Below are 57671 nucleotides of genomic sequence, written 5' to 3'. Positions count from 1 at the left end.
CTGCGACTTGAGAATCACCTCGAGCACGGTCTTGTACAGATCGCGCCGCGTCCCGGCGCGCGCAAGCAGAATCGGCAAGCCTTGTTTTTCACAGAACAGATAGGGTGGAAGCATCACGGTTGTGCGCTCGTCAGTGGTAGCCCGGCTGTGACAGCCAGTCCACGAACCACCAAATCAACACGGCATCGAGTGCCAGCACACCAGCGGTCACGAAGAAGGCAAGGTCCAGAGATACGTCCAACGACTTGGCGGGCTTGTGCGCGTATTTGTCGTCTGGAGAAATCGGACAGGCGTCGACGATGTGCTGCGGCCAGCGCGGCAGCCGACGCGTGACGTTCATGATGAACCAGCGCAACAGGCTGCCGGGGACGGTCAGCGGCGCTAGGAAGATCGCCGGGCCGAGCATTGGACCGGCCAGGAACCAGCACAGCTGCGCGCCCATGCGGAACGATTCGCGCTTGTTTTCGATCGGCAGCAGGATTTCAGGCTCGGGCAGCGAGTCGGGACCTTCTTCCATATAGCGACGGAAGTATTCCCATTGACCGCGCATCCCCTCTTCTGTCGGCCACATCACGCCCAAGCGGAAGTAGTCGTAGCTGCCGTCGGGACGTCGCACGTAGCCGGCCATTACTCCTTGAACGAAACCACGCTGCAAAGCGCCTCCGCCGACCATCCCGAACGTAATGTCACGCCAGCGGTAACTGCTCACGCCACCTTCTCCGTTGTGACGGAATACGTGGACCATCTGGTTCTTTCGATCTAGGCGAACGGGATAGTGGGTGCACCCCGTGAATGTCTTGAATAGACTCCGACTGAACCAGATGACGAAAGGAAGGCAAAAAGTAGTTGCCACCGAATTGTAAAATAGTGGATCCGGGTTACGTCCAACAAATGCATCAAAATAAAACGAAAATAAAAAAAACGTAGGGACCAGCATCATAACAGCCCAAATCATCTCAGCCGGACCGACCTTATGATAGGCCCAGTCAACCACGTCCATGTAATTTTCATTAAACGCAATGACACCGCCGAGCGTGCATGGCTCGACACCAGTACGTCGATTTTTCTCAAGCAGCGATTGATTGAATTTCTCGCTCGGCGTCCACGCCGGCTCGCGCAAATATCGGCCCGACATCACAATGCCATTGTTTCGCACCAGCAGCCATGCCATCCAGCGTTTCATCCGTTCAAAGCCTTATTAAAGTTATCCATTTCTTCAGCCGCATCTCTGTACTTATTTTCTTTACCCCAGAGACATTGGCGCACCCAGTCCATGGTCGGCGGATCTTTTTCAATCTCGATGATGACACTGACGACAAGAATAACGACTGTTAATCCGAGAACAACTGGATTGAATCCAGCAAAAGCCCACCCCAATCGAAAGACAAGACTGAGACCGGCAAGAGTCGTGTAGCCACCTACAACGAATTCGGCACCGAAGTTGACTATGTATAGCGCCATCAAACCCTTTTGATCTCGGTAATAGGCTTCCCGTGCGTTGCCAATATCAATCCTCCCCAGAATGATCGTCCCCACCCCACCCGCAACGCCCCCCAACCCTTCCCAGATTAGAAACCCCTTCTGCCCCAACCGCGCCCCCAGCCACGAACTGAGCATCGGAATCCTTCTCCCCACCGCCGCCCGCGCCCCTACCCGCACCAATTCCAGCAAGCTCCCCGCCCCCGCGCTATACAGCGCCGCGATCTTCAGCGTCGCTCGCGTCCGCAGGTGCTTCATCGACGCATCCGCGCTCGCCGCCTGCGTCAGCCCTACGAGCGCCAGCGTCAATCCCACACCCGCCAGTGCGCCGGGATGCGCGGCCGACTCGATCACTTTCCCGATCGTTCCCGCCGTGAACTTGTCGACGCCAATCACCTTCACCGTCTTGCCCAGCGCGTCGCCACGCTGCGCCGGCGGCACACGCCCTTTCGCCAGACCGGTTTGCGCGTCCTCGTCGAATACCACGCTCCAGAACCGGACCTTTTCGTCCAGCGGCACCCCTTCGATCTCGAACGTGCGCAACTGATCGGCCAGCGAGTACTGCAGGTGACCCAGCGAAATCGCACGCCCCGCCTGCGACTTGAGAATCACCTCGAGCACGCTCTTGTACAGATCGCGCCGCGTACCGGCGACCTGCACCCACCGAATCGGCTGCCCGCCGCGCATGCCCAGCGTCGCGAGCATCGCCGCACCGGCCTTGCCGCCTTTCTGCATCATGTTCGTGGGCAGCGTTCCCAGTTCCTGCAGCAACGCCGGCAGGACATCGGAACTCATGACCGCGTTGCGCCTCACGCCGGTTGCGCCAACCGCCGCACCGACCTCCCTGATCTTGCTGGCAGCAGCGGAATAAACGACGGACAGGTTCGTCCAGTCGTCCGGACCGGTGAATGGCGCGCTCGAACCGCTCGACGCCTCGTCCACCGCGCGCAGCAGCGGTTCGTGATTCAGATTCAGCGCCCGCCACAACGGGCTTTTCTCGACCGCTTCGTCGAACCAGTCCCGATAGACATTCATGCACGCACCCAAACCGCCCGTCCCGCGAATGCACGACAGCGCCACACCCGAGAAAGCAGCGCCGCTGTTGATGTCGCGCATGTCGAAATGGTGGTCGAGCACCGCGCGCAGCTTCGCGCTCCGAAGCCAGGCGGCATGCGCGATCGCGAGCGGCGTGGTGTACTGCGCGTCGTGTAGCGCGGACGCCTTCGCATACCGCTCTTCGAATGCGTTGCGTTGCGCACCGTCGAACAGCTTCGCGTACGCGCCCCAGCGCTCTGTTCGAGCGAGTTCGAGCTGCGCCTGCGTGACCTTTTCATCGAGAATCGGTTTCGCTGCCTTCCGGTATTCCGGAAACAGCAGCCCCATGTTGTACACGCGCTTGCCGTCGCCGCCATCGATCCATTCGACGTCTCGTCGTGCCTGCCTCGCGTCGGCGTATACACTCGCCTCCGCCTCGCGCTCGACGTGCAACCTGAGCGTTTCGAGACACGAACTGAGCACGGATTTGCGATGCCATGTTTGATCCGGATGGACCGGATCTTCCACATCGTCCTGCGATACGAAGCTCGACCAGCGTTTGTCGATATACGACGAAATTTCCTGCAGCATGGCCACGGGATCGTCCAGTACGACGATCAGCCCCTTGTCCTTCAGCAATCGCTGCGATTCGGCCTTCAGAGCGATGGCGCGCGGCGCCTGCAGCGAACGCTGTCTCAACGTCGGGAACGGATTCCAGAAAAACAGGCGCCGGCTGTCCTCGTCCGACATCGCGTAATCGGCGACGACCGAATCGACGTTGGCAACGGCGCTGGCATGCGGCGGGGCCTTCGCGGGTCGACCATCGTTGTACCAGCCCTGAACGTCGATGCACCGCATGTGCTGCCGACGAATCTCCACCGACTCGTTGTCCTTGCGGACCGCGGGCGTCCACCACGCGTCGGAAAAACCGAACCAGACCTTGCCCGCGGTCTTCGGGTCGCGAATGGTGACCAGCGCGGCGCTCGCCACCTTCTGCATGTTCTGCATGCAGCCCTGATGAAACGGCTTCACGTCCGGCGGCATGTAACTGTCGACCGACACCTGCGCCAGCTTTCCTTCGTCATCGACGGCGTAGGCCTCCCACGATTTGCCCACTTCGTAATAGACGTAGACATAGCCGCCGCGCAGGCTCCGGACTGTGTAATGCGCTTCGGCGGTCCTGCCGAGCGCGATGGCCGGCGTCGGGTCGCCGACGGAGGACGCGGCCTTCGGCGCGGGCCGCGTAACGGGCGGACTCCCCGGCCTCGCCATGAATGCTTTCTCCGGTGCGATACCGTAGCGCGCAAGCAGGATCGGCAAGCCTTGTTTTTCACAGAACGGACAGGGTGGAAGCGTCATGGGCACGCGAAGAGGTAAGTGAATCAGGCGGATGGTGAGGACAAGTCGGCCGCAATGCGCTGCCAGTCGGCCTCGCCGAGCGCTGACGTCAGGCGGCTGTAACGCCGTGGATTCCCGTCGCATTGCGCGAGGATGCGCGCGATGACGCGATGACGATGGAATTCGGGATGACGTGTGATGCCTTGCATTGCAAAGGCGATCGCGTCTTCCTCGTCGGTCAACGCGAACGACTCGGCAGCCGCCAGCCATGGGTCGAGCCGTCGGCCCAACGCGGTGAGTTGTTCTGCCGGGGTACGCTGCCGCTCCAGCACCACGTTCACCCGGCCCACCCGCTGCAATTGCCGCCATTGATCGTCGCGCAGTCGCAGGGCCGGCGTCGCCGCAGCGTGCTCGTCGGGCTGCAGCCGCCACCAATGTTCGAGCGGAAACAGCCACGCAGACGCAGGCCCCATCAGCGTCTTCTGCTGATCCTCGTCCAGTATCCAGCGCAGTTGCATCAGCGTGTACGCGTCGTGATATCGAAGGTGGTATGGTTTGCGCTCCGCCGGCGAATGAACGATCGTCACGCGTTGCAGATGGCGAATGACGCTGCCCGGCGTATTCGGGCTCTCGAGCAGTAAACAGAACAGCGGTTCCTCACCGTCCGAATCGCGCTCCATCACCTCGACGAACAGCTCATCGCGCTCGGTAGCGCCGAGCGCATCCAGGCGCAGAACGGATGGCAGGCGAGATGCGCGGTCGGCATCGGTTGCCGGTGCCAGCGATTCCAGCGGAAAGCGTTTCAGGAGCGGGGAATCCACCTGCCGCGGATCGATAACGGCATAGCCGCAACGTTCGAGCGCACGTCGATCAAGCTGGATACGTTCCATGGCGTTACGCATCCATCGGGACGAGCGCTTCATGGCGCGACGCGGCGGTCTGCCGGGACATGTCGCAATCCTCGATAGCGCCCAGCGCGACGGTGCGCGTCGAACTTCCGGACGAATCGATGTCCCACGACACACATTTCTCGATAATGTCGCCGGCGGTGCCATTCTCGATGCGGCTACCGTTGATCTTGATATAGGAGCCCCCGGCCCCGATCCATACCTCGTCCTTTGCAGTGAGGACCAGCTTGCCGTTGGTGCTGGTTACGCTGACATCCTTCAACGCGCTGAGCGCGATTTCGTCCTCCAGCGCCCGGATGTCGACCTTCCCCTTGCCGGCGAACAATTTGATGCCCGCCTTCCTGGCGAAAAGACTGATCAGCTCGCCCGCCGCCACGGTGAATTTGCGCACGACACCGATATCGGCGTTTTGGCCGGCCGTCAGCGTGAGATTCGCGCCGGCGCTGTGCTGGATCGTCTCCGGCGACGTCACGGCAATCGACGCGCTGGCGGACAACAGCATGACGGCCTGCTGGAGATCCTTGATCTGGTTCTGCAGCACGTCGCTCATCGCCCGGGCATCCGCGGCGTCCGCCTGCGCGCTCAGCGCCGCCTGGGTCAGTTGCTGCATTTGCGATTGCGCGGCCTCGAGCTGCTGCAGCGCTTCCTTCATGTCGAGCTGCGAGCCCGTTGCGTTCGGACGGTCGATCGACGAGAAATACAACCCGCGCCCCGCCCTTATCGCGCCGTAGGCCGACGTGCGCAACTCGAAGCCCTCGCCCCTGCACTCGAGTTGCTGGTTCACCAGATAGCCGAGGTTCAACTGCGATTTCCCCGAGTGTTCGGTGCTGAGCTTGATGCCTTCCTGTCCGGCCCAGTCCTCCATTCGCAGTTTGTTGTTTGCCTGCGTGCGGATCACGTTGCGCGACAACCAGCGACGGTCGCTCGTCACCAGGTCCCGTGCCTGACCGTGGTGATGAAAGCCGATGATCTCGGGTTTGTCCGGGTCTGCATCCCGGAACGAAACGACGGCTTCGTCGTTGTCGAGCGCGGGGAAGTGAAAACCCGTCTGCAGCTTGCCCGCGAACGGTTTGGCCAGCCGCAGCGGCACGCTCTCGCCGCCGGATGGCCAAGCGGCGAAATCGACGTCGAACCGCACCGTGTAGTAGCCCGCTGCGGTCAGATACGCGTACTTGTATTTGTCCGGCGAAGTCACGCGCGCGCTCAACGTGCCGGCGACCGTCGGCCATGCGTCCACCTCGAGTTTGAGCCGGAAGCGCCGGTTGGCGGGGATCGCCTTGTAGTGGTTCGTATAAGCGCGATCGCGTGCTCCGCTGTGCGTCACTTCCACAACGACCTGCCCGTCGGGCGCATCGGGCAGCGCCGTGTCCAGGTTCAGCACGCGGCCGGGCTGCAACGCGAGCACATTCGTCTCGCCTTCGTACACGACTTGCCAGGCGAGTGCCGCCTCATGACGCAGCCGCGCTTCCCATTTCGCGCCGGCCTGATCGAGGTGATGCGTACCGTACACGTACGATTGGCCGTAGGTGGTCGAGTCCTGCGGCGCGACGTTGGCCTCGTCCTTGAAGCGCTCCCAAGCCTGCTCCGGGTTGTAGTCGGCGACGCAAAACGATTGCGGTACCGTCACGGCGTGCACCTCGAGCGCCGTCACCGCCTCCGTGCCGGCCGCCTCGAGCCCCGCCGCCTCGCGATACGCGACGGCCAGATGCGGATTCCACTGATAGTGGTCGACATCGTCGGCAAACACGACTTGATCGCCATGCTCGGTCTCGACGATATAACTGTAGATACCGGCCTTCTGCATCAGCATCCGCACGTACGACAGGTCGTCGATCCGATACTGGAAACGGAACAGGTGCTGCGGATATTCGCGGCGCAGCCGGAACGCGAACTGGTGACCGTCAAGGCCGTGACTGCGCAGCACCGCTTCGATGATCTGCGGCGTGGTCTGGTGCTGGTAGATCCGGCTGGTGCTGACGGCTTCCAGACGTGCGAAGTGGGATCTGAGCACCACTTCGTACCGGATGAAGTCGCGTGTGGTCTGCAGCGTCGAGAAGCGGGCAATGAAGCCGGAGAAACGACGAGGCGCGCCAGCTTCCGGAACGATCGTGCAGGCCGCATCGCGATTCAGATAATCGGCACGCGCGAGCCGCTTCGGATGCGTGAGCACGATCCGTACTTCGGTTGGCTCCCCCATCCGCTCGGTTGCATGCACGGACACAACGGACAGCGCCGTAGCGGAGTCGGTACCGGGCACATCGAGGAAATACGCCTGACGTCCCGACACCACCAGGCTCGAAACGGAGCGCTGCGTCTCGTCAAACAGATCCACCATATTCAAACCCCGTCACCATATAGCACTGCTACACACTTGTTCCCTCTACAACGTTTTTTGAGCGCGTGCAATGCGTGGATTGAGCGACGAAAGATAGCCGCTCGCGCCCCGACTCGGGAAGGGCTCGATTCCTTTATTCCGGCGAATTGTTGTATTTGACCGAAACGTAACAGTCGTTCACGAATGACGCTTTTTTTGAGATGTTTGCCGTGTTATACGTCGCACTTCGCCGATTTTCGACCGCATCTCGTTCAACGCCCAATGAGTCCAGGCTTTCCGATCGACCCGTACACCAAAGCCGTCGAAATGCCCGATGTGCATGCACGCGTCGATGCGAATTCAGCAACCTGCGCACGATCGGACGTGCTCGACTGGTGCCTCGCCAACCTCGACGAGCAACTCGGCCGGCAACTCGATGCCGTCCTGCATCATCCCGCGTTCCAGGCACTCGAGTCGACCTGGCGCGGCTTGAAGTTTCTGGTGGATCGCACCGATTTTCGTCAAAACGTCAGAATCGAAGTCCTCGACGTTTCCAAGGAAGCGCTCCATCACGATTTCGACGATGCGCCCGATATCATCCAGAGCGGCTTGTTCAGGCTCACCTATGTCGGCGAGTACGACATGCCGGGCGGGCAGCCCATCGCCGCGATTATCTCGGCATTCGAATTCGATCATCGTGCACCGGACATCGCGCTATTGCGCAATATCTCGAAAGTGGCTGCGGCGGCTCACATGCCATTTATCGGCGCGGTCTCACCCGCCTTCTTCGACAAACCGTCGATGGAGGCAGTCACCGGCATCCGCGACCTGCCGACATGGTTCGAGCGAGCCGAGTATCTGAAATGGAAGAACTTTCGTGAAACCGAAGATGCACGCTACGTCGCGCTGACGATGCCGCGCTTCCTCGTACGCCTGCCGTACGGACCCGATACGACGCCCGTGCGCGCATTCAACTACACCGAGAACGTGCGGGAAGCCGGGCGAAACGCTTATCTCTGGACAAGCGCGGCCTTCGCGCTCGCAGTCAACATCATGCGCAGCTTTGTGCGCAATGGCTGGTGCGTGCAGATTCGCGGCCCGCAGGCGGGCGGCCTGATCGAGGATATTCCGATGCATCGATACGATCTCGGTGCGGGGCAACTCGACAAGATTTCCACCGAAGCGCTGATCCCCGAAACACGCGAGAACGAGTTTGCCGATATAGGACTGATTCCGCTTTCGACCACCGGAAATCACGATCAAGCGTGCTTTTTTTCCGCACACTCGACACAGCATCCGCGCGTATTCGACCCGCGTGGCGCAGCGGCAAACAGCCGTATCAATGCCCGCCTCCCATACGTCTTCCTGCTGTCACGCATCGCTCACTATCTGAAACTGATCCAGCGCGAGAACATCGGTACGACCCGGGACAGCCGATTGCTCGAGCTTGAATTGAACACATGGATCAAATCGCTTGTCACGGAAATGACCGATCCCGGCGACGATCTTCAGGCTGCCCATCCACTGCGTGAAGCAAGCGTCTCCGTCCAGGATATTGAGGACAATCCGGGCTTCTTTCGAATCAAGCTCTTTATCGTTCCGCACTTTCAGGTGGAAGGCGTCGACATCAACCTTTCCCTGATTTCGCAAATGCCGAAGGCGAAACAGTGACATGCGCCCCCATGCGCGCTTTCATGCCGCAACTTTAATTTCGAATCAGTCAACAAGATGAAGATAACCAGACCGCTGTGGGCCAAGGGGATTTTCATGACGCCGCAGCACTTCCAGCAGCAGGCGATATGGGAACAGTACGCCCACGACCGAGTTGCGCGCATCGCGACCCCCGATGCATGGGGCGTGGTGCACACGGTGCTCGACGTCCAGGCACTGAGTGTCGATCGTCTGCAGTGCACGGCCCTGTCGTTGCGGCTGCCCGACGGCACGCTGGTCGATACCGAAACCGCCGACTGGCTTCCCGCATCACGCAGTCTCGAAGACGTGCCTGCAACAGTAGAATCGGTGACCGTGCTGCTCGGGCTGGCACTGATGGACGCACAGGGCGGCAACTGCATTGAGCCCGGTGAAAAACCGGCACGCCCCCGTCGCGTTACGCGCGAGTACAAACAGGTCGCCGATCTGAACGGGGACGGTCAGGAAGAAATCAGCGTCGAGCGTAACGTGGTGGCACTGCTGTTCGACTTCGAGCACGCTGGCGACTACGTGACCTGTCCGATCGCGCGACTCGTTCGCACACCGCAAGGGCAATTCGAGCCCGACGCGACGTTCGTTCCGCCATGTCTGTTCCTGTCGGCAAGCGACCGGCTCATGCAGCGCGCGCAGCGCCTATCGGGAATTCTGTCGGCCAAGAGCGCGAGTCTCGCCGCGCGCCGGAAAGCACGCTCGGATCAAATCGCGGATTTCGCCGTGTCCGATGTTGCGCTGTTTTGGCTGCTCCACAGCGTCAACAGCGCGTGGCCCGAACTCGCCCGCCTCGTCCAGGCGCCCGACCAGCATCCCGAACGGTTGTACACGGTTCTCGCGCGGCTCGCGGGTGCACTCCTTGCGTTCTCCACGACGGAATCGCTTCAGTCGATTCCGCTGTACGATCATCGTGCACCGGAGCCGATGTTCGCCGAACTCGAATCGCTGATTCGTACCCTGCTCGACGCCGTTATTCCGTCGCGAGTCATACCGATTGCGCTCGAACAGGTGCGCGCGACGACGTGGCTGGGCCGGATCAACGACGAACGACTGACCGAAGGCGCGGAATACTATCTTTCGGTGCAGGCGGCCATGCCCGCTCATGCGCTCGTCGACCATCTGCCGCGCCTTTGCAAGGTCGGTGCACCGGACGAAGTCGAGCAAATCGTCAATTCCGCACTGCGGGGCATTGCATTGCGGTCGATGCCTAGACTGCCGGCCGCGATTCCGGTCCGGATCGAAAACCAGTACTTCGCGCTGGACAGCAATGACGACGCGTTCAAGCGGATGATCGATGCGCACGCGTGCCAGATCTATGTGCCGGCATCGATTCCCGAAGTATCGCTTGAGCTGTATGCGGTGCTGCCGTCATGAGCAGGGTGACCGCCGCCACTCATCCTTTACTACCCGTTGCACTGCGCGATACGGCGCGCACGGTCACCGCATTGACCTTGGAATCCATTTCGTTTCAGGCATTGCGTGACCAATGCGACGCGCAGATCGCACAATTGCGATCGGATTTGAATTCGCGCGGCCTTTCGGATGACGTAATCGACGATGCAGTGTATGCGCAATGCGCACTGCTCGACGAAGCTGCGTTGAAACACCTCACCGGCGCGGCACGCGACGACTGGGAGCGCGAACCGCTTCAGGTGACGCATTTCTCGAGCAACGATGCCGGCGAGGAACTGGTACGCCGTATCCGGCACCGCTTGTGCAACGCTCGACCCGCCAGCGAACTGCTCGCGATATTCGCGGCAGTGTTGTCGCTCGGGTTCGTCGGACGGTTTGCGATCAACGGTGATATCGATCGCGCGGGGCTTGTTCGCTCCATCGACGCGCAACTGGGACGCTCACACTCAGACGACGGCAATCACACGCCCGTCGCACCGATCGTCGTGAGCAATGCCGGCGCGCGACCGCCGCGTATTTCCGGGCCAATCTGGGTGGCGATGTCGTGTGTTTCGGCGGGATTCGTCTGGTTTGCGGTCGACCGGTGGTTCATCGCATCGATTGCCCGGCTCATGAATTGAAGGAGAACGACGATGTGGGTAGGCCCTGGGTTGTTCGAGCGAATCACCGGACACTTCGCAGACGGTTCGGCCGTGAGCGATTTCCCCGCGGAAGTACAGGTATTCCTGTCGGTTCGCGACAACATCGAGCGCATTCTGAACAGCCGGCGCGGCTCGCTCACTCATCTTCCGGACTATGGGCTCGATGATCTATCGGGGATATATCGACATCTGCCATCCTCCGAACACAAGCTGCAACGCGCGATCGAAACGGCGCTGCTCGCCTACGAGCCGCGCCTGAAGAAGGTGGAAATCGAAATTCATCCACCTGAACCGGATATGCTGATCAGCTTCACGATGGCTTGCCATTTGCACCGGGAAGGCCTGGTGCGCTTCGGCACCAATTTCATGCCGGACGGTAAGACGCGCCTGCGGATGTTGCAGGCGGCACACGATCGGTACTGACCCGCCTCGCCCCTCAGAGCAACCCCATCCCGCCCGACGCGATGATTTCCGCGCCGACGATGAACGCGGATTCCGGCGCGCTCAGGTGCAGCACCGTCGACGCGATTTCGTCCGGCGTGCCGAACCGGCCGATCGGCACGAGGCCCTTGATCTTGTCGGCCGTCGCGTCGAGCGTCGCCGCATCGAGCCCCAGCTTGCCGTACAGCGGCGTCTGCACGGGCCCGGGGCTCACCACGTTCACGCGCACGCCGTGCGGCAGCAGTTCCGTCGACAGCGTCTTCGCGAACGAATTGACGGCCGCCTTGCTCGCCGCGTACACCGACGAGCCGGGCATCCCGACATGCGCGTTGATCGAGCCGTTGATCACGATCGATGCGCCGCGGTTCAGCCGCGGCACCAGCGACTGGATCTGGAAATACGCGCCCTTCACGTTGGTGTTGAACACGAGATCCCACATCGCTTCGTCGCTGTCGGCGAACGGCGCGAGTTTCGCGACGCCCGCGTTGACGAACACGGCGTCGAGCCGCACGCCGGCGGTGGCGATCGCGTCGGCCAGCGCGCGAGCCGACGCGACGCTGCCGGCTTCGTTGCGAATCGCGAGCGCGCCTTCGCCGAGCGTTTGGCGGGCAGCTTCCAGCGTGCCGGCGTCGCGCCCGGTAATGATGACCCGCGCGCCTTCGGCCGCGAATGCGCGGGCGGCCGCCAGGCCGATGCCGCTGTTGCCGCCCGTGACGAGGACCGTCTTTCCTTCGAAGCGTTGCATGATGTTCTCCTGTGAACCGGTGAGTTGACCGTGAACACAGGATGCGCGCGCCGCGCGGCGTTGCCGTACGACCGGTGCGACGAACATGTTCGAAAACATCGAACATGTTGGCGGCAGCGCATTCAGCCGACCACGTCGATTCCGTCAAGCAGCCGCTGCGCGAGCCGCGGCTCGCGCAATTGCTCCAGCCACCATTGCAGTGCGCGACCGTCGCGGTCGTCGTGCCACGCGACGTACAGCAGATTCGGCTCGCGCGGATCGGCCGTCTGCTTCTCGACCAGTTCGCCGCGCGCGAGCAGCGACGCGACGCGCCGGCGCGGCACCCAGCCGACGCCGAGCGCATCGCGCTGCGCGAGGATCTTCGCGCGCATCGACGGCACCGCGAGCACCGCCTGCCCGCCAAGCAGCCCATACGCGCGGCCGGCCGCGCGCCGCGACGAATCGGCGACGACGACCGATCGATGCGCACCGATCGCGTCGCGCGTCAGCACGCCGCTCGCGGACGCCAGCGGATGGCGCGGCGACACCGCGAACACCCACTCCATCGCGCCGAGTTCGAATCACTTGAGGCCCGGAATCGCCGGCGGCTCGTTGGTCGCGCCGACGACGAGATCCGCGCGGCCGTCGCGCAACGCTTCCCAGGTCCCGCCGAGCACCTCGTGCGTGAAGCGCAGCGACACGCCCGAATCGAGCGCATCGAACGCGCGGACGACCGGCAGCAGCGTATCGAACTCCAGCACCTCGTCGCTGACGATCCACAGCCGGTCCTCCCAGCCGCTCGCGACCTGCCGCACGCGCTGCGTCAGCCGGGCGACGTCGAGCGCCAGCCGTGCCGCCTCGTCGGCCAGCAATTGCCCGGCCGGCGTGAGTTGCAGCCGGTACCCGCGGCGGTCGAACAGCAGCGCGTCGAAGCGCGTTTCAAGCTGGCGCGCCGCGTGCGACACAGTCGACGGCGCCTTGCCCAGCCGCGCGGCGGCGCGCGACAGGCTGCCGGTGGCGCGGATCGCGTCGAGCAGCGCCAGTTCGTCTTCGGACAGCATGAGGTCGCTCCACGGTGAGGATGTCGTGGATCGTAAGGCACTGGCGCGCCGCGGTCCAATCCGGCGATCGCGGCTGCGGTCGGCCGGCGCGATCGCCCGCCTGCGCAGACGACTCCCGGTATGCTGATCGACGCGAATTCACCTGAATCTCGAGGCGACCACTGCAATGCGCGTCGCGATCCGCATCATGTGCACGATCACGCAGCCGCGCGGTCGCCGCCGCCGGATCTCCCTGTCCGCATTGCCCCAGCGCGCCGCTTACCGTGCAGGCCGCAGCATGATGCCCGCCAGCGCGCCCGCGATGCACAGCACGCCCACGTACAGTTCCGGCGCGTGCGGATGCGATTTCAACAGTACCGAGACGAATACCGGCGTGAGACCGCCGAACACCGCATAGGCGACGTTGTACGAGAACGAGATACCGGAAAAGCGCACGGCTGGCGGAAACGCATGGACCATCGCGACCGGAATCGCCGCGACCGCCCCGACGCAGAAACCGCATAGCGCATAAAGCGGCAACAGCAACGCCGGATCGACGGCGAGTTGCGACGCCATCAGCCAGTACGATGCGCCGAGCATCAGGCAGCCGACGAAGATCGTGCGGCCGGTACCGAACCGTCCCGCGATCGAACCGGCGACGATGCATCCGATCGTCAGGCAGAACGTCGCGGCCGAATTGGCCTGCAGCGCAAGCGCGGGCGCGATGTGAAATTGCTTGGCGACGAGGGTCGGCGTCATCAGGATCACGACGACGATCGCGGCGGTGAGCGTCCACGTGAGGATCATCGATACCAGCACGGCCCGACCGTGATCGCGCAGCACGGCTTTCAGCGGCACTTCGCGGGTCAGCGACCGGCTGCGCTTCATTTCGATGAATACGGGCGTCTCGTCGAGCCAGCGTCGCAGCAACGCGGACACTATCCCGAACAGGCCGCCGACGACGAAAGGCAATCGCCACGCATAGGCGCCGATCTCCGCCGGCGAATAATGACGATTGATCGTCGACGCGATCAGCGAGCCAAGCAGGATGCCGAGCGTCAGGCCGCCGGTCAGCAGGCCGCACGCATAGCCGACATGGCGCGGCGGCACATGTTCGGACACGAACACCCACGCGCCCGGCACCTCGCCGCCTACCGCCGCCCCCTGCAACAGCCGGCACAGGAGCAGCAGCACGGGCGCGGCAATGCCGATGGACTCATAGGTCGGCAGCAGCCCCATCGCCAACGTCGGCAGCGCCATCATCATCACGCTCAACGTGAACATGCGCTTGCGGCCCACCAGATCGCCGAAATGCGCGAGCACCACGCCGCCGAGCGGGCGCGCGAGATAACCCGCCGCGAAAATGCCGAACGTCTGCAACTGGCGCAGCCAGTCGGGAATCGATGGCGGAAAGAACAATTGGCCGATGACCGCGGCGAAAAACACGTAAATCACGAAATCGTAAAATTCGAGCGCGCCACCGAGCGCGGCGAGCACGAGCGTCCGGTGATCGCGGCCGGTCAGCGGGCGATGGGATACAGCCGGAATCTGAAGCGAGTCTGGAAAGTTCATCTGGAAGAGGTCCGGGATCAGGAACCGCGCGCCAACCCGATGACGCGCTACTGATTGACAACACCCGGGCGCCGCACGTCATTCCATTGCGCGTCGATTTTCCGCTGCGCCTGTTCCAGGCCGCGTTCGGCAACCTCCGTTGGCCTGCAGGCCGAGCAATGTCGGACGCCGTGTCGCGAATCCGGTGCGACGCCGGGAATAAACGGCCGCCGTCGCGTGTTCCATCGGAATGGAGGGCGCACGAGCCTGCCGCTTGCGCGCGCCTCGCCCATGCGTGACACGTTCACGCCTTCTCCTTGGAGCAATCATGCGTTTTGCGGTTCTGGGCGCCGGCGCGGTCGGCTGCTACTTCGGCGGCATGCTGGCGCTGCACGGCCACGATGTGGTTTTCATTGGTCGTCCGTTGCACGTCGACGCGATTCGCGACCAGGGTCTGCGCGTCCAGACGCGCACGTTCGACAGGCGCGTGCCGGCCGACGCGTCGACCGATATCGACGCCGCGGCATCGGCCGACGTGGTGTTCGTGTGCGTGAAGTCCGGCGATACCGCGCAAGCCGCGCGCACGTTGAGCCGCGTGCTGGCGCCGGAAGCGATCGTGGTCAGTCTGCAGAATGGCGTCGACAACGCAGCCGTGCTGCGCGCGAAGATCGCCGGCCCGGTCATTTGCGCGGCCGTCTACGTCGCGAGCGAGATGGCGGGCCCGGGGCATCTGCTGCATCATGGCCGCGGCGATCTCGCGATCGAAGCGTCGCCGTCCAGCGAACGGCTGGCGCAGGTGCTGCGGGCAGCGGCCATTCCGACCCGGATCGCCGACGACGTGCGCGCGGCCCTCTGGCACAAGTTCATCCTCAATTGCGCGTACAACGCGATTTCCGCCATCGTGCAGTTGCCCCTGGGCGAGATGTCGCATCGCGATGCGTTGCGCGAAACGATGCGTGCCGCCGTCGCCGAGTGCATCGCCGTCGCGGCGGCCGAAGGCGTCCATTTCGCCGACCGGCCGGCCGCGATCGTCGAGCAAATCGAAGCGACGATTCCGCCCGGCCAGTATTCGTCGACGGCGCAGGATCTGGCGCGCGGCAGACCCGGCGAGATCGATCACCTGAACGGCGCGGTCGTTCGGCGCGGGCGCGCGGCAGGCATCGACACGCCGGTCAATCGGACGCTCCATCTGCTCGTGAAGATGCTGGAAGCGAAGACGGCGGCGCGTTCGTGACGGACGGCGTTCGCGTGTGCCGCGCCGACCGTCACGGCGCGTCGAGCGGCGCCGGCCAGCCTGCGGCCGCGCCGCCGGCGACGTGACGTCGGGCGTCGAACCGGCCCGCCGGCCGCGATGCCGCGCGGCCGGCGGCGGCCGTCGCGCGTCGCCGATACCAGCCGCTATTCGCGTTCGCCGGCCAGTCGCGCGAGCGCCGCGGCAATCCCCGCGCCATAGGCCGGGTCGGCCCGCGAGCAGTTGTCGATGTGGCGCTGCCGGATATCCGCCGACACGCCGGCAAGCTGCCGTGCGGTGGTATCGAACAGGCACTGGCGTTGCCGCGCATCCATCAGCCGGAACAGGTCGCCCGGCTGCTGATAATGATCATCGTCGACGCGATGATCCCAATGCGCGGCCGCGCCGTTCAACTCGAGCGGCGGTTCGTCGAGCTGCGGCCGGTCCGACCACGCGCCCTTGCTGTTGGGCCAGTACGACGGCGCCGCGCTGAGATTGCCGTCGGTGCGCATCGCACCATCGCGGTGATAACTGTGGAACGGGCACTTCGGCGCGTTCACCGGGATCTGCGCGAAGTTGACGCCGAGCCGATATCGCTGCGCATCGCCGTAGGAAAACAGGCGTGCCTGCAACATCCGGTCCGGCGAGTAACCGATGCCCGGTACGACGTTCGCCGGCGAAAACGCGGCCTGCTCCGTCTCGGCGAAGAAATTGTCGGGATTGCGGTTGAGCTCGAATTCGCCGACTTCGATCAGCGGAAACTCGGCCTTCGGCCATACCTTCGTGAGATCGAACGGGTTGAACCGAAACGCTTTCGCCTGCGCGTCGGTCATCACCTGGATGTACAACGTCCAGCGCGGAAAATTGCCGGCCTCGATGCTGTCGAACAGGTCGCGCTGATGGGTTTCGCGGTCCCGGGCGATCAGCGCTTGCGCCTGCGCGTCGGTCAGGTTCTCGATGCCCTGCTGCGAGCGGTAATGGAACTTCACCCAGGTCCGCTCGTTCTCCGCATTGATCATGCTGTACGTATGGCTGCCGAAGCCGTGCATGTGCCGGAACGATCGCGGAATGCCGCGCTCGCTCATGACGATCGTCACCTGGTGCAGCGCCTCGGGCAGCAGCGACCAGAAATCCCAGTTGTTTTCCGCGCTGCGCATGCCGGTGCGCGGGTCTCGCTTGACGGCATGATTGAGATCGGGAAAGCGCAATGGATCGCGAAAGAAGAACACCGGCGTATTGTTGCCGACCAGATCCCAGTTCCCTTCCTCGGTATAGAACTTCAGCGCGAAGCCGCGGATGTCACGCTCCGCATCGGCCGCGCCGCGCTCGCCGGCGACCGTCGAGAAGCGCACGAACATCGGGGTCTGCTTGCCGATTTCGGAAAAGAGCTTCGCCTTCGTGTACCGCGAAATGTCGTGCGTCACGGTGAAGGTCCCGTATGCGCCGGCGCCCTTCGCATGCATGCGGCGCTCCGGGATCACCTCGCGATCGAAGTGCGCGAGCTTTTCGATCAGCCAGACGTCCTGCAGCAACGCCGGACCGCGCGCACCGGCCGTCTGGATGTTGACGTTGTTGCTGACCGGCGCGCCGTTCGCATGGGCAATTTCGCGCGGAATCGAATGCTCTGACATGTCCTGGTTCCCCCAACGGTATGTGATTTCAGTTCATGGGTCGCGCGGTCCGCCGTCGGTGCGGGGAACGCGCGTCGTGCAGGCGGCCATCCGTCAGGCCGTCCACGGACAGATTGGAAATGGACAACGTATCCGGCGTTTGTCCGGTTTGTATCGCTTTGTACCGGGTTACGTCGACAGCCGGCTGTACCACGCACGTCGAGCAGGACCGCTGCGGCACGACGCTGTGTTGCCGGATCGTTTCGACGGCGTCGCCGCTTGCCCTCACGATCGTTCGCTATCGACGATCCGGTCGCCGAGCGCGCCGAGGTCCGCATCGCCGGGAGCGGCGATCAGCGCATACGCGATTCCCGAGCGCCGCCACGTCATGACGTCCATGTTGCCGACCTGCTGACGGTCGGGCACGGTATCGGGCCGCTCGTCCTTCATCACGCACAGCGCGACGGGCGCGCCTTGGGCGGGCAGATAGACGATCTGCACCAGCGGTTTGCGATTGAAGCTCAGGCGCTGGATGCGCTTGAACGTCAGCCCGGCCGAGCGCAGGTCCGGAATCCGTATCCCCCGTCCGTCGTCCCGGCGAATCGTGTCGATCGTCTGCGCGGCGGCCGCGACGTTCGCCGAATCGGACGCCACGGTGTCGCGCGTATAGAGCCGCTGATAATTGACGGCCGCCATGATCCACGGCGACATCCGCGCCTGCGCGGCCACCGTTGCGGGTGGCGGCGCGAAGCGCAGTACGGCGGCGCTGCAGAACGCGCCGGCGACGAATGCGACCGCGAGCCACGGCGCCATCATGCGAACGCGCAAGCGAACCGGCGTGGACTGCCGCCCGCGTACACCGGGCTGCGACGGACCCGATATCTGCCGACGATCGCCGCCGCCGACCGGCAGCGCCGACGGCGGCGCATGCGCGTGCGCGATGTCGGCGACCGTCCGGATCAGACTCTGCGGCACCGGCAGCCAGGGGTGACGCTGAAACGCACGCTGATAGGGCAACACCGATGCTTCGAGCAAGGCCACCCGCGTCGCGATCTCGGCCGACGTTCGGATCGCCCGGTCGACTTCCTCGCGCTGGTGCGACGTGAGCGCTCCGTCCACGTATGCCATGAGCAGGACGTCGTCCATTTTCAAGCCCCCTGATCCTCACTGTTCGCCGCGCTTTTCACGGGTCGTTCGTGTCGATCGGCGAACAGCGCACCGATCGCCTGGCGAGCACGCGACAGCCGGCTCATGATCGTACCGATGGGCACGCCGAGCACGTCCGCCGCTTCGCTATAACTGAGTCCTTCCACGCTGACCAGCAACATCACCGCGCGCTGCGCTTCGGGCAGCTGCTGCACGGCCCTGACGATCTGCGCGTCCAGCGCCTGCTGCTCCAGTGTCGGCGCGGCGGGATCGGAGATGGTTTCGAGCAGGTCGTCGTCCCAGTCCATGCCCGAGCGCCGGCGCACGCTGCGCGCGCGAAGCTCGTTGAGCCAGGTGGACTGCACGATCGAGAACATCCAGCTGAGCGGTGCCGTTCCGGGCCGCAACTGATGCGCGCGTTCGAGTGCACGCACGCACGCGCACTGCACGAGATCCTCCGCGTCGTGCCGATCGCCGGAGAGGCGCAGCGCGAACGTCCAGAGGCGCGGAAGCATCGCGGGCAGCATGGCGGACAGTTCGGCCGCGGTCATCGACGTCGATCTCCGCAACGTGCAAGCCGGCCGACGCGGACAAACGGCCGTATCTGATGTGTATCCATGGGTTTAGGCGAAATTGAACGGGCAACACCCCTACAGCCCACGTAAACAGCTGGACGGCGCAGATATTCCATCCGCGGTCGCGTGTCGCCCGACAGGCCGGATCACGGGGCGCCGGCCGTACGTCGGCGGCGTGGCGCGCGTCAGATCACCGTGACGACCACGTCGACGTTGCCGCGTGTCGCCTTCGAATACGGGCACGTCTGGTGCGCGGCATCGACGAGCGCCTGCGCGACGTCCGCATCGACGCCCGGCACGCTGACGTTCAGCCGGGCCTGCAGGAAGTACGCGCCGTCGGCCATGGCCAGATCGATTTCCGCATCGACGTGCGTATCGCGCGGCAGCGCGACCTTCAGCCGTTGCGCGGCCAGCCCCATCGCACCGATGAAGCATGCCGACCAGCCCGCGGCCAGCAATTGCTCGGGATTCGTGCCGGGCGCGGCCGAGCCGGGCCCGGAGAGCTTCACGTCAAGGCGGCCGTCGGCACTGCGGGCAGCGCCGTCGCGCCCGCCGGTGGTGCGAGTCTTGCCGGTGTACAGGACTTTGGTTTGCTGGCTCATGATCGGTACCGTGCTGGATAAGGGTGAATGAACGGAGAACGTATTCCGTCGTCGGGATGCATTAGAGCGCGGCCACGTATCGGTCATGTGTCCCGACGCCGGGCTATTGCAACGTCATGTATCCATTCGCGATGCGTACACATTGAGAAACGAATCCGCCACTCCGGCCACAGCCATTGCGGAAACGAAGCGGGAATAGCCCTGCGTCCTCCGGTGTTCTGTTGAGGCAGACAACCCTTCGGGAGTGAAACGGTGCAGAACCAGCAGCAGGAACTCGACGATCGTCCGGCGACCGCGCAAACACGCGTGCGGGCACTTGGCAGCACGGAACATCTGTTCTGGTTGCTGGACCGGAATCGGCCGACGCATTTCGCGATGGTCGCGGAGATCGACCGGCGGTTTGCGCCGGGTGTATGGCACGCCGCCTTTCAGGCGCTCCAGCGCAGACATCCGCTGCTGTCGCCCCGTATCGCCGCCGACGCGCAGCACAATTCGGCGTTCCATTCGGTACCCGGCGCCGAGGTGCCGTTACGCGTGATCGAGCACCACGCGACGTCGTGGCAGACCGAAACGGCCCGCGAAATCGCGACGCGCTTCGACTGGGCGACAGCGCCGCTGGTGCGCGCAACGCTGTTGCAGCGCGAATCGATGTCGACGCTGATTCTGGTCGCGCATCACTCCGTCCTCGACGGCATGGGCGCCGCGTATCTGATCGACGAACTGCTGCGCACGCTGACGGGCGAGCCCGTGACGCCGCTGCCGCTCGTGCAGTCGCTCGAGACGCTGCTCGCGGCCGACCTGAACGACGCGGCCACCCTGCCCGCGCCGCTTCCGGCACCGGAGCCGAAGGCGTTCCGTCCGGACACGGCGGCGCTGCCGCACATCGACGCCGTCGCGCTTTCAGCCGAAGCCACGCGCCGCCTCGCCGCGCGCGCCCGGCAAGCGCGCACGACCGTGCATGGCGCGATTGCCGCAGCCGTTCATGAAGCGGGCCGGCGCCTGTCGAGCGACTGGGCCGCGCGCGCGTTGAGAACCGTCACGCCGATCGACGTACGCGCGCTCGCCAGCGAAGCGGGCGTCGCGAACGGCGTGTACATCACCCAGACCGTCACGATCGACGATCACCCGCGCGGGGTCGACTTGTGGGCAGCCGCCCGCACGATCAAGCAGGACCTCGCGCCGTCGCAAACGCGTGCGAGCGTCGCGGCGGAGCTGAAGGCGCTGGATACCGCGATGGCGGCCCGACCGAGCGTCGAGCACGCGGCGGGCTTCCTGTCGAACGTGCTGGCCTTCGACGTCCTGCTGTCGAACCTCGGCAATCAACCCATCGCAGCCGCGTACGACGGCGTATCGCTCGACGCGCTGTGGGGTCCGTTCGTGACATCAGGATTCGCCGACGATCAGGTCATCGGCGCCTGCACGATCGACGGCGTCCTGCGGCTCGCGCATACGAGCCATCGCGTCATCCCGGGACTGCTCGGCGAAGTCCGCACGATTCTCGAGGACGCCGCCGGCTGAAGGTCGGCGCGGCGCCGCGCCGGTTGCGCCGATTTCAGAACACCGCGAGCGACACCCGCTTGCGGTGCTCGACGACGGACAGCAGCAACGCCGCCAGCCCGCATGCGGCGATGAGCGTCAGCAGCATCGTCCTGCCCAGGGTGACCAGCACCAGGCTGCCGAGCGCCGGGAATCCGAACACGCCGACGAAGTACGATGCGACGAACCACGTGAGCACCGCGCGCCGATGCCGCGCAGCGGCGCTGTTGACGGCCTGCGCCTGGACGATCGGATAGATGAGGCCGTAGCCCGTACCGAGCAGCACGGCGCTGGCCGAATGAAGGAGCGCATGGTGCGGCACGGCGAACGTCACCGCGACGCTCAGGATCATGAAGCCGAGCAGGATCTGCGTGGTCGCATCGACGCGCATCCGGATCACGAGCGCGCTGAGCAGCCAGCGGATGACGACCACCGTGGCCGAATACAGCCCGAAGAACGTTCCGGCCTTCACGCCGGTTTCCTGCGCCATCGACATCTGGAACGTCATCAGGCCCGAGAAGACGCTCGAGCCGAGCGCGATGATGGCGATCGGATAGATCGCGTGCGTGCGGGCAATCGCCATCATCTCCCGGCCCCATCGTTGCCGCACCGGCCGCGCGGCGGGCAGCGACGCCGGCGACAGCCGGCCGAAGCATTCCAGCATGACGGCGGCCATCGCGCACAATCCGCCGACGGTGCAGAACACCGTCCCCGTCGTCCAGTGCCAGTTGCGTATCGCGAGCGACGCGACGGCCGGGCCGCCGCCGACGCCCGCCATCTGAAACGACCCGAACCGCAGGAACCAGCGCTCGCGTTCGGTATCCGTGGTGCGCTCGGCAAGCATCATCGGCGCCGCGAGGTAGAACGCGCCCCAGCCGACGCCGACCAGCAATCCGGGCACGACGCTCAGTGAGCCGGCGCGGTCGATCAGCGCAAAACCCACGACGCCCGCGCCGACGACGAGCGCGGCCAGCGCAGCGGTACGTGCGGTGCCGATCGAATGGGCAAGCCACGCGACCAGCGGCACGCCGATCAACGCGCCGACCATGGCTTCGACCAGCGCGACGCCGGTATCGACGTCGCCTCCGCCCGCCGAACGAAAATGCATCGACAACAGGAACGTCGCGCCGTATCCGCATGCCGTCAACAGCGCGCCCAGCAGCACGAACGATGCGCCGCGCGCAGACATCGTGTGGGGATCGGCCATCGTGCCTCCTGTCGTTTCGAAATTCCGGCCGGATCTGGGGTCGGCGGCCCGGGTGGGTTCACGCCCTGGGACAAGCGCGCCGCGGTCCTGAACAGCGATGCGCCGACCTCACCGACGAGCCGCTCGGCCTGCCGGTCCTTCAGTCGACCGTCGCAGTCTAGGAATGCCGCGGCTGCCTTCCCGATTGGACGCCCGCCATGTATCCGGCGTGTGTCGCCGGCGTATCGAAATGTATCGGGGAAACGGACGCCCCCCAGCGATGCGTTCATGCAGGCGCGAACGGCAGTATCACCGTCGCCTCGAGGCCGCCGGTGCTGCGATTGTTCAGTTGCAGGTCCCCCTGCATCGCCCGCGTGAGCCGGCGGGCGATCGCGAGCCCCAGCCCCGACCCCGGCGCGCGCGCCGCCGTCTGCGGCGCGCGATACCAGGGTTTGAACACCGCCTCGAGCTCCGCCGGCACGATACCCGGCCCCGAATCCAGCACGGTCAGCATCACGTGCCGCGCGTCGACGCGCACACACAGACGGACATCGTCCCCGTAACGCAACGCATTGTCGATCAGATTGACGAGCACGCGGCGCAGCGCGTGCGGGAACGTCACGAGAGGATGCCCGACCCGTCCGTCGAGATCGACGGTCAGGCCCGCGTCGCGATAGCTGTCGACCAGCACACCGAGCATTTCGTCCGCGTCGACACGGCGCGGCGGCTCCGGCACGCTGCATTGAAGTCGGGCGCACGCCAGGCTCGCGTCGACCAGTTCGCTCATCTCGGCAAGATCGCGCTCGATCGCGTCGCGCAGCGCACCGTCATCCATCATCCCGCTGCGCAGCATCATTCTCGTGAGCGGCGTGCGCAGGTCGTGCGCATAGGCGGCCAGCACGTGCAGCAGTTCCGTCATGCGTTCCGCATGCTGACGGTGCGCGCCGTTGATCGCGCGTGCGAGTGTCGCGATCGATGGCGCGCCGCGTTCGGCCCACGTATCGGGAAGCGCCTCGATACCTTGCTTGTCGATGGCATCGGCAAGCTCGCGCACGATCGCATCCAGCCTGAGCATCCGCAGCCACGACCACAGCGCGGTCGCGACCAGCGCGAACAGGATCGCCACGGCCGCGGCGATCAGCAGACCCTCGCTTGCCACCGGACGCAATGCGGTCGCGAACGTCGCGCGTGCGTCGTACATGCCGGCCGCGACCAGTGGCACGCCGGCGAGGAGCAGGAGGCGCACCGACCACACGACGAGTTCGCGCGGATGCGGGAACACTGCGCGGGCGACGCCGCGCAGGCTGCGCGTGGCCCGCGATTCAAACACAGTCGCTGACGATAAGGTAGGAATGTGCTCCATCTTCGTTCTCCTGTCGCCGTCGCGGCGGACGGTACAGGACAGATGAAAACACGCGCATGGGGGCGTGCACCATCAAACGAGCGGCCATTCACCCCCTACGAAGGTTTAGGTTGCCGCCGCGGCAACCGCAACCGCCAGGCGCTCAGCCGCGCCGGAGCGCGCGGGCGAGCCACCCTTCGAGTTCTCGCGCATCGATCGGTTTTTCGAGGAGACACAGCGCGGCGCTCGCGCGCACGCGCTCGCGCTGGCGGACGGTGGCGAACGCCGTGACGAATATGGTCGGAATGCGCGCGCCGGCGGCTTCGATCCGCGACAGCACGTCGATGCCGTCCATCCCGGGCATCTGGATGTCGCAGATCAGGCAGCGCGTGCGCGCCACCCGGTCGGACACGAGGAATGCCGGCGCCGACGCGAACTCGCACGCGTCGCCGCCCAGCGCGCGCACGAAGCTTCTCACGGCGGCGCGCACGAACGGATCGTCGTCGACAATCGCTACGAGATCGGTGACTGAGAGTGAAAGAGGCATCCGCGCTTATGGCCAGGGGAACGAGCAGGCTCGCCCCACATACTGCTACACAAGTCGCCAGCATACCGTCACGCCGCCGAGCCGCCACCATATCTACGTATGGGTCGGCTTGCTCCCGACGGCGCCGCCGCTACCGCGACGGTAATTCGATGCCGAGCGCGGTCATCTTGCGCACCAGTTCCGCGACGGAACGGCACTTCATCTTTCGCATCGCCTGGCCGCGATGGATCTTGGCCGTGATCTCGGCGATGCCCATGTTGCCGGCGACCTGCTTGTTCATCAGGCCCGTCGCGACGTGTTGCAGCACCTCCCGCTCCCGCGGCGTCAGCGATTCCCAGCATTCGCGCAGATCGCGCAGCGACTGGCTGGCCTCCAGCCGTTGCGCGTCGCGATCGAGCGCCGCGACCACCGCATCGATCATTTCCTGATCATGAAACGGCTTCGTCAGGAAATCCATCGCGCCGGCCTTCATCGCCTTCACCGTCATCGCGATGTCGCCGTGCCCGGTCATGAAGATGATCGGCATTTGCGGGCCGCCATTCTCGACCAGCGACTTCTGGAACGCGATCCCGCTCTGCCCGCGCAATCGCACGTCGAGCACGAGGCAAGACGGCCCCGCCCCCTTCGGCGCCGCGAGAAACGCTTCGGTCGACGCAAACGCGCATACCGCCAGATCGATCGAGCGCAACAGGCTGACGAGCGCGGCACGCACGAATTCGTCGTCGTCGACGACGTAGACGACACGGCCGCTCCGATCGTCGGATGAAGTCGCCACGTTCGGCATTCTGATCTCGGGCATTGAAATATTCGCTGATGAATTTGCTGGGATGGCCGCGTGGCGGCGCGAAGGCATCTCGATGCACGCGGTGCGGCCGCCGCTCGAAGCGGGATGCCCCGTTCGCATCGTGCGGCCGGGCACGTTGCCGCGACGCATGCGGACGATGCCCCAACGATCGCCCGCTCTGCCGGCATCAATGAAAACACGCGAACGCTCCGATTATTCCAGTCGCAATTCACCGATGCAACCGCGTGCGCATCGCGCTCGGCCGTCCGTCGGCTGCCCCTACGCGCCGACGCACGCGTCGGTATCCGAATGTATCGGGCTTCGAGGCGGATACATGACATTGCAAAACACCGCGCGCCGGACACATGCGAGATACCTCCCCGGCGCTCAATACACACACGGCGGAACCTGATACGAACACGACGCCGCGGGCCCAGGCAGGCTCCCGACGCCATCAGGTGACGCAAATACGTTCCGATCCATCCTTCTTCAGGAGCCCAGCATGAACACTTCGAAAATCACGCTCGCATTCGCCTCACTCGCGCTGACTGCATCGGCCTACGCGGCGTCCCCGGCGGAAACGGTCGCCGGACATTCCGACGTGCCGGCCGCCAGCCAGTGGGCGCCGCTCGCACCGATGGCGAAGACCCGCTCGGAAGTCCGCCAGGAGCTGGTGGCGGCGCGACAGAACGGCGAGCTCGACGCGCTGAGGAAACTCTATTCCGGGCATTGAACGGCAGCCCTCGTGTCGGGCCCGGCACGGGCGGGACACCTCCCGCGTCCTCGCCAGCGCCCGGGCCGTCACTGCATTTCGTCCCATGCAGGGGGCACGCCCGTCTGCCAATGAAGCCAACCGAATTTTCAACGATGCTTCCCGACATGCTGCCGCGTCTGCGGTCGTTCGCGCTGCGTCTGACCGGGAATCGACACGACGCGGACGAGCTCGTGCAGCGCGCATGCATTCGCGCGCTCGAGCGGGCTCATCAATTGCGGTCCGATACGGCGCCGGTCAGCTGGGTCTTCTCGATCGTTCATTCGATCTGGCTCAACGAGCTGCGGCGACGCAATCGTCGCGACCGCCTGCTGCTCGCGTGCAGCGACGCGCTGCTGGAAACGGTCGCCGATCCGCGCGCAGCGCCGGAGACCACCGTGGCCGTCCGCCAGATCGTCGACGTCGTCGAACGGTTGCCCGAACCGCAGCGCATCGCGTTGCTGCTCGTCAGCGTCGACGGGCTGAGCTACCGGGAAGCCGCGTACACGCTCGACATCCCCATCGGCACCGTCATGAGCCGGATATCGCGTGCGCGCAAGGCGATCCGCATCGCGCTCGGCGGCGACGCGGCGCGCACGTCGCGACACAACTTCACGGGTTCCGCGACCGGCGGCTGATGCCCGTTGCCGCGGGCAGGTCAATCGACGCGGGGGCGCATCGCTCGCGGCGCGTCGCGGCAATGCACGAACGGCGACGGAATAAACGACGTGCGTGGCGTGTTCAGTGTAGGCAATCGCATCCGCCGCGGGGGATGCGACCGGGCGCCTACTACTCGACACGAAATATGTCAGCACTTTCCAGAATGCTACTCGTCTATGACGAAACCGACGAGGCACAGGCCGCGCTCGCGCGATGTGCGGCGCTCTCGCACGCGCTGTCCGCCGCGGTCGACGTCGTGACCGTCGTGGATCCCGTGACCGCGAACGCGCAGACAGCCGGCCTGCTCACCGATCTCGCCCACCATCGCCTCGAGGAATTCGCGCGCGACGCACTTCAGCGCGCGATCGTCACACTCGCGGACGACGGCATCGACGCGCGCGGCTTCGTGCGATTCGGACGCGCGGCCGACGCCGTCGCCGCCCACGCGCTGACCACCCGTCCGGACATGGTCGTCGTCGGACATCGCGCCAGCAGCGGGTTCGCGCGCTGGTGGCGCGTGCGCCCGGTTCACTTCGATCTCGCCGAGCGCCTTCGCGGTGCGGCGCTGATCGTCGTGACGGTCCCGTCCGCCTAGCGCCGCCGCTCGCACCGCGCGCATCACGCGTCCGGCTCGATCGCGTCGGGCACCGATACGCCGGCGCGCGACTGAATGGTTGCCGCGAGAATCATGCGTTGCCGGTTGGCGGGCAGGCAAACGTCGCTCGAGCGCGGACGGAACACGCGATCACCCCGCGCGATCGCGCTTCCCGTCAACGCGCAGACCGCCGGCTCGCGTGCGCGGCTGCGGCACCAGATCTGCTCGGTATACCGTCCCGAACGCGAGTCGCTCCATGAAACGCTGATCATCGACGACGACAGGCACTCGATCACCTCGATCGCGTAAAGCGAGTCTTCACGCGCGAGCGTGTCGTTGTCGTCGCACCGGCGCCGGCCGAAGCGGCGCGACTTGTATCGCGTGCGCTGCGCTTGCCGGCAAACATCGCGTTGCTCCAGCGAAGGATCGAGGACATTGATCAACGTGCGAATCATGATGTCCGCTTCGGGCAGTGTCGCCATCATCGTTTCTCCCATCCGGTCGTGTCGGTCGTGTGAAAGCGGACGCACGCGAGCGCCACGGCGGGGCCATCCGCCTGCGGTGCGTCCGCCGGTCGCTCAGGCGCCGCCTTCCGAGCGCAGCGTGATCCGGCTGTTCACCGACGTGACGCCGCGCACCTTCCGCGCCGCGTCGACCGCCAGACGATCCAGGTCTTCGCTTTCCACCTGGCCCGTCAGCGTCACGCGTCCGGTCGACGCGTTGCCGAACACGACGATCGGCTTCCCTTCAAGCCCCTTCGTATGGGACAGTGCCTTCTGAACCGACCGCGAGAACGTGCGATTGGCCGCACGGACCGCCTTCTTCGACGTGCCGGCCGCCGGCGTCGACGTGAGCGCGGCATCCGCGCCGGCCGTATCGGGTCGTTCGTCCGCGAACGCGCGCAGGTTCATGCCGGCGATCAGGGCGACGGCGAGGCCGCCGGAGGCGACGATGTGTCGGAGTTTCATGATGGGTTCCTTGGGTGTCTGGTATCGGGTCGACAAGCACATGTGTTCCGGCGACCTGCGTCGTCACGATGCGCACGCATCACGTCCGCGCCGCGTCGCGATTCCGACTCGCTGACGGGTCGGTCGAGCCGTCGTCAACGTGAATCGCGTACCGGTGAAGCGAGCATAAGGCGACGCGTCGGCGTGCTCCATAGCATCTGCAGCTAGCCGCATGACGCGTCGGCATGAGTCGCCGCATACGTTCGTATAGGCATCCGGTCTGCTTTGCCCGCGACGTGCGCCGGTCCGCACCGATTCACGCCCCGACACATCGCGCCCGTATCCGCTCACATGGAAGAAACCGGCAGTGTCACCGTGGCGCGCGTACCACCGTGCTCGCGCGGCGCAAGATCCAGCTGACCGTGGTGTGATTCAACGATGGACTTGCAGATGGACAGCCCCATGCCCATTCCGTGCGGCTTGGTGGTGAACAGCGGTTCGAACAGGCGCGCCGCCAGCTGCGGATCGAAGCCGTCGCCGTTGTCGTCGATCCGAATGCGCACGAGGTTCCGATCGGATTCGCATGTCAGGACGATGACACGCCGTCCATCAGGTGTACCAATCATCGATTCCGCGCCGTTCATCAGCAGGCTGATGATGGCCTGCTGCAGCGGCACGCGTTCGCCGCGCATCGGTATCGCGGACGCACATCCGTCGACGCGCAAGTTCACCTTCATCGCGTCCAGCGTGCTTTCGAGTATCTCCGCCGCCTCGCGCAGCACATCGGCAAGGTCGAACACGGCGAGCACGGGCGCCGCGCGCCGTGCCCGGGCGCGCAGCGCACCGATGATGGTCCGCGCACGCACCGTGCACGCACAGATGTGCGCAAGCATCTCGCGAGCGGCTTCGATGTTCGGCGCGCCGCGATCGAGCCATTTCAGCCCGGCACGCGCGGACGTGTCGATCGCCGTGACGGGCTGGGCGACCTCGTGCACGATCGAGGCCGCAAGCTCTCCGTACGCGGTCAGCCGACTGGTGCGGTCCATTTCGGACTGCGTTTCGCGCATCGCGGCTTCGACGCCGGCCAGGCGTGCGCGCTGCGCGCCCAGCTCGTCGCGCAGCCGAAGGTTCTCCAGCACGCATCCTGCATGCGGCGCAATGATCTCGACGAGTGCGGCCTTCGCCGGCGTGAACATGCCCGGCAGGTCGCCATGCTCGAGATACAGTGCGCCGATCAGTTCACCGTTGCACCGTATCGGCACGCAGATCACCGAGCGCGGCTTGCGGCGGCGCACATAGTCGTCAGTTCGCCAATGGTCGGCGGCGCACGCATCGCGCAGCACCAGGCCGTTGCGCAAGTGCACGGCGGCGGCAATGATCGGCACGGGCAGCCGGTCCACCGGCCGCCGCTCGGTGTGCGGTCCGTTCGCGGCCGTCGCGACGGCCGCTGCCTGCCAGCCGCCGTCGCGCAGCACCGCGATCACGCCCCACGTTGCCCCCGCCCCCCGCAGCGCCGACTCGAGCAGGGTCGCGACGCGCGTCGCGGGCGAAGCCTCGTGCGCCATCGCGCGCGAAACGTCGCGCAACACGTGCATGTCGACCGACAGCAGCGATCGTGACATGAGTTCGTCGAAGGCCGGGCCCGCTTCGGCGCCGCCCGGATCGGCGAGCGATTTCCATGGCGTCCGCGCAGCGAGCGTGCTGCAGGCATCGTCGAGTTCGTTGTTCATGGGTCTATCTCCTGCTTGCCGGCATCGGCCTATGCCAACCTGAAATCAACATTTCATGTAGTGAGTACTCCACAAACGAATGGTAGCAGCAGTTTCTCAAAATAAAAATGTGAAGATAGGGTTCACACCTCCTCCATGCGGGCCGATACGTCGATCACGGCACCATCAACCCATTGAATCAATTACCTATTTATGATTTGTTGCGAACCCGGCGAGAGTTCCGTAGAATCCTTAATTCATGTAGCGTTCCCTGTACGAAAGTTCGAGGAATGCCGCTGTTCCAGGTTTCTTTCAGGCGGCAAGACGAGGTTGCCGGTCGCCATAGGAGCGGTATGACTCAAGCAACAAAAGCCAAGACGGTGCGCGGAACCGGTGTCCGGGAGGCAGCGGCACAGGAAACCCGCGACAAGATCCTGCGCGCGGCGACCAAGGTCTTCGCGCGCTACGGCTACGAAGGCGGCAGCGTGGAGCGGATCTCCAGGCTGGCGAAGTCCTATGACCGGATGATCTACTACTACTACGGGAGCAAGGAGGGCCTGTTCGTCGCGGTGCTGGAAGGCATCTATCGGCGGATGGACGAGGCGGAGCTCAAGATGGCGCCCGATCCGTCGAATCCCGTGGAAGCGCTCAAGACCGTGATTCGCTTCAAGCTGGACTACTATTGGCGCAATCCCGATTTCATCACGCTGCTCAACACCGAGAACCTGCACCAGGGCAAGCATTTGGCCAGGCTCGAGCGCCGGGGCGAATATTCGTCGCATGCGGTGCAGAACGTGGCCAGGATTCTCGAAAGCGGCGCCGAACAGGGATTGTTCCGCACGGAACTGAACGCGCGCGACGTTTTCCTGCTGATCATTTCGGCAGCGTATTTTTATACGTCGAACCGCCATACGTTGTCCGCGTTCCTCGGCGAGGAACTGAATGCGCCGGAGGCCGTGCGCCGATGGGAGGCGTTCGTCATCGACAGCGTGCTGCGGGTCGTCCGCAAGGATCCGCCGATCGGCGATTGAGCGTGTGGCGGCACCGATGTCGCCCCTCGTGACCATGACGATGCAGAGATGAACTACGTTCGCGCCCATACCCTCGACGAAGTGCTCGGTGCGCTCGCGGCGCAGCCGCGCCCGCGCATCGTGTGCGGGGCCACCGACGCATTTGCCGATATCGGGCTCGTGCCGGCACGGTCGGCATGGCTGGATATCAGCCGCGTCGACGCGCTGCGCGGCATCGAGCTGAACGACGGCGTCGCCCGTATCGGCGCGGCCGCCACGTGGGACACCATCGCCCGCACGACATGGCTCCCCGTGGCGCTCACGGACGCAGCCGCTTCGATCGCCCCCCGGCAAATCCGCGTCCAGGGCACGATTGGCGGAAACGTGTGCCATGCATCCGCCGTCGCGGACGGCATTCCCGCGCTGCTGGCGCTCGATGCGAGCGTCGAGCTGGCCAGCGTGCGCGGCATGCGCCGCTTGCCGCTGGCCGAATTCCTGCTGGGCAACCACCGGACCGCGCTGGACGCCGACGAATTGCTGGTGGCGCTGCTGTTTGCGCGCCCCCGCGCGCACGCGCGTACGTCGTTCATCAAGTGCACGAATCGCGACGGCGCGGCGATCGCCGTGGTGTCGGCCGCCGCGCAGTTGCGCGTGGGCGCCGCAGGGGCGATCGAGGCGGCCGCCGTTGCCGTCGGCGGCGCCTCCGCCGTTGCGCGCCGGATGCAGGTGCTCGAGAATGCACTGACGGGCCGACGGCGTGACGAACTGGCCGGCGTGCTTGCAACGTCGCCGCTGGACGAGCTGTCTCCGGCCGACGACTGCCGGGCGACCGCACTGCATCGCCTTCATCTCGCGCGGCTGGCAATCACGCGCGCTTTCACATGCTGCATCGAGGAGAACGCACGTGGCGCATCCCCGGCCTGACCCGCTTGCCGACGTTCGCGAGACCATCGCGGGCGACGGCCCCGCGATTTCGCCGGAACCGGACTGGTTCGACTTCAACGGCACGCGGCGGCGCCTGCCGGCGGACCGCTCGCAGCGCCTCGTCGACCATCTGCGCGCGGACTTGCGCCAGTTCGGCACCAAGGAAGGCTGCCGCCAGGGCGATTGCGGCAGCTGCACGGTGATCGTCGACGGCGACGCACGCTATGCGTGCCTGATCCCGGTCGGGCAGATCGCGGGGCGTCGTGTCGTCACCGTCGAAGGCCTTGCCGGCGGCACGCGATGCGGCGGCCGCCTGCAGCAGGCGTTTCTCGCCCACCAGGCGGTGCAATGCGGTTTCTGCACGCCCGGCATGCTCACCGCGGCGGCGGCGGCCATCGACGCCGGCGAGGTAAGCGACCGCGCCGGTGCGCGGGCCGCGATCGACGGCGTGCTGTGTCGCTGCACCGGCTATCAGAAGATCGTCGACGCGGTGACCGAGGTCGGATGCGGCGCCATCGCGCGGTGCCGCACGCCCGCGCCGTCCGACGGGCCGTCCGTCGGCGTCCCGCTCACGCGTCTCGACGGCCCCGAAAAAGTCGACGGCAGCCAGCGATTCGGCGCCGACGACTACCCGGCCGACAGCCTGTTCGTGCGCGCGGTGCGTTGCCCGCATCACCGCGCACGTTTCGCGTTCGGCGACCTCGCCGCCTTCGTCGACGCGCATCCGGGCGTGCATCGCGTTCTCACCCACGCCGATGTGCCGGGCATGAACCTGCACGGCGTCGCGACGCCGTACGCGGACCAGCCGGTCCTTCCGGATACCGAAACACGCCACCATCTCGAGGCGGTCGCGCTGGTGGTCGGCGAGCGCGCCTCGATCGCGGCGCTCGACCTCGACCGCTTTCCGGTGCAGTGGACGCCGCTGACGCCGGTTCTCGCGATCGCCGACGCCGTGCTGGACGACAGTCCGCAGTTGCACGCCGATCGCCCCGGCAACGTGCTGATCGAGGGCGTCGTGCGCCGCGGCGACCCGGAGCGCGCGATACAGGATGCCCGTCACGTCGTCAGCGCAACGTTCCAGTCCAGTTTCGTCGAGCACGCGTACCTCGAGCCGGAGGCCGGCTGGGCGCGACGCGTGGGCAACGTGATCGAAATCCATTCGTCGACGCAGGCGCCGCACCCGCATCGCGCCGACCTCGCGCGCATTCTCGGCGTTGCGCCGGAACAGGTGCGCGTCGTCGCGACCGCGGTCGGCGGCGGCTTCGGCGGCAAGCTCGACATGACGGTCCAGCCGCTGCTCGCGATCGCGGCCTGGCATCTCGACCGGCCCGTCGCGATGGCGTTCTCGCGCGAGGAGTCGATGGCCACGTCGACCAAGCGCCATCCGGGCCGCATGACGTCCAGCATGGCCGCCGATGCCGATGGCCGGCTGCGCGCGGTGACGTTCGAAGGCGACTACAACACCGGCGCGTTCGCGTCCTGGGGGACGGCCGTCGCGAATCGCGTACCGGTGCATGCGGGCGGCCCGTACGTGATTCCGCACTACGCGGCGCACACGCGGGCGATTCATACGCACGTGACGCCGGCCGGCGCCTTCCGCGGCTTCGGCGTGCCGCAGACGACGATGTCGCAGGAACAGCTGATCGACGAGCTGGCGTTCGCGGCCGGCATCGATCCGCTCGAGTTCCGCGCGCTGAATGCGTTGCGCCCCGGCGATACGCTGCCGACCGGGCAAGTGCTCGACGACAGCGTCGGCCTCGTCGCATGCCTCGATGCGCTGCGTCCCGCGTGGCGTGACGCGCATGCGCGGATCGCGACGCTGAATGCGGCGTCGCCCGGCCACATTCGCCATGGCGTCGGCGTCGCGGCGTTCTTTTACGGCTGCGGCAACACCGCATTGCCGAACCCGTCGACCGTCCGCTTCGGCATCCGGCGCGACGGCACGATCGTGCTGCACCAGGGTGCGGTGGATGCCGGCCAGGGCGCGAACACGGTCATTCCGCAAATCGCGGCCGACGCGCTGGGCGTACCGGTCGACCGGCTGCGATTCGTCGGCCCGGATACCGCGCTGTCGCCGGATTGCGGCCGCACGTCGGCGTCGCGACAGACCTTCATCACCGGTCGCGCGGCGTTCCTTGCCGGCACGGCGCTGCGCCACCGGCTGCTCGCGTTCGCCGGCGCGGCGTCCGATGCGCGGATTTCGTCCGATGCGCGCGGCATCGCCGTCGACGGCCATCCGGTCGATCTGCGGACGCTGCCCGTCGATGCGCACGGCTACGTAATCGCGGCCGAGGAGCGCTTCGATCCGCCGACCACGTCGCTCGATGCGTCGGGGCAAGGCACGCCTTATGCAACCTACGCGTTCGGCGCGCAGATGGCGGAGGTCGCGGTGGACTGCGAAAGCGGGCGCGTGCGGGTACTCAAGGTCGTGGCCGCGCACGACGTCGGCAGGATGGTCAATCCGACGCTGCTCGAAGGACAGGTCGAAGGCGCCGTCGCGCAAGGCGTCGGCATGGCGCTGATGGAGAAGTATCACCCCGGCCGATACAACAATCTGCACGACTACGTGATTCCGACCGTGCACGACATGCCCGACGTGCAGTCGATCTTCATCGAGGCGCCGACCGCCGTCGGACCGTACGGAGCGAAAGGCATCGGCGAGCCGGCGCTCGTGCCGACGGCCGCGGCCATCCTGAACGCGATCCATCACGCGACCGGCGTGCGCATCCGCGAAGCGCCGGCCACGCCGGACGTCGTGCGGCGCGCACTCGCGACCGGCAAACGGCCTTCCGCGCTTCGATAGCGCCATTCCTACTTCGCGAACAACAACAATGACGACGACGAGAGATGCCGACGAAGCCACACTGCGAATCGCGCCGCGCGCGTCGTGGTACGCCGAACTCGATTCCGCGGGCAAACGCGCGTTCAAGGCAGCGTTCGCCGGCTGGGCGACCGATGCGTTCGACTTCATGGTGTTCAGCTTCGTGCTGGCTTCGCTGATCGACCTGTGGGGACTCGATCGCGGCAAGGCCGGCCTGTTGAGCACCGTGACGCTGATTTTCTCGTCCGTGGGCGGCTGGATCGCGGGCATCCTCGCGGATCGATACGGACGGGTCAAGGTATTGCAGGGGACGATCCTGTGGTTCTCCGTCTGCACGCTGGCAATCGGTTTCGCGCAGAACTTCGAGCAGATCTTCGTGCTGCGCGCGCTGCAAGGGCTCGGCTTCGGCGGCGAATGGGCCGTCGGCGCCGTGCTGATCGGCGAAATCGTCGCACCCGCCCATCGCGGCAAGGCGGTCGGCCTCGTGCAGAGCGGCTGGGCCATCGGCTGGGGCGGCGCGGCGATCCTCTACAGCATCGCGTTTTCGGTCCTTCCCGAGTCGCTGGCGTGGCGCAGCCTGTTCTGGGTGGGTATCGTGCCCGCCCTGCTCGTCCTGTACGTACGCAAGCACGTGCCCGAACCGGAGGTGTTCGTGCAGGCGGACGCCGCCCGCAAACAAGGCGCAGGCCAGCCGTCGGTGTGGGCGATCTTCTCGCGCGCGCACGCACGGCGCACGGTGCTGGCCGCGCTGCTCTGCACCGGCATCCAGGGCGGCTTCTATGCGATGTCGACGTGGCTGCCGGCTTTTCTCAAGATCGAGCGGCACCTGTCGGTGCTCGATACGGGCGCCTATCTGTTCGTGATCATCGTCGGGTCGTTTTGCGGCTATGTCGTCGGCGCGTATCTTTCCGACTGGTGGGGGCGCCGGCGCAACTTCATGCTGTTCTCCGCGCTCTCTCTCGTGTCGGTGTGCGCGTACCTGACCGTCCCGCTCTCGAATGCACAGATGCTGTGGCTCGGATTTCCGCTCGGCTTTTCCTCATGCGGCATCTTCAGCGGAGTCGGTGCGTACCTGACGGAACTGTATCCATCGACTTTCCGCGCCAATGCGCAAAGCTTCACCTACAACTTCGGACGCGGCATCGGCGCGCTGTTCCCGAGCCTCGTCGGGATGCTGAGCCATTCGCTCGGCCTCGCGCTGGCCATCGCGATCTTTTCCGGCGCAGCCTATGGCGTGGTGCTGCTCGCCGTCCTGCTGCTGCCGGAGACGAAGGCGAGGTCGCTTTGAATGCCGGATCGCGCAGCGCAATCTCGATGTGTTGATTCGCACCGACGTGTGGCCGGGTGACGCACGGCGTCCCGCCCTCGACCGCCCACCGGCCGAACAACCCGACAACACCGCAGCAGTTCGCCTTCGGACAGCACGGCCCCCTCCGTGGTGAGCGCGTCATGGATCGCAAGGCACCGACGGACGATGGCGACCGCGCCAGCCTGCCGCGAACGGCCGCCGCCCGGTCGACTTCCGGTATGCTGATCAAGGCGAAATCCCGGGAATCAAGGTAACCACTGCGATGGACATCGCGATCCGCATCGAAGGCCGTCACGACCTGACGGGGCAAATTTTCCGGCAACTGCGCACGGCGATCGTCGACGGGCGTCTCGAAGGCGGCGCGCGGCTGCCGTCGACGCGCGATCTCGCGAAACAGCTCGGCGTGTCGCGCAAGACGACGCTCGACGCGTTCGAGCGCCTCGTCGCCGAGGGTTACCTGACGACGCGCGCGGGCGACGGCACGTTCGTCGCCGGCGGCCTCGCGCGCGTGCCGCATGCCGCGGCGACGTCGGCGCCGTCGATCGTCGACGACATGCCGCGCATCGACGCGGTCGATGCACGCGCGCTGTGGAACGACCTGCCCGACGCACTCGCGATGCCCGCGCCGCAGGACTCCCCCGGCTTCGACTTTCGCGGCGGCGTAACCGACAAGGCACTCTTCCCGTTCGACGCCTGGCGGCGCTGCCTGCATCACGCGCTGCGCCAGCAGGCACGCGGGCCCGGCCAGTACCACGACCCGGCCGGCGATCCGCAGTTGCGCGGCGCGATCGCGCGCTACGTCGGATTCAGCCGCGCGGTCGCCTGCAGTTGGGACGACGTGCTCGTCACGCAAGGCGCGCAGCAGGCGCTCGACCTGCTCGCGCGCGTCGTCGTCCGGCCGGGCGACGTCGTCGCGGTCGAGGATCCCGGCTATCCGCCCGCGCGCGCCGCATTCGCGTCGCTCGGCGCGACGGTGATCGGCGTGCCGGTCGACGCGCAGGGCCTCGTCACGGAACGGCTGCCGGACGACGCGCGGCTCGTCTACGTGACCCCGTCGCACCAGTTCCCGCTCGGCATGCCGATGACGCTCGATCGCCGCGTCGCGCTGCTCGAATGGGCACAGCGCCGCCGCGCGGTGATCATCGAGGACGACTACGACGGCGAATTCCGCTTCGAGGGCCGGCCGGTCGAATCGCTGAAGAGCCTGGACCGCACGGGCCTCGTTGCGTACGTCGGCACGTTCTCGAAGACGATCTTCCCCGAGCTGCGGATCGGCTACGCGATTCCGCCGCGCGCGCTGCGCGGCGCGCTGGCCAAGGCGAAGCAGATCGTCGACTGGCACACGTGCACGCTGACGCAGGCAGCGCTCGCGCGCTTCATGCTCGAAGGCGATTTCGCGCGGCACCTGAAGCGCGTGCAGAAGCACTACGACGCGCGTCGCAAGATGCTGGTCGCGCACCTGCGCGGCGGACTCGCGCCGTGGTTCGACGCGATCGTGCCGACCGCCGGCATCCATCTCGCCGCGCACCTGAAACCGGGGCTCGACGAAGCGGCGCTGGTCCGCGCGGCGCGCGCGCAGGACATCGGCCTGTACGGGATCTCCGCGTTCCACGTGGGCGTGCCGGTGCGCCCGGGGCTGCTGTTCGGCTATGGCGGGATCGACGCGCTGCGCATCGACACGGCGCTCGCGAAGCTGGCCGGCTTGCTGGAGGCCGGCATCGTAGACGGGTCGCCACTGGTTACCTGAATTTGCACGAAATTGGCTATTCAAGAAGGCCAATGCGGTGCTTAAAGTGGGTCCTGTCGCGCCACCCCGGCGCACCCAACCGAAGAGGACCTGCCATGCAACCGCGCCTGAACTTCTATGCCGCCAGCCCGAATGCGATCAAGGTGATGCGCAACGCCGAGGAATTCCTCGCGAAGAGCTCGATCGAGAAGCCGCTCGCCGAGCTCGTCCGCCTGCGCGCGTCGCAGATCAACGGCTGCGCGTTCTGCGTCGACATGCACACGTCCGACGCGCGCAAGGGTGGCGAAACCGACCGCCGTCTCGCGACCGTCGTCACGTGGCGCGAAACGCCGTTCTTCACCGAGCGCGAACGCGCGGCGCTGGAATGGACCGAGGCGCTGACGCTGGTGGCCAGCAACCACGTGCCCGACGCCGTATGGGAAGCCGTGAAGCCGCACTTCACCGACGAGGAACTGTTCGACCTGTCGATGCTGATCGCGACGATCAACTCGTGGAACCGCTTCGCGATCGCGTTCCGCAAGATGCCCGAGTAAGGAGCCGACGATGATCCGTTCCCCGCTCCATCGCGTCGCGCTGTGCGCCGGGCTCGTGCTCGCCGCGGCGCTGCCGGCCGCCGCTCGCGCGCACGACGCCGGCGACAGCGTGCACGCGATCATGCAGCAGGCCGTGCCCGAGGCGCCCGGCAAGCTCGCGGTCGTCGCGACGGTCGACTATGCGCCCGGTCAGGTGTCCGAACCGCACAAGCACCTCGGCTCGGTGTTCGCCGTCGTGTCGAAAGGCGAAGTGCTGTCGCAGGTAAACGACGGACCGCTGCGCCGCTATCGGGCCGGCGAAGGCTGGTACGAGCCGCCCGGCTCGCGCCATCCGGTATCGCGCAACGCGAGCGCGACCGAGCCCGCGCAACTCGTCGTGTTCGGGTTGACGGGCGAGCATCAGCCGCTGAAGTCGCCGATCGATCAGTGATCCGATGAGACGGATCGCGTATCGGCTCGCGACGTAAACGAAAAAACCGGCCCGAAGGCCGGTTTTTCATCCCGCATGCCGTGAGCGGCGCTCGCGCGCCGCGCGACATCAGAAGCGGTGGATCAGGCCGACGCCGACGCCGATCTGGTTCTGCTTCGAACCTGCGCCCACGCCGTCGCCGATCGAGGTCGTTGCCGCGATGACCGCCGCGCCGTTGAGCGTGTTGCCGCTCGCGTGCTGGTACGCCTCAACTGCGTACAGGCCCGTGCGCTTCGACAGGCTGTAGTACTGCGACAGCGTGACCTGGTGGTACTTGGCCGAGCTCGAGATGCCGTTCGACTCGGTCGCACGCGTGTACGAGTAGCCTGCGGCGAAGTCCCACTGAGCCGATGCCTTCCAGTGCAGCACGGCGCCTGCCGTGTTGAAGATCGCCGTGTTGCGGAACGACGAACCCACGCCCGGGATGTACTGGACGTTCGAGTACGACGCCGAAATATCCCACGACGGCGTGAACTGGTAACCGGCCGTCACGGCGACGCGTTGTTGCGACTGTGCCGTCTTGTAGCCGTTGTTGATCGACGACACGGCCTGTTCCGCACCGTTGCCGCTCGTGTCCAGACCGTTCTGCGCGGTCGAGTTCGCACCCCACACACCGCCGCCGAGCGTCGAGTTGTTGATCTTCTGGTAGCCGACCGCGATGCCTGCCGGGCCGTTCAGGTACTGGATCGCCGCGCTCCACGTCGAGCCGCGGTTCGTCGCGCCTGCGACGCCGCCGAACGAGTACGAACCGCCGACCGTGAAGCCGTAGAACTTCGGCGACATGTAGACGAGCGAGTTGTTCGCGCGGTAGCTGGTATCCAGCGAATCGATATCGCCCGGGTGCGCGCCGTAGTAGCCGGTCAGCCAGGTCGTCGGGCTGTACGGCGACAGCAGCGTGTAGTACGCGGTGTACTGGCGGCCGGCCGTCAGCGTACCGTACGTCGGGTTCGTCATACCAACCCATGCCTGACGCGTGAAGATGCCGCCCGTCCACTGCGACGAGCCGTTAGCCGTGTTGACGCCGGCTTCCAACTGGAAAATCGCCTTCGTGCCGCCGCCGAGGTCTTCGCTGCCCTTCAGGCCGAAGCGGCTGCCTGCCCACACGCCGGTGGACATCTGCACCTTCGAGTGACCACCCGTGGTCGCGCCGGTTGCCGACGAATTGTTCTGCCAGGCGATACCGTTGTCGACGATACCGTACAGCGTCACGCTGCTCTGGGCGTGGGCGGCGGTAGCGGCTGCGAGACCGACTGCCGTCATGGCGAAAGCGACGCGCTTTTTCATTGATTCTCCGTCCTCAAAGAATGTTTCTTTTCTGGTGTGGTTTTATGACCGACACATGTGCGAGTACATGCCGACGCGATTCTGACGGATTACCGATTGTTTCCCAACATGTGCAGTCGGTCATCGTATGATCGACGCAACGCAGCGGTTCACCAAACGGTTACAAGACAGCCCCAAACGCTTGCTCAGCGGGTGTTTCCGGCATTTCCCGGTGAAAACCCTAGCTTTACATTTTTACGGGTGCAACACGACCGTCCGATGTCGTCAGACGCCTTCGGCGACAAAACGTCTTACCAATGCGCGATCGAAGCTGACGCCGCGATTCACGCCGCCGCGCAGGATCGCTGACGTTCGTGACACCCACATTTCGAGACACGAAATCATGAAAACGTTTTTAGTCGACGTGCCGGGAACCGGACGGGTACGGTCCGGCGAACGCGGACCGGGAGGCGATGCCGGCGCGTGTCGCGCCGGCGATCTTCAGGACTGCGTGGCGGGGCGCGCGAGCCGCGCGGACACAGCATCGGCGAGCGCGGTCAGGCGCGTGCGGATCGCCGTGTTCGAACCGACCAGCGCGAGCGACGCCGCCATGATCCGGTAGATACGTTTTCTCGGCACCTTGGCCGGCTTCGCCGGATCGAGCCACGCCGCGTGGCCGGCCAGCAGCTCGAGCGTTTCGAGGCCGATCATGATCGGCCACAGGCACGCGAGCCGCAGCCGCACGAAACGGCGCGGGATCGCGAGCGTATACAGGCAGGCGTCGCGATACTGGTCGAGCGCGACGCGCAGCAGGTCGACCAGCACGCCGCGCGCGCGCGCCGAACCCTCGGGCCGCATCAGGTCGGCCACCACGAGCCCGTGCGCGCGCAGCACGTCGTCGGGCAGATAGCAGCGGCCGATGCGCAGGTCCTTCGCGCAGTCGCGCAGGATGTTGGTCATCTGCAGCGCCTTGCCGAAACGGATACCCTTCTCGCGCATGTCCGCCAGATCCCAGCCGCGCGCGGCGCGCGTGTGCATCCCCGTCATGTCGGTCCAGAATTCGCCGACGCAGCCGGCGACGAGGTACGTGTAGCGGTCGAGCACGTCGCGCGTCGGCAGCGATGCGACCTGCCCCGACTGCTCGTCCGGAAACGTGCGCAGGTCGAATTCCATCCCCGCCGTGAGCGTCGCGACGACCTTGCGGATCGACGCGCGATCGGCCTCCGGCTGCGCGCGCAGCAGCGCGAGCATCGGCTCCATCGAGCCGAGCAGCAGGTGTTCGTGCGAATCGGTCTGCATCCGCGTCACGTCGTCGAGCGAGCGCGACAGCGCCGCGCCGTCGCCGAGCCGCTCGATGTCGTCGCGCAGGTCGGTCAGCAGCGCCGCGCGTCGGTCGGGCGCGACGAGCGCCGTGTCGGCGATCGTGTCCGCCGCGCGCGCCAGCAAATACGCGAGGCCGACCGGGTCGCGCATGCCGTCGGGCAGCACGCGCAGCGTCAGGTAGAAGGAGCGGGAAACGTTCTTCAGCAGCTCGCCGAGCAGATAGGCGGGATCGGTATGGGTCGTCATGGGTCGGGAAAAATCGGCCGGCGCGGGCCCCGGACGCCACGGGCGCCGGGCGCCCGCGCCGGCCCGCGAGTCGCCGCATCGTCGCGCCAGCCGGGCGTGGGCCCCGGTGCGGCGATGCAAAATTCCCGCAAGTTTAGTGCATCCGGCGCGCGGGTTCGCTGTGACGGCCGGAATGCGGTGCGCGCCCGCCTGCCGTCACGCGCGCTGCCGTGCATGTCGCCGCCCCACAACGAAACGGAAAGGTCTACGTAATACATATGTAATCATTCGATGCGACGATCGCGCACCGTTCGACTCCGCAGCCCGGCGCCCTGCCGGGCCGTCGGCGCGAGCACCCTTTCCCGACTCCGTTTCGAAGGTTCATCGACATGCTCCTCAAGCGCCCGACCTCCCTGCGCTACGTCCCGTTCGCCTGTGCCGCCGCGTTCCTGCTCGCCGCGTGCGGCGGCGACGATCTGACGCGCGATCCCACGCAGCCGATTTCCGCGAAGGTCCAGGTGGTCGGCCATCGCGGCGCGAGCGCGCTGCGCCCCGAACACACGCTCGCGTCGTACCGCAAGGCGATCGAGGACGGCGCCGACGTGATCGAGCCCGACCTCGTGTCGACCCGCGACGGCGTGCTCGTCGCGCGCCACGAGAACGAGATCTCGGGTACGACGAACGTGTCGGCGCTGCCGCAGTTCGCGAGCCGCAAGGCGACCAAGACGATCGACGGCACGCCGTTGACCGGCTGGTTCACCGAGGATTTCACGCTCGCCGAGCTGAAGACGCTGCGGGCGCGCGAGCGCATCCCGCAGGTGCGCCCCGCCAACACCGCGTACAACGACCAGTTCGAGATTCCGACGTTCGACGAGATCGTCGCGCTCGCGAAGCAGATGTCCGCGCAGACCGGCCGCACGATCCACCTGTATCCGGAAACCAAGCATCCGACCTACTTCCAGTCGATCGGCCTGCCGCTCGAGGACCGCCTCGTCGACGCGCTGCTGAAGGACGCGTACACGTCGCGCACGGCAACCGTCTACATCCAGTCGTTCGAGGTCGCGAACCTGAAGACGATCCGCAACCGGATCAAGTCGAGCCAGCCGAACTGGAAGCTCGTGCAACTGATGGACGAAGCCGGTCAGCGCCCGTACGACTTCGTGAAGGCGAACGACACGCGCACCTACGGCGACCTGTCGACGCGCGACGGGATGCGCGAGATCGCGACCTATGCGAACGGCGTCGGACCGTACAAGACGTCGATCATCGCGGTCGCCGCGGACGGCACGCTGCAGCAGCCGACGCCGTACGTGCGCTATGCGCACGAGGCCGGCCTCGTCGTGCATCCGTACACGTTCCGCCCGGAGAACAACTTCCTGCCCGCGTCGCTGAAGGACGGCGGCACGCCGGCCACGCGCAACACGGCCGGCTCGGTGCGCGAGATCCAGGCGTACCTGCGCGCGGGCATCGACGGCTTCTTCACCGACGATCCGGCCGTCGGTCGCACGGCCGTCGATACGTTCAAGCGCTGATACCCGGCGCCGACCCGCATCGCGACCGGGCGCCGCGCACGACGGGCCGCGCCCGGTTGGCCCGCGTCGGTCAGATCGCCTTGAAGTGGTGCGTGCCGTCCCGCTTCAACTGGTCGACCAGTCCGTATTCCCAGTCGAGATACGCCTGCATCGCGGCGGCCGCATTGTCGGTGCCTTCGTACGGGCGCCGGTAGCGGTCGATGCGCGGCGACGCAAGCCGGGTCTCGCCGCGCTCGAGCGGCAGCCCGGCGTCGATCCACGCGGCCGTGCCGCCGGTCAGCACCCGGATCTCGGCCGACGCCGGCAGCAGCGCGCGGGCGTCATCCGCCGCGAACCGCGCGAGCAGGCTCGATCCGCACGTGAACACGTAGCGCTTCGCGGGCGGAATCGCCGCCAGCGCGTCGCGCAACTGCGCGCGCACGGCAAACCACGCGCCCGGGATATGACGCTTCACGTAGTTCGCGCTGGCCGTCACGTCGACGATCGCGAGCTCGCCGGGCGCGGCTTCCTTCAGCCAGCCGGCGAGCGTCGCGGGCGACACGTCGGTCGCGGGCGGCGTCGCGGGCACTTCCCGCGGCGGCTGGCCGCGCTCGGTGAATGCCGCGGTACCGGCCGGCTCGACGACGCGCACGTCCCAGCCCATCTGCGCGAGCCACGATGCGGTCATGTCCGCGCGCACGCCGTCATCGTCGGCCAGCACGATCCGCGCGCCGCGCACGGCCGCGTGATGGTCGGTCTCCTGCACGAGCTGGCCGCCCGGTGTGCTCAGGAAGCCCGGCAGGTGGCCGGCTTCGTATTCCTCCGGCGTACGCACGTCGAAGCGGTACAGCGTGCGGCCCGGTTCGTCGAGCGCCGCGACGTCGGCCAGTGCGATGCGCGGCACGCCGGCGCGCTCGGCCACCGCGCGGGCGGCCCGACGCGCTTCGTCGCGCTGCGTCGCGTCGATTTCGTCCGGAAAGCGGCGCGCCGCGCCGCGCTCGAGCGTCTGGCCGGCCAGCGTCCAGCCGATCGTGCCGTTGCGCAGCGCGGCGACCGGGTTCGGCAGCCCCGCGTTGACGAGCGACTGCGTGCCGATGATGCTGCGCGTGCGGCCCGCGCAGTTGACGATCACCTGCGTCCGCGGATCCGGCGCGAGCGCGCGCACGCGCAGCACGAGCTCCGCGCCCGGCACGCTGATCGACGTCGGGATGTTCATCGTCTGGTATTCGTCGAAGCGGCGCGCGTCGACGATCACGACATCGGCTTTCGCATCGATCAGCGCCTGCACCTGCTGCGCGGACAGCGACGGCGTATGGCGCTCGGCCTCGACCCATTCGCCGAACGACTTGCTCGGCACGTTCACGTCGATGAACAGTTCGCCGCCTGCGGCAACCCAGCCCGCGAGGCCGCCGTCGAGCAGCCGCACGTCGGTGTAGCCGAGCCGCGCGAGCGTCGCGGCCGCGCGCGGCGCGAGATCCTCGCCACCCGCTTCGCCGAACACGACGACCGGCGTGTCGCGGCGCGGAATCCGCGTCCATGCGTCGAGTTCGAGCTTCGACAACGGAAAGTTGGCGGCCCACAGCGGATGGCCCTGTGCGTACGGATCCTCCTCGCGTACGTCGATCAGCGCGATCTCGTCGCGGGCCAACAGGCGCGCGCGTACGTCCTGGTACGACGCGACGGGAAAGCGGGAAGTGGAATCGGCGGATTGCGTCACGATGTCTCGGTGTTGAATGTGTTGAAGTCGGTGAAGAAAGCGGAACGGATCGAGCGTGGCCCTGCCCGCGCGCACCCGCAACGGGCCGCGCGAGCGGGCCGGGCGTCAGGCATTCGAATAGCCGGACACGAACGGCTTCACGGTACCGTCGTCCAGATACACCGCGCGCTCGACCTTGCCGATGTTCGCGCCGTACACGTGGATGCTGATCGATACGCGGTCGGCGAACGCGTTGGTCACGCGATGCACGTCGCCGATGCGCGGCGACACGGCCTCGACCTCGCCCGGCTGCAGCCGCACGGCGTCGCCCGCGGGCACCGGCTTGCCGGCCGCGTCGAACCGGTACGGCTGCGAGAACTCGCCGCCGCGCAGCATCCCGATCAGCCCCCACACCGTGTGGTCGTGGATCGGCGTCGCCTGGCCGGGCCCCCACACGAAGCTGACGACCGAGAAGCGCTCGTCCGGGTCGAGATGCAGCAGGTACTGCCGGTAACGCTCGGGGTCGGGCTGCGCGAACGCATCGGGCAACCAGTCGTCGTGTTCGACGAGCGCGGCGAGCAGCGCGCCGCCCTCGTCGAGAATGCGCGCCTCGTTCGCGCCGGACGCGAGCAGCGCATCCAGACCGTCGACGAACGGACGCAGCGGCGTCTGCTGCAACGAAAGCGTACTCATCGGCCGGCTCCTCGAATATGATGCTGAATATGATGAATCGTCATGATGCACCCGAAAGACCATGCAGAACAAACATGAAAATTAGCGATATCGACGCTTTTGCAGCGGTCGTCCGCTGCCAGACCCTGAGCCAGGCCGCGGCCGAGCTCGGGATGACGCAGCCCGCGATCACGCGGCGCGTCCAGAATCTCGAGGAAGCGCTCGGCGTGACGCTGCTCGACCGCAACACGAAGCCGCCGCGCCCGACCGACATCGGCCGGCAGGTGTTCGAACAGTGTCGCGCGATCCTGCGCGAGGTCGACGCGCTGCGCGAACTGACTGCCGGCGAGCAGCCGCCTGCCGGTGAATTCCGGATCGGGCTCACGCAAGGGCTCGGCGAGCTGATGCTGCCGGCGCTCATCGCGGATCTCGCCGCGCAGTGGCCCGCGCTCGCGACGCAGGTCACGACCGCATGGGGCGGCCTGCTCGTCGAACGTGTCGCCCGCCGCGAACTCGATGCGGCGCTGGTCTTCCTCGCCCGCGAGATGGTGCTGCCGGCGCAGGTCGAGGGTGAGCGGCTGCTGGACACGCGGCTCGTCGCGGTCGGCCGCAAGGGCGACTGGCCGCGCCGCAGCTACCGGCTCGCCGATTGCCACGCGCGCGGCTGGGTGCTCAATCCGGACGGCTGCGGCTTTCGTGCGGGCCTGCGGCGCGCGCTCGACGCGCAGGGCCTGCCGATGCCGGTCACGCTCGATGCATACGGCCGCGACCTGCAACTGCAGAGCGTTGCAAACGGCGTCGGCCTCGGGCTGATGCCGCTGCCGCTCGTCGAAGGCAGCCCGCTGCGCGACGCGCTCGACATCGTGCCGCTCGCCGATTTCAAGCCGCAGATCGACCTGTGGCTGCTGCGCCGACACGATGCGGCGCGCCTCGACGCGCCGCTGGCGGCCGTCGCCGCGCATGCGCGCACGGCGTTCGCGCTGCCCGAGCAATCGCACGACCAGGCCGCTTGACGTAGCCGCGGTGGCTGCGCGGCGCCCGCGTCGCGCAGCGCCGTTTCCGTGCGCGGCAACCCGGCCCGGCTCACGCATCGCGTCGACCGGCTTCGATCCCGTTGCGTGACGTTGCCTCCGCCGCCGCGCTCGTCTGCCCGCGCGTCGCCGCATCGAGCACCGCCCGCCCCGCCGCCGCCGCGATCGCGTCGTCCTGCGGCGTATGCACGCGGCTGCACAGCACGTCGCGATAGTGGCGTTCGAGCGGATTCGCGCGGCTCAACCCGTGATTGCCCGACAGCTTCAGCGCCTGCTCGACCGTCCGGATCGCGTGCTCGGTCACGGTGCGCTTGACGAGGCCGCTGGTCGTCAGCGACGGCGCGTTGCCTGCGTCGGTGCGCGCGATGTGCTCGTCGAGCAGCACGCGATTCGTATGCAGCCAGCCCTCGATTTCGCCGACCGCCTCCTGCACGCGCGGCAGCGTCGCGAGCGGCGCGCCGAGCCCGCTCGGCGCACGCGTCGTCGCGAACTCGATCAGCCAGTCGCGCGATGCGCGCGCCACCGCGTCGTACAGGCTGCCGAGCAGCGCGACCATCCACGCCTGCTGATCGGCCTGCGCGTCGGCATCCGCGTGCGCGGCAGCCGACACGGCCCATGCGTCCGGCGCGCGCACGTCGACCGCGTGATCGGCCGGCAGCGACACGTCGTCGAACACGACCTCGTGGCTGCCCGATGCGCGCAGGCCGAGGTGATTCCAGCTTTCGATCACGCGGATGCGGTCGCCGTCGGTCTCCGGGTCGCGCGGCACGAGAAACACGCCGACACGCGGCGTCGGCTCGTCGGTACGCGCCCACACGGCCAGCCAGCGCAGCGCCGGAATTCCGGTGCTGTAGAGCTTGTGGCCCGACAGCCGCCAGCCGTCGCCATCGCGGCGCGCGACGGTGTCCGGCAGCCCGCCGCGCGACGGCGAACCGAGCGCGGGCTCGACGCGCAGCGCGTTGATCAGCGCGCCGTGCGCGACCGCGCTGTCGAACACCGCGCGCCGCACCTGCGCCGGCCAGCGGTTGTCCGCGCGGCCGAGCGCGCGATGCTGCAGATACGTCATCGTCAACACCAGCGCGGTCGCCGGGTCTGCCCGCGCGACGGCGGCGACGATCCGGCTCGCCCGCGCCAGCGTCGCCCCGGCGCCGCCGTGCTCGCGCGGCACGACCTGCGCGATCAGCCCGGCGCGATGCAGTCGCGCGAAGTTCTCGTGCGGAAAGCGGCCGTCGACGTCGTTGCGGGCCGCATCGGCGGCGAGTTCGGGGGCGAGGCGCTCGAGCAGCGCGGCGACGCGCGCGTCGCTCGTCTCGTCGGCGACGTCAGCCGCGTCGAGCGGCAGAAGGCGCAGCGAAGGGTGCGGTGGCGGCGAGGAAACGGCAAGGCTGGCGGACATCGAAACGGATTCCCTGGGTAGGTCGAACACGACGGCAACAAACAAGGCGCCAACGCGCGCCCGATCATTCACGAGCCCACAGCGTATGCGCAACGCATGCGACCCCAAACCATGCAAATCTGATATTCAAATCGGGATTGATTATTTCCATTCCGCATGATCCCGGCGTTAACCTGCGCTCCATTCCTGCCCGGCCGTACGCCGGGACGTCCCTGCACCGGAGACCCAGATGAGCGTCGAATTCATCGGCATGATCCAGAGCCAGAAACAGTCGGAAATCCACCCGGCGTCCGGCCCCGTCGTCGATCCCGACTATGTGCGCGACTTTGCCCGCGCCCACGAAACCGCCGGCTTCGACCGGATTCTCGTGCCGCATCATTCGACCGGCCCATCGGCGACGCTGACGATCGCGTTCGCGGCAGCCGCGACCGAGCGCATCCATTTCATGCTCGCGCATCGCCCGGGCTTCACCGCGCCGACGCTCGCCGCACGGCAGATCGCGACGCTCGACCAGTTCAGTCGCGGCCGGCTCGCCGTGCACTTCATCTCCGGCGGCTCGGACAGCGAGCAGCAGCGCGACGGCGACTTCCTCGATCACGACGCACGCTACGCACGCACCGACGAATACCTGGGCATCCTGCGGCGGATCTGGACCGAAGCGCAGCCGTTCGATCACGACGGCGCGCATTACCGCTTCAAGCAGGGTTTTTCGGAAGTGAAGCCGGTCCAGCAGCCGCATGTGCCGATCTACTTCGGCGGCGCATCGGAAGCCGCGCTCGCGGTGGCCGGCAAGCATGCGGACGTCTACGCGCTGTGGGGCGAATCGCTCGACCAGGTGCGCGACCTGACGACGCGCGTACGCGCCGAAGCCGCGAAACACGGCCGCCAGGTGCGCTTCTCCGTATCGTTCCGCCCGATCCTCGCGGCGACCGAGGACGAAGCGTGGGCGCGGGCGCACCGCATCCTCGACGAGACGCGCCGGCTGCGCGAAGCGGCCGGGCTCGGCGCCGGCGGCCCGCAGCAGAGCGAAGGCGCGCGCCGCCTGCTCGCCGCGGCCGAGCGCGGCTCGCGCGTCGACAAGCGGCTGTGGACCGAGATCGCGAAGCTCACCGGCGCGCGTTCGAATTCGACGGCGCTCGTCGGCACGCCCGAACAAGTCGCCGACGCGCTGCTCGACTACTACGACCTCGGCGTGACGACGTTCCTGATCCGCGGCTTCGATCCGCTGGAAGACGCGATCGACTACGGCCGCGAACTGATTCCGCGCGTGCGCAGCGCCGTCGCCGCCCGCGACGCGGCGCGCCGCGCCGCCTGAGCCCAACGGAGTCAACGGAGCCATACGCGATCATGTCCGCCGTCCTGTCCTCGCCCAACCGTACCGCATCGGGCCTCGTGCTCGCCGACACCCTGCGCCAGCACTTCTGGTTCGATCCGCCCGCGCCGTGCGTCGACGTCGCCGCCGAGCGCCGCCACCGGCAGGAGCGGCTCGCGGCCGCGTTCCGCCTGTTCGCGCGCTTCGGCTTCGCGGCGGGCCTCGCCGGTCACATCACCGCACGCGATCCGGAGCTGCCCGATCACTTCTGGGTGAACCCGCTCGGTGTCCATTTCTCGCAGATCAAGGTCTCCGACCTGCTGCTCGTCAACGCGCGCGGCGAAACCGCGATCGGCAAACGGCCGCTGAACAAGGCCGCGTTCGCGATCCATGCGGCGATCCACGAAGCCCATCCGCACGTCGTCGCCGCCGCGCACACGCATTCGACCTACGGCAAGGCATGGTCGACGCTCGGCCGCCCGCTCGATCCGCTCACGCAGGACGCGTGCGTGTTCTACGAAGACCACGCGCTGTTCGACGACTTCACGGGGATGGTCGTCGACACGAGCGAAGGCGCACGGATCGCCAATGCACTCGCGAAACCGGACGGCACCACGCACAAGGGCGTGATCCTGAAGAACCACGGGATCCTGACGGCCGGCCCGACGGTCGAGGCCGCCGCATGGTGGTACATCGCGCTCGACAACGTCGCGCACACGCAGTTGCTGGCCGAAGCGGCCGGCACGCCGCAACCGATCGATCACGCGACCGCGCGCCACACGCACGGCCAGATCGGCGGCCCCGACGGCGCGCTGCACGCGTTCGACAGCCTGTTCGCGCGTGTCGTCGCCGACGAACCCGATCTGCTCGACTGATCCGCCCTTCCGCTACACCGGAGACCAGACCATGACCCAAACCACCGCATCCGCGCCTGCCGACGCACACGACGACCAACGCCGCCGCCTGCTGCGCGCGGCCGGCGCCGCCGCGCTCGCCGTGCCGGCGATCACGCTCGGCCGCAACGCGTGGTCCGCGCCGCCGCTGAAGAAACTCACGTTCGCGTGGAACCAGAACGCGTTCTGCCTGACGCCGATCGTCGTCGCGCAGGAGCGCGGCTTCTTCGAGAAGAACGGGCTGAAGGTCGAGCTGATCAACTACAGCGGCTCGACCGATCAACTGCTCGAATCGATCGCGACCGGCAAGGCCGATGCGGCGGTCGGGATGATCCATCGCTGGCTGAAGCCGCTCGAAGCCGGCTTCGACGTGAAGATCATCGGCAGCTCGCATGGCGGCTGCGTGCGGCTGCTCGGCGCGAAGGCGGCCGGCGTCACGACGCTGCAGGCGCTGAAGGGCAAGACGGTCGGCGTCAGCGATCTGGCCGCGCCCGGCAAGCACTTCTTCTCGATCCTGCTCGCGAAGAACGGCATCGATCCCGAGCGCGACATCACGTGGCGGCAGTATCCGGCCGACCTGCTCGGCGTCGCGGTCGATAAGGGCGAAATCCACGCGATCGCCGACGGCGACCCGAATCTCTATTTGCTCGAAAAGCGCAGCAACGGCGCGTATACCGAACTCGCGACCAACCTGTCCGGCGAATACGCGCGCAAGGTGTGCTGCGTGATCGGCGCGCGCGGCGACCTCGTGCGCAACGACCGGCCCGCCGCCGCCGCGCTCGCGCGCTCGATCGTGCAGGCCACCGAATACACGCACGACAACCCGAACGAAGCCGCAAAGGTGTTCGCGAAGTATTCGCCGAAGATCAGCCCCGAGGATCTGCGCAAGCTGTACGCGACGCTCACCTACACGCACCACCCGACCAACGTCGACCTGCAACAGGAAATCGCGTTCTACGCGGACGATTTCCGCCGCATCAGCGTGCTGAAGAAGAGCACGGACCCGCAGCGCTTCGCGCAGCAGGTCTATGCGAACGTACTGGGGTAACGCGATGTCGACGATCGAACACGCTTCCGCCGCACGCGCCGCATCGGCCCCGGCCGGCGACGTCAACGCTACCGCCACCGCGCGCGCAGCCTGCACGGCCTGCGAAGCCACGCTGGCCGCCGACGCGCGGCGCGCGCGCACCTGGCCGACCGGGATCGCCGCCGCATTCGCGTGGGCCGTGCTCGGCGCGCTCACGCAACTGTGGCCGAACCGGATCGTCGGCTTCAGCGACTGGGCGTACACCGACACGTTCGGCACGGCCGCGTGGACGGTCGCCGCGCTGCTGCTCGCCGCCGCGACGCTCGGCCATCTCGTTGCGGCAACCCGCACGCGGCTCGCACGGGTGCGCCCGGCCGGCCCGTGGCTCGTCGCGCTGCCGCTCGTGCTCGCCGCGTGGGAAATCGTCACCGCGAAAACCGGCTGGCTGCCGACGCCGTTCTTTGCGCCGCCGCAAGCGCTGATCGAGGTCTACGTCGACGACTGGCCGCGCCTCGCCGGCAGCGCCGGCAACACGCTGAAGCTGCTCGCGCTCGGGTTCGCGTACGGCGTCACGGTGGGCTTCGCAGTGGGCGTGTCGATCGGCTGGTCGCGCCGGATCGGCTACTGGGTGCATCCGGTGCTGCGTGTGCTCGGCCCCGTGCCGGCCACCGCGCTGCTCCCGCTCACGTTCTACTTCTTCCCGTCGAGCTATTCGGCCGCCGCGTTCCTGATCGCGCTGTCGACCGGCTTCCCGGTCGCCGTGCTGACGTGGTCGGGCGTCGCGAGCGTGAACCGGCAGTACTACGACGTCGCGCGCACGCTCGGCGCGAACGCGCGCTTCCTCGTGCTGCGCGTCGCGATTCCGGCCGCGCTGCCGCACGTGTTCGTCGGCATCTTCATGGGGCTGAGCGCGTCGTTCACGGTGCTGGTCGTCGCCGAGATGATGGGCGTCAAGTCGGGGCTCGGCTGGTATTTGAGCTGGGCGCAGGGCTGGGCGTCGTACGTGAACATGTATGCGGCGCTGCTCGTGATGGCGCTGCTGTTTTCCGGGCTGATCGCGCTGCTGTTCGCGGTGCGCGACCGCGTGCTCGCCTGGCAGAAAGGAACCGTCAAATGGTAAGCGCCGCCGCACTCGAATCGTCCGTTGCCACAGTTGCTGCGCCCGCCGTCACCGCGCCGCGCGGCGCACGCATCGACATCCGCCGCGTGAGCCATGCGTTCGACGGCCCCGGCGGCGCGCTGCCGGTGCTCGACGACGTGTCGCTGTCGGTCGCGGCCGGCGAATTCGTCGCGCTGCTCGGGCCCAGCGGTTGCGGGAAATCGACGCTGCTGCGGCTCGTCGCGGGGCTCGACGCCGCGCGGCAAGGGACGATCGCGCAGGACGGCACGCCGATCGAGCGCCCCGATCCGTCGCGCATCGTCGTGTTCCAGGACCCGACGCTGTACCCGTGGCGGCGCGTGCGCGCGAACGTCGCGCTCGGCCTCGAAGCGCGCGGCGTGGCGCGCACCGCGCAGCATCGCGTCGACGATGCGCTCGCGCGCGTCGGGCTGCAGGACTTCGCGAACGTGTTTCCGCATCAGTTGTCCGGCGGGATGGCGCAGCGCGTCGCACTCGCCCGCGCGCTCGTCAACGATCCGCGCCTGCTGATCCTCGACGAACCGCTCGGCAAGCTCGATTCGCTGACGCGGCTCACGATGCAGGCCGAGCTGACCGCACTGTGGCAACGCGACGGTTTCTCCGCGCTGCTCGTCACGCACGACGTGGAAGAGGCGCTGTTCCTCGCGCAGCGCGTGATCGTGTTCGGGCCGCGCCCGGCAAGGATCGTCGCCGAACTGCGCGTCGACCTGCCCTACCCGCGCCATCGCGGCGACCCGCGCCTCGCCGCATTGCGCCACGATGCGCTGCGGCATCTCGGGCTCGATGCGAGCTGGTAGATGCCGGGTAGCGTTCGACGTTTGGCCGCGGCATGCCGGAGACGCGCGCGATGAACGCGCCGCCGTTCGCCGACTGGGCCATCGCGTTCCTGCAACTGCTGTATCGCGCGCAGATCGCGTTGGCGCGGGTGCTGCACGCGATCGGCCTGACCGGCGACGCCGACGGCCAGCCCGCGTGGCCGTGGACACACCGCATCGCGCTCGAAACGCTGCGCATCGACGCGGGGCTCACGCGGCAGCTCGCGTTCGCCTGTGGCGTGACGGCACTGGCCGTCGTGCTCGCCTGTATCGCACTGGCTTCGCGCAAGTGGCGTGTCGCGTCGGCCATCGCCGCGCTCGCCGTCGCGTGGTTCGCGCCGTGGCCGCCCGCCTCGCTGTGGCTCGCGCCTGCCGTGGCGACGAGCTTCCAGCGCGATCCCGCGCCGTTTTCCGTATCGAACGTGATGCGCGGCGCGCACCTGTACACGCAACATTGCGCGGCCTGCCACGGCGCGGACGGCCGCGGCGAAGGGCCGCTCGCGGCCACGCTCGCGCACTGGCCGCCGACCTTCGCCGGCGCGCTGCTCGCGCGTCGCCTCGACGGCGAACTGTTCTGGCGCGTGCGTCACGGCACGCAGGACGAGCACGGCGCGTCGACGATGCCCGGCTTCGCGGCGACGCTCGGCCCGCAGGACACATGGGCCGTGCTCGACTACCTGAAAGCGCTGGCCGCCGGCAGCGGCGCGCAGGCGGAAGGCGCGTGGCCGGCGCCCGTCCCGCTGCCGGCCCTCGACGTGCGCTGCGGCGACGCCGCCCCTCAGGCGCTCGAGCGCTGGCGCGAAGGCCAGCGCGTGCGCGTCGTCGCGCTTGCGCCCGGCGCGACGCCACCGCCGGAAGACGCGCGCTGGCAGACCTTGCTCATCACCGAGCGCGGCGCATCCGTGCCAACGTCAGCCGGCGCGCGCGCGAACTGCGTCGCGACGACCGCCGACGCGTGGCTCGCGTTCGCGACGATCGCCGGCGTCGCGCCCGACGCACTCGGCGGCACGCAACTGCTCGCGGATCGGCGCGGCTGGCTGCGGGCGCGCGCGTTGCCGGGCAGCGCCGGCTGGTCGGATGCCGACCTGCTGTGCCGCTCGGATACGGCGGCGGTCCGGCCGTCCACGCCGGCCGCCCGCGGCGACGCACTGACCGCGCTGCTGCTGCGCGTCGACCAGGAACCCGTGCGCGACGTCCAGGCCGGGCTCCCGCATTGAATCCCAGAACCCCTTCTTCAACCGAACTTCACGATGAATCCGACCCGACGCCACTTCCTCGCGCAGGCGAGCGCCCTTGCCACGATCGCCGCCGCGCCGGCCGCCGTGCGCGCGCAATCGGGCGCCCGCCCGCTGCTGCGCGCCGGCGACCAGAAAGGCGGACTGCGCGCGCTGCTCGAAGCGGCCGGCGAACTGAACGGCCTCGCGTACGACATCGCGTGGACCGAATTCCCGGCCGCCGCGCCGCTCGCGGAAGCGCTGAACGCGGCCGCCGTCGACTGCGGGCCGATCGGCGACGCGCCGGTGATCTTCGCGCTCGCATCGGGCGCCCGCATCAAGGTGATCGGCGCGAACCGTTCCGATCCGTACGGCACGGCCGTGCTCGTGCAGCCCGACGCCGCGCTGAAAGGCGCGGCCGACCTGAAGGGCAAGCGCATCGGCACCACGCGCGGCTCGATCGGCCATTTCGTCACGCTGAAGGCGCTCGACGCGGCCGGCCTGCCGCCCGATGCCGTGTCGTTCCGCTTCCTGCCGCCGGCCGATACGATGCTGGCGCTCGCCACCGGTTCGATCGACGCGTGGGCGACCTGGGAGCCCTATACGGCGCTCGCCGAAACGAGCGGCCGCGCACGCGTGCTGGTCAACGGCCGCGGGCTGTGGTCGGGCCTCAGCTATCTCGCGGCGACCGACGCGGCGATCGCATCGAAGCGCGACGTACTGCACGATTTCCTGCGGCGCGTCGTGCGCGCGCAGGCCTGGTCGTACCGGCACGTCGACGCGTATTCGGCCGCGCTCGCACGCATCATCGGCATTCCGCCGGCGGCCGCGAAGCTGCAGTTCGAGCGCCGCGGCACGCGCTGGCGGCCGATCGACGCAGAGGTGATCGCCGAACAGCAGCGCACCGCCGACTTCTACCTGAAGGCCGGGCTGCTGCGCCAGCCGCTCGACGTGCGCACGACCTTCGACACGGGCTTCCCGCTTGCGTGACGGGTGGTGGCCGCGCCCGGCCGCGCAAACGACTCGGGCATGATCTGGCACAATCGCGATTCGACCATCCCGCCTTCAGCCAGCGTCATGCCAGCCATCACCGAACTCTTCGTCTACCCGATCAAATCCTGCGCCGGCATCGCGCTGCCGCGTGCGCAACTGCTCGAAACGGGCCTCGCGTACGACCGCCACTGGCTGATCACGGATCCGCACGGGCAGATGCTGACGCAGCGTACGCACCCGCGCCTCGCGCTGATCCGTCCGGCGCTCGACAACGACGCGCTCGTGCTGAACGCGCCAGGCATGCCGGCCATCCGCACGCCGCTCGACGGGGATGCGACGCCCGCCACGCCGACGATGGCCGCGACCGTGTGGCGCGACACCGTCGACGCGATCGACACGGGCGCCGACACGGCCGCGTGGCTCACGGAATTCCTCGGCATGCCGACGAAGCTCGCGCGCTTCGGCCCCGACGCGCGCCGCCGCTGCAACCGCCAATGGACCGGCGAGATCGATACGCATACGCAATTCTCGGATGCCTATCCGCTGCTCGTGATCGGCCAGTCGTCGCTCGACGACCTGAATGCGCGGCTCGCCGCGAAAGGCGCGCCGGCGATCCCGATGAACCGCTTCCGTCCGAACATCGTCGTGTCGGATCTCGACGCATACGAAGAGGATTTCGTCGAGCACCTCGACACCGACGGCGACACGCCGGTGCGACTGCGGCTCGTGAAGCTGTGCACGCGCTGCCCGGTGCCGACGATCGACCAGGCCACCGGCGCGCCCGATCCCGCATGGCCGCACGAACCGACCGACACGATGCAGACCTATCGCGCGAACCCGAACTACGACGGCGCGCTGACGTTCGGCATCAATGCGATCGTCGTCGAAGGCGCGGGCGCGTGGCTCGAAGTCGGGCAGCCGGTCGAAGCGGAGATCGGGTTCGGCGACTGAGCCGCAGCCGGACAGCGCCGCCCGTTCCCTTCGCGTGCCGTATCGCCACGCGCCGTCACGCGGCGCGCGGCATCGCGTCGCTCGCCGCCGGCAGCCGGATCGTCACGATCAGCCCGCCGCCCGCCGCGTCGGTCAACGTCACGCTGCCCTGATGCACGCGCGCGATCTCGCGCACGATCGACAGTCCGAGCCCCGTGCCTTCGACCGTCTGCGTCTTGCTGCCGCGATGGAAGCGCTCGAACACCGCGTCGCGTTCGTCGGCCGGAATGCCCGGACCGTTGTCGATCACGTCGAGCCGCGCGTCCGCGCCGTCGCGCGACACGCGCACCGTGATCACCGCATGGTCGCCCGCATAACGGATCGCGTTGTCGATCAGGTTGCCGATCATCTCGCCGAGCAAGTCGGACTGCCCGAGCACGTCGACATCGGCCTCGTGCTCGAAACCGAGATCGATGCCGCGCGCGCGTGCGACGGGCGACCAGTCCAGCGTCACGCTGCGCGCGAGCCGATGCAGCGCGACCGGCTTGTGCGCGACCGCATGACCGCTGTCCGAATCGAGCCGCGACAACGACAGCAGTTGCTGGACGATCTTCGCGGCCTGCCGCACCGCGCCGTTTGCGCGCCGCAGGTGCACGTTCGCGCGCGGCTGCTCGTCGGGCCGCAACGCAAGCTCGACGCCCGCCTGCACGGCCGCGAGCGGCGTCTTCAACTGATGGGCCGCATCGGCGAAGAAGCGGCGCCGCGCCACCTGCATCCGCTGCGTGCGACCGATGTACTGGTTGATCGAATCGACGAGCGGCGTGAGTTCGCTCGGCATCGCGCCCGTGTCGAGCGGCGTCGTGTCGTCCTCGCTGCGCGCGGCGACCGTCGCCGACAGCCGGTTCAGCGGCCGCAGCCCGCGCCCGACGCCGAGCCACACGATCCCGAGCGCCAGCACGACGAGCAGCCCTTCCTGCAGCAGCGACCCGATCAGGATCTCGCGCGCGAGCGCCTGACGCGCCTCGATCGTCTCGCCGACCATCACCCACACGATGCGCGACTGCGCGGTCGGCACGTCGTGCACGGGAATACGCAACGCGGCCATCCGCAATTGCTCGCCGCGATACACGACGTCGTAGTAGCGCGTGACGAACAGCGCGCCGTCGCCCGCGTCGCGGCCATGCGGCAGCGGTAGATCGGGATAGCCGGTGACCGTGCGGCCGTTGTCCTCGCGGATCAGGTAGTAGATCTTGCCGCCGTCGCTCGATTCGAGCATTTCGAGCGCGAGATACGGCAAGTCGACCTCGATCTCGCCGGCGTTGAGCCGCACGCCTTCGCGAATCGACTTCAGCGACGACGACAGCGTGCGGTCGAACGCGACGTGCGCGGCGCTCATCGCGCGCTGGTACGTGAGCCACGAGTCGAGCGCGAGCAGCCCGAGCAGCGGCAGCAGCAGCCACAGCGCGACCTGCGCGCGCAGGTTCGGGCGGGTCATCATCCGGCTTGCCGAGCCGTCCGAGGCGACGCATGCGCCCGCGCCGGGGACAGCGAATGACGGTGAGCGCGAAGGCGGATCATGCTTCCGCCTTCGCTTCGAGCAGATAGCCGAGCCC

At 67.1% G+C, this 57671-nt stretch carries 51 protein-coding genes and 1 pseudogene (2 of these 52 only partly in view); 26 read left to right on the top strand and 26 right to left on the bottom strand.

The window, feature by feature from the left end; genetic code table 11:
- The 5 genes in view from CFB49_RS21895 to CFB49_RS21875 are tightly spaced (at most 23 nt apart) and all read right to left on the bottom strand, a layout consistent with a single transcriptional unit that may run on beyond the window.
- On the bottom strand, positions 1–117 hold the 5' end (the start) of the coding sequence (locus tag CFB49_RS21895; protein ID WP_179234930.1) for a hypothetical protein. Its footprint begins 894 nt before the window's first position; 117 of the gene's 1011 nt are visible here — the first part of the coding sequence; it begins with the start codon at positions 115–117; the stop codon falls past the left edge of the window.
- 13 nt (positions 118–130) lie between these two features.
- Positions 131–1171: a DUF6708 domain-containing protein gene (locus CFB49_RS36855; protein WP_249190209.1), complete on the bottom strand. Its 1041-nt coding sequence runs from the start codon at positions 1169–1171 to the stop codon at positions 131–133.
- A gap of 8 nt (positions 1172–1179) precedes the next feature.
- The gene (locus CFB49_RS21885; protein WP_249190210.1) at positions 1180–3873 is read right to left on the bottom strand and encodes a T6SS effector BTH_I2691 family protein; all 2694 of its coding nucleotides are present in this window, start codon (positions 3871–3873) and stop codon (positions 1180–1182) included.
- Positions 3874–3896: 23 nt separating this feature from the next.
- Entirely contained in the window at positions 3897–4742 is an 846-nt protein-coding gene (locus tag CFB49_RS21880; RefSeq protein ID WP_089492293.1) for a DUF4123 domain-containing protein, read from the bottom strand.
- Positions 4743–4746: 4 nt separating this feature from the next.
- Entirely contained in the window at positions 4747–7095 is a 2349-nt protein-coding gene (locus CFB49_RS21875) for a type VI secretion system Vgr family protein (protein ID WP_089492292.1), read from the bottom strand.
- 306 nt (positions 7096–7401) lie between these two features.
- Here CFB49_RS21875 and tssC point away from each other — a divergent pair, with 306 nt between their 5' ends.
- From tssC to tssE, 4 genes are read left to right on the top strand one after another with little or no spacing between them, the layout of a single operon-like run.
- Entirely contained in the window at positions 7402–8745 is a 1344-nt protein-coding gene (gene tssC, locus CFB49_RS21870) for a type VI secretion system contractile sheath large subunit (RefSeq protein WP_249190237.1), read from the top strand.
- Positions 8746–8802: 57 nt separating this feature from the next.
- Positions 8803–10149 (top strand): type VI secretion system baseplate subunit TssK, encoded by a 1347-nt coding sequence (tssK, locus tag CFB49_RS21865; RefSeq protein ID WP_089492290.1) that lies wholly within the window; start codon positions 8803–8805, stop codon positions 10147–10149.
- Positions 10146–10808 carry a DotU family type IV/VI secretion system protein gene (locus tag CFB49_RS21860; protein WP_089492289.1) on the top strand — a complete coding sequence of 221 codons (663 nt, stop codon included), beginning with the start codon at positions 10146–10148 and terminating at the stop codon, positions 10806–10808. Before tssK ends, CFB49_RS21860 begins: the two co-directional genes overlap by 4 nt.
- Before the next feature lie 12 nt (positions 10809–10820).
- A complete protein-coding gene (gene tssE, locus CFB49_RS21855) occupies positions 10821–11252 on the top strand; it encodes a type VI secretion system baseplate subunit TssE (protein WP_089492288.1) in 432 nt (143 codons plus the stop codon).
- Between the two features lie 13 nt (positions 11253–11265).
- Here tssE and CFB49_RS21850 read toward each other — a convergent pair whose 3' ends face one another.
- The 3 genes and pseudogenes from CFB49_RS21850 to CFB49_RS21840 all read right to left on the bottom strand — a co-directional run bounded on the left by CFB49_RS21850 (position 11266) and on the right by CFB49_RS21840 (position 14606).
- On the bottom strand, positions 11266–12015 hold the full coding sequence (locus CFB49_RS21850) for an SDR family oxidoreductase (protein WP_089492814.1): 750 nt from the start codon (positions 12013–12015) through the stop codon (positions 11266–11268).
- Positions 12016–12137: 122 nt separating this feature from the next.
- Positions 12138–13055: pseudogene (locus CFB49_RS21845) on the bottom strand (LysR family transcriptional regulator).
- 258 nt (positions 13056–13313) lie between these two features.
- Positions 13314–14606, bottom strand: a complete 1293-nt coding sequence (locus CFB49_RS21840; RefSeq protein WP_089492287.1) for an MFS transporter — start codon at positions 14604–14606, stop codon at positions 13314–13316.
- Between the two features lie 307 nt (positions 14607–14913).
- Between CFB49_RS21840 and CFB49_RS21835 the strand changes: the two genes are divergently transcribed.
- On the top strand, positions 14914–15819 hold the full coding sequence (locus tag CFB49_RS21835) for a ketopantoate reductase family protein (protein WP_089492286.1): 906 nt from the start codon (positions 14914–14916) through the stop codon (positions 15817–15819).
- A 164-nt stretch (positions 15820–15983) separates the two neighbouring features.
- Here CFB49_RS21835 and CFB49_RS21825 read toward each other — a convergent pair whose 3' ends face one another.
- The 4 genes from CFB49_RS21825 to CFB49_RS21810 form a co-directional block, all read right to left on the bottom strand.
- Complete coding sequence (locus CFB49_RS21825) at positions 15984–17447, bottom strand: catalase (RefSeq protein WP_089492284.1); 1464 nt, start codon at positions 17445–17447, stop codon at positions 15984–15986.
- A gap of 264 nt (positions 17448–17711) precedes the next feature.
- Complete coding sequence (locus CFB49_RS21820; RefSeq protein ID WP_249190211.1) at positions 17712–18554, bottom strand: anti-sigma factor; 843 nt, start codon at positions 18552–18554, stop codon at positions 17712–17714.
- A gap of 20 nt (positions 18555–18574) precedes the next feature.
- Positions 18575–19123 carry an RNA polymerase sigma factor gene (locus CFB49_RS21815; protein WP_069616461.1) on the bottom strand — a complete coding sequence of 183 codons (549 nt, stop codon included), beginning with the start codon at positions 19121–19123 and terminating at the stop codon, positions 18575–18577.
- Between the two features lie 209 nt (positions 19124–19332).
- Positions 19333–19749, bottom strand: coding sequence for an organic hydroperoxide resistance protein (locus CFB49_RS21810; RefSeq protein WP_089492282.1), 417 nt, complete (start codon positions 19747–19749; stop codon positions 19333–19335).
- A 252-nt stretch (positions 19750–20001) separates the two neighbouring features.
- Here CFB49_RS21810 and CFB49_RS21805 point away from each other — a divergent pair, with 252 nt between their 5' ends.
- On the top strand, positions 20002–21267 hold the full coding sequence (locus CFB49_RS21805; protein ID WP_089492281.1) for a condensation domain-containing protein: 1266 nt from the start codon (positions 20002–20004) through the stop codon (positions 21265–21267).
- Positions 21268–21301: 34 nt separating this feature from the next.
- Here CFB49_RS21805 and CFB49_RS21800 read toward each other — a convergent pair whose 3' ends face one another.
- The 4 genes from CFB49_RS21800 to CFB49_RS21785 form a co-directional block, all read right to left on the bottom strand.
- On the bottom strand, positions 21302–22492 hold the full coding sequence (locus CFB49_RS21800) for an MFS transporter (protein ID WP_089436404.1): 1191 nt from the start codon (positions 22490–22492) through the stop codon (positions 21302–21304).
- Between the two features lie 265 nt (positions 22493–22757).
- Positions 22758–23834, bottom strand: a complete 1077-nt coding sequence (locus CFB49_RS21795) for a sensor histidine kinase (protein WP_089492280.1) — start codon at positions 23832–23834, stop codon at positions 22758–22760.
- 142 nt (positions 23835–23976) lie between these two features.
- Positions 23977–24360, bottom strand: a complete 384-nt coding sequence (locus tag CFB49_RS21790) for a response regulator transcription factor (protein WP_089492279.1) — start codon at positions 24358–24360, stop codon at positions 23977–23979.
- Between the two features lie 130 nt (positions 24361–24490).
- Entirely contained in the window at positions 24491–25159 is a 669-nt protein-coding gene (locus tag CFB49_RS21785) for a response regulator transcription factor (RefSeq protein WP_069616455.1), read from the bottom strand.
- Between the two features lie 487 nt (positions 25160–25646).
- Here CFB49_RS21785 and CFB49_RS21780 point away from each other — a divergent pair, with 487 nt between their 5' ends.
- The 3 genes from CFB49_RS21780 (at position 25647) to CFB49_RS21770 (ending at position 27150) form a co-directional block, all read left to right on the top strand.
- On the top strand, positions 25647–25877 hold the full coding sequence (locus tag CFB49_RS21780) for a DUF4148 domain-containing protein (protein WP_089492278.1): 231 nt from the start codon (positions 25647–25649) through the stop codon (positions 25875–25877).
- Between the two features lie 110 nt (positions 25878–25987).
- Positions 25988–26533: an RNA polymerase sigma factor gene (locus tag CFB49_RS21775; RefSeq protein WP_089492277.1), complete on the top strand. Its 546-nt coding sequence runs from the start codon at positions 25988–25990 to the stop codon at positions 26531–26533.
- 185 nt (positions 26534–26718) lie between these two features.
- Entirely contained in the window at positions 26719–27150 is a 432-nt protein-coding gene (locus tag CFB49_RS21770) for a universal stress protein (protein ID WP_069616452.1), read from the top strand.
- A 23-nt stretch (positions 27151–27173) separates the two neighbouring features.
- Here the strand turns inward: CFB49_RS21770 and CFB49_RS21765 are convergent, their stop codons facing one another.
- The 3 genes from CFB49_RS21765 to CFB49_RS21755 form a co-directional block, all read right to left on the bottom strand.
- On the bottom strand, positions 27174–27635 hold the full coding sequence (locus tag CFB49_RS21765; RefSeq protein WP_249190213.1) for a DUF3331 domain-containing protein: 462 nt from the start codon (positions 27633–27635) through the stop codon (positions 27174–27176).
- Between the two features lie 93 nt (positions 27636–27728).
- Complete coding sequence (locus CFB49_RS21760) at positions 27729–28118, bottom strand: BON domain-containing protein (RefSeq protein WP_069616450.1); 390 nt, start codon at positions 28116–28118, stop codon at positions 27729–27731.
- A 326-nt stretch (positions 28119–28444) separates the two neighbouring features.
- Positions 28445–29692: a sensor histidine kinase gene (locus tag CFB49_RS21755; RefSeq protein WP_249190214.1), complete on the bottom strand. Its 1248-nt coding sequence runs from the start codon at positions 29690–29692 to the stop codon at positions 28445–28447.
- 467 nt (positions 29693–30159) lie between these two features.
- Between CFB49_RS21755 and CFB49_RS21750 the strand changes: the two genes are divergently transcribed.
- The 7 genes from CFB49_RS21750 (at position 30160) to CFB49_RS21720 (ending at position 38580) form a co-directional block, all read left to right on the top strand.
- Positions 30160–30837 (top strand): TetR family transcriptional regulator, encoded by a 678-nt coding sequence (locus CFB49_RS21750; protein WP_069616448.1) that lies wholly within the window; start codon positions 30160–30162, stop codon positions 30835–30837.
- 48 nt (positions 30838–30885) lie between these two features.
- Positions 30886–31740 carry an FAD binding domain-containing protein gene (locus CFB49_RS21745; protein WP_089492276.1) on the top strand — a complete coding sequence of 285 codons (855 nt, stop codon included), beginning with the start codon at positions 30886–30888 and terminating at the stop codon, positions 31738–31740.
- A complete protein-coding gene (locus CFB49_RS21740) occupies positions 31721–34543 on the top strand; it encodes a molybdopterin-dependent oxidoreductase (RefSeq protein ID WP_089492275.1) in 2823 nt (940 codons plus the stop codon). Before CFB49_RS21745 ends, CFB49_RS21740 begins: the two co-directional genes overlap by 20 nt.
- Before the next feature lie 28 nt (positions 34544–34571).
- Complete coding sequence (locus CFB49_RS21735; RefSeq protein WP_069616445.1) at positions 34572–35849, top strand: MFS transporter; 1278 nt, start codon at positions 34572–34574, stop codon at positions 35847–35849.
- A gap of 283 nt (positions 35850–36132) precedes the next feature.
- A complete protein-coding gene (pdxR, locus tag CFB49_RS21730) occupies positions 36133–37617 on the top strand; it encodes a MocR-like pyridoxine biosynthesis transcription factor PdxR (protein WP_089492274.1) in 1485 nt (494 codons plus the stop codon).
- A 95-nt stretch (positions 37618–37712) separates the two neighbouring features.
- Positions 37713–38150, top strand: coding sequence for a carboxymuconolactone decarboxylase family protein (locus tag CFB49_RS21725; RefSeq protein ID WP_089492273.1), 438 nt, complete (start codon positions 37713–37715; stop codon positions 38148–38150).
- Positions 38151–38160: 10 nt separating this feature from the next.
- Positions 38161–38580, top strand: coding sequence for a cupin domain-containing protein (locus CFB49_RS21720; RefSeq protein ID WP_089492272.1), 420 nt, complete (start codon positions 38161–38163; stop codon positions 38578–38580).
- Between the two features lie 108 nt (positions 38581–38688).
- On the opposite strand, the gene CFB49_RS21715 is transcribed toward CFB49_RS21720, so the two are convergent.
- Together CFB49_RS21715 and CFB49_RS21710 are read right to left on the bottom strand one after the other, a co-directional pair.
- On the bottom strand, positions 38689–39903 hold the full coding sequence (locus CFB49_RS21715) for a porin (RefSeq protein WP_069616442.1): 1215 nt from the start codon (positions 39901–39903) through the stop codon (positions 38689–38691).
- Positions 39904–40383: 480 nt separating this feature from the next.
- Complete coding sequence (locus CFB49_RS21710; protein WP_089492271.1) at positions 40384–41451, bottom strand: squalene/phytoene synthase family protein; 1068 nt, start codon at positions 41449–41451, stop codon at positions 40384–40386.
- A gap of 368 nt (positions 41452–41819) precedes the next feature.
- On the opposite strand from CFB49_RS21710, the gene CFB49_RS21705 reads away from it, so the two are divergent.
- A complete protein-coding gene (locus tag CFB49_RS21705; RefSeq protein ID WP_089436388.1) occupies positions 41820–42962 on the top strand; it encodes a glycerophosphodiester phosphodiesterase in 1143 nt (380 codons plus the stop codon).
- A gap of 70 nt (positions 42963–43032) precedes the next feature.
- Here the strand turns inward: CFB49_RS21705 and CFB49_RS21700 are convergent, their stop codons facing one another.
- Complete coding sequence (locus CFB49_RS21700) at positions 43033–44658, bottom strand: rhodanese-related sulfurtransferase (RefSeq protein WP_089492270.1); 1626 nt, start codon at positions 44656–44658, stop codon at positions 43033–43035.
- Between the two features lie 105 nt (positions 44659–44763).
- A complete protein-coding gene (locus CFB49_RS21695) occupies positions 44764–45330 on the bottom strand; it encodes a cysteine dioxygenase (RefSeq protein ID WP_069616438.1) in 567 nt (188 codons plus the stop codon).
- Between the two features lie 17 nt (positions 45331–45347).
- On the opposite strand from CFB49_RS21695, the gene CFB49_RS21690 reads away from it, so the two are divergent.
- Entirely contained in the window at positions 45348–46322 is a 975-nt protein-coding gene (locus CFB49_RS21690; RefSeq protein WP_179234929.1) for a LysR family transcriptional regulator, read from the top strand.
- A 70-nt stretch (positions 46323–46392) separates the two neighbouring features.
- Here CFB49_RS21690 and CFB49_RS21685 read toward each other — a convergent pair whose 3' ends face one another.
- Complete coding sequence (locus tag CFB49_RS21685; RefSeq protein WP_089492269.1) at positions 46393–47736, bottom strand: acyl-CoA dehydrogenase family protein; 1344 nt, start codon at positions 47734–47736, stop codon at positions 46393–46395.
- 229 nt (positions 47737–47965) lie between these two features.
- On the opposite strand from CFB49_RS21685, the gene CFB49_RS21680 reads away from it, so the two are divergent.
- The 8 genes from CFB49_RS21680 (at position 47966) to CFB49_RS21645 (ending at position 56079) form a co-directional block, all read left to right on the top strand.
- Positions 47966–49051, top strand: a complete 1086-nt coding sequence (locus CFB49_RS21680) for an LLM class flavin-dependent oxidoreductase (RefSeq protein ID WP_050010917.1) — start codon at positions 47966–47968, stop codon at positions 49049–49051.
- 32 nt (positions 49052–49083) lie between these two features.
- Positions 49084–49923 carry a class II aldolase/adducin family protein gene (locus CFB49_RS21675; RefSeq protein WP_089492268.1) on the top strand — a complete coding sequence of 280 codons (840 nt, stop codon included), beginning with the start codon at positions 49084–49086 and terminating at the stop codon, positions 49921–49923.
- 31 nt (positions 49924–49954) lie between these two features.
- A complete protein-coding gene (locus CFB49_RS21670) occupies positions 49955–50989 on the top strand; it encodes an ABC transporter substrate-binding protein (protein WP_069616433.1) in 1035 nt (344 codons plus the stop codon).
- Between the two features lie 4 nt (positions 50990–50993).
- Positions 50994–52088 carry an ABC transporter permease gene (locus CFB49_RS21665; protein WP_089492267.1) on the top strand — a complete coding sequence of 365 codons (1095 nt, stop codon included), beginning with the start codon at positions 50994–50996 and terminating at the stop codon, positions 52086–52088.
- On the top strand, positions 52082–52903 hold the full coding sequence (locus CFB49_RS21660; protein ID WP_069616431.1) for an ABC transporter ATP-binding protein: 822 nt from the start codon (positions 52082–52084) through the stop codon (positions 52901–52903). The genes CFB49_RS21665 and CFB49_RS21660 overlap by 7 nt, the downstream gene beginning before the upstream one ends.
- Before the next feature lie 50 nt (positions 52904–52953).
- Entirely contained in the window at positions 52954–54138 is a 1185-nt protein-coding gene (locus CFB49_RS21655) for a c-type cytochrome (protein ID WP_089492811.1), read from the top strand.
- Between the two features lie 33 nt (positions 54139–54171).
- Positions 54172–55125, top strand: a complete 954-nt coding sequence (locus CFB49_RS21650) for an ABC transporter substrate-binding protein (RefSeq protein ID WP_089492266.1) — start codon at positions 54172–54174, stop codon at positions 55123–55125.
- 87 nt (positions 55126–55212) lie between these two features.
- Entirely contained in the window at positions 55213–56079 is an 867-nt protein-coding gene (locus CFB49_RS21645; protein WP_069616593.1) for an MOSC domain-containing protein, read from the top strand.
- Positions 56080–56134: 55 nt separating this feature from the next.
- Here the strand turns inward: CFB49_RS21645 and CFB49_RS21640 are convergent, their stop codons facing one another.
- Complete coding sequence (locus CFB49_RS21640; protein ID WP_089492810.1) at positions 56135–57553, bottom strand: sensor histidine kinase; 1419 nt, start codon at positions 57551–57553, stop codon at positions 56135–56137.
- 79 nt (positions 57554–57632) lie between these two features.
- Positions 57633–57671: the end of a response regulator gene (locus CFB49_RS21635; RefSeq protein ID WP_069616428.1), read on the bottom strand. Its footprint extends 636 nt past the window's final position; the window shows 39 of its 675 coding nt (coding positions 637–675); the start codon falls outside the window, past its right edge; the stop codon is at positions 57633–57635.

This window comes from Burkholderia sp. AU17457 (assembly GCF_002223255.1).
GTDB lineage: Bacteria > Pseudomonadota > Gammaproteobacteria > Burkholderiales > Burkholderiaceae > Burkholderia > Burkholderia sola.
This window is presented reverse-complemented; position numbering and strand designations above follow the sequence as displayed.

Excerpts from the sequence above, each read along its gene's own strand:
- CFB49_RS21745 (WP_089492276.1), top strand. The coding sequence starts at position 30,886 with ATGAACTACGTTCGCGCCCATACCCTCGACGAAGTGCTCGGTGCGCTC.
- CFB49_RS21675 (WP_089492268.1), top strand. The coding sequence starts at position 49,084 with ATGTCCGCCGTCCTGTCCTCGCCCAACCGTACCGCATCGGGCCTCGTG.
- CFB49_RS21860 (WP_089492289.1), top strand. The coding sequence starts at position 10,146 with ATGAGCAGGGTGACCGCCGCCACTCATCCTTTACTACCCGTTGCACTG.
- CFB49_RS21715 (WP_069616442.1), bottom strand. The coding sequence starts at position 39,903 with ATGAAAAAGCGCGTCGCTTTCGCCATGACGGCAGTCGGTCTCGCAGCC.
- CFB49_RS21875 (WP_089492292.1), bottom strand. The coding sequence starts at position 7,095 with ATGGTGGATCTGTTTGACGAGACGCAGCGCTCCGTTTCGAGCCTGGTG.
- tssK (WP_089492290.1), top strand. The coding sequence starts at position 8,803 with ATGAAGATAACCAGACCGCTGTGGGCCAAGGGGATTTTCATGACGCCG.
- CFB49_RS21840 (WP_089492287.1), bottom strand. The coding sequence starts at position 14,606 with ATGAACTTTCCAGACTCGCTTCAGATTCCGGCTGTATCCCATCGCCCG.
- pdxR (WP_089492274.1), top strand. The coding sequence starts at position 36,133 with ATGGACATCGCGATCCGCATCGAAGGCCGTCACGACCTGACGGGGCAA.
- CFB49_RS21735 (WP_069616445.1), top strand. The coding sequence starts at position 34,572 with ATGACGACGACGAGAGATGCCGACGAAGCCACACTGCGAATCGCGCCG.
- CFB49_RS21885 (WP_249190210.1), bottom strand. The coding sequence starts at position 3,873 with ATGACGCTTCCACCCTGTCCGTTCTGTGAAAAACAAGGCTTGCCGATC.
- CFB49_RS21760 (WP_069616450.1), bottom strand. The coding sequence starts at position 28,118 with ATGAAACTCCGACACATCGTCGCCTCCGGCGGCCTCGCCGTCGCCCTG.
- CFB49_RS21780 (WP_089492278.1), top strand. The coding sequence starts at position 25,647 with ATGAACACTTCGAAAATCACGCTCGCATTCGCCTCACTCGCGCTGACT.
- CFB49_RS21825 (WP_089492284.1), bottom strand. The coding sequence starts at position 17,447 with ATGTCAGAGCATTCGATTCCGCGCGAAATTGCCCATGCGAACGGCGCG.
- CFB49_RS21660 (WP_069616431.1), top strand. The coding sequence starts at position 52,082 with ATGGTAAGCGCCGCCGCACTCGAATCGTCCGTTGCCACAGTTGCTGCG.
- CFB49_RS21850 (WP_089492814.1), bottom strand. The coding sequence starts at position 12,015 with ATGCAACGCTTCGAAGGAAAGACGGTCCTCGTCACGGGCGGCAACAGC.
- CFB49_RS21795 (WP_089492280.1), bottom strand. The coding sequence starts at position 23,834 with ATGGAGCACATTCCTACCTTATCGTCAGCGACTGTGTTTGAATCGCGG.
- CFB49_RS21785 (WP_069616455.1), bottom strand. The coding sequence starts at position 25,159 with ATGCCCGAGATCAGAATGCCGAACGTGGCGACTTCATCCGACGATCGG.
- CFB49_RS21650 (WP_089492266.1), top strand. The coding sequence starts at position 54,172 with ATGAATCCGACCCGACGCCACTTCCTCGCGCAGGCGAGCGCCCTTGCC.
- CFB49_RS21815 (WP_069616461.1), bottom strand. The coding sequence starts at position 19,123 with ATGACCGCGGCCGAACTGTCCGCCATGCTGCCCGCGATGCTTCCGCGC.
- CFB49_RS21810 (WP_089492282.1), bottom strand. The coding sequence starts at position 19,749 with ATGAGCCAGCAAACCAAAGTCCTGTACACCGGCAAGACTCGCACCACC.
- CFB49_RS36855 (WP_249190209.1), bottom strand. The coding sequence starts at position 1,171 with ATGGCATGGCTGCTGGTGCGAAACAATGGCATTGTGATGTCGGGCCGA.
- CFB49_RS21755 (WP_249190214.1), bottom strand. The coding sequence starts at position 29,692 with ATGCACGTGTTGCGCGACGTTTCGCGCGCGATGGCGCACGAGGCTTCG.
- CFB49_RS21720 (WP_089492272.1), top strand. The coding sequence starts at position 38,161 with ATGATCCGTTCCCCGCTCCATCGCGTCGCGCTGTGCGCCGGGCTCGTG.
- CFB49_RS21770 (WP_069616452.1), top strand. The coding sequence starts at position 26,719 with ATGCTACTCGTCTATGACGAAACCGACGAGGCACAGGCCGCGCTCGCG.
- CFB49_RS21880 (WP_089492293.1), bottom strand. The coding sequence starts at position 4,742 with ATGGAACGTATCCAGCTTGATCGACGTGCGCTCGAACGTTGCGGCTAT.
- CFB49_RS21750 (WP_069616448.1), top strand. The coding sequence starts at position 30,160 with ATGACTCAAGCAACAAAAGCCAAGACGGTGCGCGGAACCGGTGTCCGG.
- CFB49_RS21680 (WP_050010917.1), top strand. The coding sequence starts at position 47,966 with ATGAGCGTCGAATTCATCGGCATGATCCAGAGCCAGAAACAGTCGGAA.
- CFB49_RS21645 (WP_069616593.1), top strand. The coding sequence starts at position 55,213 with ATGCCAGCCATCACCGAACTCTTCGTCTACCCGATCAAATCCTGCGCC.
- CFB49_RS21705 (WP_089436388.1), top strand. The coding sequence starts at position 41,820 with ATGCTCCTCAAGCGCCCGACCTCCCTGCGCTACGTCCCGTTCGCCTGT.
- CFB49_RS21765 (WP_249190213.1), bottom strand. The coding sequence starts at position 27,635 with ATGATGGCGACACTGCCCGAAGCGGACATCATGATTCGCACGTTGATC.
- CFB49_RS21725 (WP_089492273.1), top strand. The coding sequence starts at position 37,713 with ATGCAACCGCGCCTGAACTTCTATGCCGCCAGCCCGAATGCGATCAAG.
- tssC (WP_249190237.1), top strand. The coding sequence starts at position 7,402 with ATGCCCGATGTGCATGCACGCGTCGATGCGAATTCAGCAACCTGCGCA.
- tssE (WP_089492288.1), top strand. The coding sequence starts at position 10,821 with ATGTGGGTAGGCCCTGGGTTGTTCGAGCGAATCACCGGACACTTCGCA.
- CFB49_RS21640 (WP_089492810.1), bottom strand. The coding sequence starts at position 57,553 with ATGACCCGCCCGAACCTGCGCGCGCAGGTCGCGCTGTGGCTGCTGCTG.
- CFB49_RS21670 (WP_069616433.1), top strand. The coding sequence starts at position 49,955 with ATGACCCAAACCACCGCATCCGCGCCTGCCGACGCACACGACGACCAA.
- CFB49_RS21655 (WP_089492811.1), top strand. The coding sequence starts at position 52,954 with ATGAACGCGCCGCCGTTCGCCGACTGGGCCATCGCGTTCCTGCAACTG.
- CFB49_RS21775 (WP_089492277.1), top strand. The coding sequence starts at position 25,988 with ATGAAGCCAACCGAATTTTCAACGATGCTTCCCGACATGCTGCCGCGT.
- CFB49_RS21835 (WP_089492286.1), top strand. The coding sequence starts at position 14,914 with ATGCGTTTTGCGGTTCTGGGCGCCGGCGCGGTCGGCTGCTACTTCGGC.
- CFB49_RS21685 (WP_089492269.1), bottom strand. The coding sequence starts at position 47,736 with ATGTCCGCCAGCCTTGCCGTTTCCTCGCCGCCACCGCACCCTTCGCTG.
- CFB49_RS21800 (WP_089436404.1), bottom strand. The coding sequence starts at position 22,492 with ATGGCCGATCCCCACACGATGTCTGCGCGCGGCGCATCGTTCGTGCTG.
- CFB49_RS21695 (WP_069616438.1), bottom strand. The coding sequence starts at position 45,330 with ATGAGTACGCTTTCGTTGCAGCAGACGCCGCTGCGTCCGTTCGTCGAC.
- CFB49_RS21790 (WP_089492279.1), bottom strand. The coding sequence starts at position 24,360 with ATGCCTCTTTCACTCTCAGTCACCGATCTCGTAGCGATTGTCGACGAC.
- CFB49_RS21710 (WP_089492271.1), bottom strand. The coding sequence starts at position 41,451 with ATGACGACCCATACCGATCCCGCCTATCTGCTCGGCGAGCTGCTGAAG.
- CFB49_RS21665 (WP_089492267.1), top strand. The coding sequence starts at position 50,994 with ATGTCGACGATCGAACACGCTTCCGCCGCACGCGCCGCATCGGCCCCG.
- CFB49_RS21820 (WP_249190211.1), bottom strand. The coding sequence starts at position 18,554 with ATGGCATACGTGGACGGAGCGCTCACGTCGCACCAGCGCGAGGAAGTC.
- CFB49_RS21690 (WP_179234929.1), top strand. The coding sequence starts at position 45,348 with ATGATGCTGAATATGATGAATCGTCATGATGCACCCGAAAGACCATGC.